This is a genomic window from Pseudomonas sp. ANT_J12 (assembly GCF_008370045.1).
Lineage (GTDB): Bacteria > Pseudomonadota > Gammaproteobacteria > Pseudomonadales > Pseudomonadaceae > Aquipseudomonas.
Map to the genome: position 1 here is coordinate 1 of NZ_VOBN01000001.1, position 56460 is coordinate 56460.

Sequence of the window (56460 nt, forward strand, 5' to 3'; positions counted from 1 at the left end):
GCCAGGCTTGCCGGCGAAGGCGTCCTCAAGATCGCCTTCGCCGGCAAGCCTGGCTCCTACAGGGGGTAGGTGTCAGTCAGAAGGAATCACCCGGCACGCGGACGAAGCCTTCCATCAACACCCGCGCACTGCGGCTCATGATGGCTTTTTTCACGACCCATTCGCCGTGTTCCAGGCTGGCTTCAGCGCCGACCCGCAACGTCCCGGACGGATGCCCGAAACGCACCGCGTTACGCTCGACACCACCCGCTGCGAGGTTCACCAGCGTCCCGGAAATCGCCGCCGCGGTGCCGATGGCTACGGCCGCCGTGCCCATCATCGCGTGGTGCAATTTGCCCATGGACAGCGCCCGCACCAGCAGGTCGACATCCCCCGCCGCAATCGCCTTGCCGCTCGATGCAACATAGTCCGCAGGCTTGGCCACGAACGCCACTTTCGGCGTGTGCTGGCGCTTGGCGGCTTCGTCCAGGTCCTTGATCAGGCCCATGCGCAGCGCGCCGTAGGCACGGATGGTTTCGAACATCGCCAGGGCTTTCGGGTCGCCGTTGATCGCGCCTTGCAGCTCGGTGCCTTTGTAGCCGAGGTCTTCGGCGTTGATAAAAATCGTCGGGATGCCGGCGTTGATCATGGTCGCCTTGAAGGTGCCGATACCGGGCACTTCGAGGTCGTCCACCAGGTTGCCGGTGGGAAACATCGAACCACCACCGCCCTCTTCTTCCGCCGCCGGGTCCATGAATTCGACCTGTACTTCGGCGGCCGGAAAGGTCACGCCGTCGAGTTCGAAATCACCGGTTTCCTGCACTTCGCCGTTGGTGATCGGCACGTGGGCGATGATGGTCTTGCCGATGTTGGCCTGCCACACCCGAACGATGGCCACGCCGTTGTGCGGGATGCGGCTGGCGTCCACCAGACCGTTGCTGATGGCGAACGAACCGACCGCCGCCGACAGGTTGCCGCAGTTGCCGCTCCAGTCCACGAACGGCTTGTCGATGGAGACCTGGCCGAACAGGTAATCAACGTCGTGATCAGCCTTGATGCTTTTCGACAGGATCACGGTTTTGCTGGTGCTGGACGTGGCGCCGCCCATGCCGTCGATTTGCTTGTCGTAGGGGTCGGGGCTGCCGATTACCCGCAGCAACAAGGCGTCGCGAGCGGGGCCGGGAATCTGGGCCGCTTCGGGCAGGTCCTTGAGGCTGAAGAACACGCCTTTGCTGGTGCCGCCGCGCATGTAGGTGGCGGGGATTTTGATCTGAGGTACGTGAGCCATGTCATTCCTCTATTGGCCAACGGGGGACCTGAAGTCCCCCGTGACTTTGCATTTTTAAACGACGACCGCCGATTCAAGGAAGTCCTGGGCAAAACGCTGCAACACGCCGCCCGCCTCATAAATCGAGACTTCTTCAGCGGTGTCGAGTCGGCAAGTCACCGGCACTTCAACGCGCTCGCCATTCAGACGATTGATCACCAACGTCAGCTGCGCACGCGGCGTGCGGTCGCCAATCACGTCGTAGGTTTCGCTGCCGTCGATGCCCAAGGTGTGACGGTCAGTGCCCGGCAAGAACTCCAGCGGCAACACGCCCATGCCCACCAGGTTGGTGCGGTGAATGCGCTCGAAACCTTCAGCGGCAATCGCCTCCACACCGGCCAGGCGCACGCCCTTCGCCGCCCAGTCACGGGACGAACCCTGACCGTAGTCGGCGCCGGCAATGATGATCAACGGCTGCTTGCGTTCCATGTAGGTTTCGATGGCTTCCCACATGCGCATGACCTGGCCTTCCGGCTCGACCCGCGCCAAAGAGCCCTGCTTGACCTTGCCGTTTTCCGTAACCATTTCATTGAACAGTTTCGGGTTGGCGAAGGTCGCGCGCTGGGCGGTCAAGTGGTCGCCACGGTGGGTCGCGTAGGAGTTGAAGTCTTCTTCCGGCAAGCCCATTTTCGCCAGGTATTCACCGGCGGCGCTGTCGAGCATGATCGCGTTCGAGGGCGACAGGTGATCGGTGGTGATGTTGTCCGGCAGCACCGCCAGCGGGCGCATGCCCTTGAGCGGTCGTGCCCCGGCCAGCGCGCCTTCCCAGTACGGCGGACGGCGGATGTAGGTGCTCATCTCGCGCCAGTCGTACAGCGGCGTGACTTTCGGGCCGGTGTCTTCGTGGATGGCGAACATCGGGATGTAGACCTGGCGGAACTGCTCGGGCTTGACCGAGGCTTTCACCACGGCGTCGATTTCTTCGTCGCTCGGCCAGATGTCTTTGAGGCGAGTTTCCTTGCCATCGACCACGCCCAGCACATCTTTTTCGATGTCGAAACGGATGGTGCCGGCGATGGCATAAGCCACCACCAAGGGCGGCGAAGCCAGGAACGCATTCTTGGCGTACGGGTGAATCCGCCCGTCGAAGTTGCGGTTGCCCGAGAGCACGGCAGTGGCGTACAGGTCGCGGTCGATGATCTCTTGCTGGATCACCGGATCGAGCGCGCCGGACATGCCGTTGCAGGTGGTGCAGGCAAACGCAACGATGCCAAAACCGAGTTGCTCCAGCTCAGTGGTCAGCCCGGCTTCGTCCAGGTACAGCGCCACGGTTTTCGAACCCGGCGCCAGGGACGATTTGACCCACGGCTTGCGGGTCAGCCCGAGCTTGTTGGCATTGCGCGCCAGCAGGCCGGCGGCGATGACGTTGCGCGGGTTGCTGGTGTTGGTGCAACTGGTGATGGCGGCGATGATCACTGCGCCGTCCGGCATCTGGCCAGGCACTTCGGTCCACTGGCCGGAGATGCCTTGGGCAGCCAAATCCGAGGTCGCAACGCGCGCGTGCGGATTGCTCGGGCCGGCCATGTTGCGCACTACCGTGGACAGGTCGAAGCTCAAGCCACGCTCGTATTGCGCATTTTTCAGGCTGTCAGCCCACAGGCCAGTGGTCTTGGCGTAGTTCTCGACCAACTGCACCTGCTCGTCTTCGCGACCGGTGAGTTTGAGGTAGTCGATGGTCTGCTGGTCGATGTAGAACATCGCGGCGGTGGCGCCGTATTCCGGGGCCATGTTGGAAATGGTCGCGCGGTCGCCGAGGGTCAGCGCCGAGGCACCTTCGCCGAAGAACTCCAGCCATGCGCCGACAACTTTCTGTTTACGCAGGAACTCGGTCAGCGCCAGCACCATGTCGGTGGCGGTGATGCCCGGTTGCAGCTTGCCGGTCAGTTCGACACCGACGCTTTCCGGCAGGCGCATCCACGAGGCGCGGCCGAGCATCACGCTCTCAGCTTCAAGACCGCCAACGCCGATCGCGATCACGCCCAGGGCATCGACGTGCGGGGTGTGGCTGTCGGTGCCGACGCAGGTATCCGGGAACGCTACGCCGTCACGCACCTGGATCACCGGAGACATTTTCTCCAGGTTGATCTGGTGCATGATCCCGTTGCCTGGCGGGATCACGTCGACGTTTTTGAACGCCTTCTTGGTCCAGTTGATGAAGTGAAAACGGTCTTCATTGCGCCGGTCTTCGATGGCGCGGTTCTTCTCGAACGCCTCCGGATCGAAACCACCACGCTCGACGGCCAGGGAGTGGTCAACGATCAATTGCGTCGGCACCACCGGGTTGACTTGCGCCGGGTCGCCACCTTGCAGGGCGATCGCATCGCGCAGGCCGGCGAGGTCGACCAGGGCGGTCTGGCCGAGAATGTCATGGCACACGACACGGGCCGGGAACCACGGGAAGTCGAGGTCGCGCTTGCGTTCGATGAATTGCTTCAGGGAATCGGTGAGCGTGGCCGGGTCACAGCGACGCACCAGGTTTTCCGCCAGTACGCGGGAGGTGTACGGCAGGGTGTCATAGGCGCCAGGCTGGATCGCTTCGACCGCCGCACGGACGTCGAAGTAATCCAGATGGCTGCCGGGCAGCGGTTTGCGGAATTCTGTGTTCATCAGGTCGGGACTCGGTCACGGTAAGTGCAAAAGGGTGGGGCCGATCTGAATCCGTGCGCCCTGTAGGAGCGAAGCTTGCTCGCGAAAGCGGTCTATCTGCCGACATCAATGTTGAATGTCGGTCCGTCTTCGCGAGCAAGCTTCGCTCCTACAGGGGTATCGGCGTTCACGTCGGCCCTCCCCCCATCAGCGTTGTTCGATTGGCACGAACTTGCGCTGTTCGACGCCGACGTACTCGGCGCTCGGGCGGATGATGCGGTTGTTGGCACGTTGTTCAAACACATGCGCCGCCCAGCCGGTCAGGCGCGAGCAGACGAAAATCGGCGTGAACAATTTGGTCGGGATGCCCATGAAGTGGTACGTCGACGCGTGGTAGAAATCGGCGTTCGGGAACAGTTTCTTCTGCTCCCACATGGTCTTGTCGATGGCTTCGGAGACCGGGAACAACACGGTGTCACCCACTTCGTCCGCAAGCTTTTTCGACCAGGCCTTGATCACCTCGTTGCGTGGATCGTTGTCCTTATAGATCGCGTGGCCGAAGCCCATGATCTTGTCCTTGCGCGCGAGCATACCGAGGGTGCCTTCGATCGCCTCTTGCGGCGATTTGAAGCGCTCGATCATTTCCATCGCCGCTTCGTTGGCGCCGCCGTGCAGCGGGCCGCGCAGGGAGCCGATGGCGGCGGTGATGCAGGAGAACATGTCCGACAGGGTCGACGCGCAAACTCGGGCGGTGAAGGTCGAAGCATTGAACTCGTGTTCCGCATAGAGGATCAGCGACACGTTCATCACTTTGACGTGCAGCTCGCTCGGCTTCTTGTCGTGCAGCAAGTGCAGGAAGTGGCCGCCAATTGTCTGTTCGTCGCTCACGCAATTGATGCGTTTGCCGTCGTGGCTGAAGCGATACCAGTAGCACATGATCGCCGGGAACGCGGCGAGCAAACGGTCAGTCACGTCGTGTTGCTCGGAGAAGTCTTTCTCCGGCTCGATGTTGCCCAGGAACGAGCAACCGGTGCGCATCACGTCCATCGGGTGGGCGTCGGCGGGGATGCGTTCCAGCACTTCCTTCAGGGCTTGCGGCAGGTCGCGCAGCTTGCTCAGTTTGCTGATGTAAGCGGTGAGTTGGGTTTTGGTCGGCAGTTCGCCGTACAGCAGCAGGTAGGCGACTTCTTCGAATTGTGCGTCAGCCGCCAGTTCGCGAACGTCGTAGCCACGATAAGTCAGGCCGGCGCCCGACTGGCCCACGGTGGACAGTGCGGTTTGCCCGGCAACCTGGCCACGGAGCCCGGCGCCACTGAGTACTTTTGCTTCGGCCATTGCTGTCTCCAATCTTGAAATTTTTAGGGAAACTTGTAGGAGCGAAGCTTGCTCGCGAAAGCGGTGTGTCAGACGACATCAATGTTGAAGGTCAGTCAGTTTTCGCGAGCCAGCTTTGCTCCTACGGGGGTCATCGTTACTTTTTGGCGGCAAACAACGCATCGAGCTTCTGCTCGAAGGTGTGGTAGTCGATGCGATCGTAAAGCTCCATGCGGGTTTGCATGGTGTCGATCACGTTCTGTTGCGTGCCGTCGCGGCGGATCGCGGTGTAGACGTTTTCCGCTGCCTTGTTCATCGCGCGGAACGCCGACAATGGGTATAGCACCAGCGACACGTCGGCAGCGGCGAGTTGCTCGGTGGTGTACAGCGGCGTCGCGCCGAATTCGGTGATATTGGCCAGGATCGGCGCTTTCACGCGACTGGCGAACAGCTTGTACATGTCCAGTTCGGTGATGGCTTCCGGGAAGATCATGTCGGCGCCAGCCTCGATGCACGCGGCGGCGCGATCCAGCGCGGATTCCAGGCCTTCCACGGCCAGGGCGTCGGTGCGGGCCATGATCACGAAGCTGTCGTCGGTGCGGGCATCGACGGCGGCTTTGATGCGGTCGACCATTTCCTGCAACGACACGATTTCTTTATTCGGGCGGTGACCGCAGCGCTTGGCGCCGACCTGGTCTTCGATGTGAATCGCCGCCGCGCCGAACTTGATCATCGACTTGACGGTGCGCGCCACGTTGAACGCCGAGGAACCGAAACCGGTGTCCACGTCCACCAGCAGCGGCAGGTCGCAAACGTCGGTGATGCGGCGCACATCGGTCAGCACGTCATCCAGACCGGTGATGCCCAGATCCGGCACACCGAGGGAGCCGGCAGCCACCCCGCCACCCGACAGGTAAATCGCCTTGAAACCGGCGCGCTTGGCCAGCAGCGCGTGGTTGGCGTTGATCGCGCCGACCACTTGCAGCGGATGTTCGCTGGCGACCGCATCGCGGAAACGCTGGCCTGGAGTGCTCTTGTTCGAACTCATGACTCACCTCGTTCAGTGGCTGTCTTATTGGCGCCGTCCTGGTAGTGACGGGCGATATTGCGTTTGGAGGCGCCGATGTGGCGGCGCATCAACAACTCGGCCAGCTCACCGTCACGGTCGGCGATGGCGTCGAGAATCCGGTGGTGCTCGGCAAAGGCCTGGCGCGGGCGATTGGGTGTGGTGGAAAACTGGATGCGGTACATGCGCACCAATTGATACAGCTCGCCGCAGAGCATCTGGGTCAGGGTGCGGTTGCCGCTGCCCTGGATGATCCGGTAATGAAAGTCGAAATCGCCTTCCTGCTGGTAGTAGCCGACACCGGCCTGGAACGCCGCGTCCCGTTCGTGGGTTTCGAGAACCCGGCGCAGTTCGTCGATTTCTTCGACGGTCATGCGCTCGGCGGCCAGGCGACAGGCCATGCCTTCCAGGGATTCGCGGATTTCGTAGAGTTCCAGCAACTCGGCGTGGCTCAGTGAAACCACCCGCGCACCGACGTGCGGTATGCGCACCAACAGGCGCTGGCCTTCCAGGCGATGGATCGCTTCGCGCAACGGCCCGCGGCTGATGCCGTAGGTGCGTGCCAGCTCCGGCTCGGAAATCTTGCTGCCCGGGGCGATCTCGCCTTTGACGATGGCCGCCTGGATGCGCCGGAAGACATTCTCGGAAAGCGTTTCCGAATCGTCCTGCGTGATCACCGGGGGATCGAGTTGATCCAGCATATTGTCGACACCTTATGAGCCAATGCGGCAAAAACTAGCGAATACAGCCCTCAGAGTCAAAGGATAAATAGGTATTGTCGACAATCGTCTAATAACCGCTTGCACCATAACGAAGCAGGCCCACGGTTTATAGCCTCCTGCCAGCGGTGGCGCCATAAAACCACCGTGCTAGAATGCCGCCCGCATTTGCTTGTCATCTGCATCTGCATGGCTTGTCATAAATAGCTGATAGGCATACGAGGGAGCTTGCGCAGTGATGCCAGGGCCTTGAACCGAAGTACGGACCGCTGCGCACCCAGGATTTATGAGACTCAAGCCCTTTTCCACATTCCTTTATTTCCTGTTCCTGCCCGGCGTCGCCGCCGCGGGGGAAAAGACCGTGTACGGCCTCAACGAGTACGCCTCGCTGAATGGCATTGACCTGGAAGTCGCCGCCAAACTCGACACCGGGGCGAAAACCGCTTCCTTAAGTGCACGGGACATCAAGCGCTTCAAACGCAATGGCGAATCCTGGGTGCGCTTCTACCTGGCGATCGACGCCGCGCATTCGCACCCGATCGAACGACCGCTGGCTCGGGTCAGCAAGATCAAGCGCCGAGCCGGTGACTACGACCCGGAAGAAGGCAAGAAATACACGGCCCGCCCGGTGATCGAGCTGGATATCTGCATGGGCACGGCGTTGCGCAGCATCGAAGTGAACCTCACCGACCGCAGCGCCTTCCAATACCCGCTCCTGATCGGCTCCGAGGCGCTCAAACGCTTCGATGCGCTGGTCGACCCCAGTCTTAAATACGCTGCTGGCAAACCCGCCTGCGCCACCGACGCTCATACCGCAGAGTAATTCCGAATGCGCTCTCTTAACCTCCACCTGAAAATCCTCATCGCCATCCTGGTGGTGCTGGGCATTTCAGTTACGGCCTACCAGATCTTCGTGCTCGGCATCCCCGTGACCGAGGACGCCACGGACGACTTGTGGAACATCGACGCCAAGGTCGAGTTCGTCGCCAGTGCCAAGGACCCGGTCAAGATCCAGATGTTCGTGCCGCCCCTGAGCCGCGACTATGTGAGCCTGAACGAAAGCTTCATTTCCAATAACTACGGCGTGGCGGTGAACCGCGTCGACGGCAACCGCAAGGTCACCTGGTCGGCCCGTCGCGCCAAGGGCAACCAGACCCTGTATTACCGTCTGGTGCTGACCAAGCGCTACAGCGGCGAAAAATCCAAGATCAAAGGCCCGACCTTCCGCGACAGCATCGCCGTCGAAGGCGCGGAGAAAGTCGCCGCCGAAGCCCTGCTCGCCCCGATCCGCCAACACTCGGCCGACGTCGAAACCTTCGTCGGCGAAGCGATCAAGCGCGTCAACAATCTCAACGACGACAACGTGAAGCTGTTGCTCGGCGGCGATCCGTCGACTGCGAACAAAGCCCGGATCGTCGAACTGGTGCTGTCCATTGCCCACGTGCCGGTGGAGAAGGTCCACACCGTCCGTCTGGTGGCCGACCAACCGCAAGTCCCTGAACTCTGGCTGCGCAGTTTCAACGGCACCGACTGGCTGTACTTCAACCCGGAAACCGGTGAACAAGGCATGCCGACAGACCGCCTGCTGTGGTGGACCGGCGATGAAAACCTGATCACCGTCGATGGCGGCAAGAAAGCCAACGTGACGTTCAGCCTGAACAACAGCGAAATGAACGCCATTCGCCTGGCCAAGCTGACCGACGAAAACACCGACGCCAACTTCCTCGAATACTCGCTGTACGGCCTGCCGCTGCAAACCCAGCAGACCTTCATGATCATGGTGATGATCCCGATTGGCGTGCTGGTGATCCTGATCCTGCGCAACCTGATCGGCCTGCAGACCCTCGGCACCTTCACGCCAGTGCTGATCGCCCTGGCCTTCCGCGAGACGCAGTTGGGCTTCGGGATTGTGCTGTTTACGATCATCACGGCGCTGGGGCTGTCGCTGCGTTCCTATCTGGAGCACTTGAAGCTGCAAATGCTGCCGAGGCTGTCGGTGGTGCTGACCTTTGTCGTGGTGCTGATCGCGGCGATCAGCCTGTTCAGCCACAAACTCGGCCTGGAGCGCGGGTTGTCGGTGGCGCTGTTCCCGATGGTGATTCTGACCATGACCATCGAACGCCTGTCGATCACCTGGGAAGAACGCGGTGCCGGCCATGCCATGAAGGTGGCGATCGGTACGCTGTTCGCCGCGTCCCTGGCGCACCTGATCATGAGCGTGCCGGAGTTGGTGTACTTCGTGTTCACCTTCCCGGCGATCCTGTTGATCCTGGTGGGCTTCATGCTGGCCATGGGTCGCTATCGCGGCTACCGTTTGACCGAGCTGATTCGCTTCAAAGCGTTCCTCAAGGCTGACTCGTAATGTTCGGTTTCTGGAAGACCTGGAAGGCCCTGGAAGCCCGGGGCATCATGGGGATCAATCGGCGTAACGCGGACTACGTGCTCAAGTACAACAAGCGCAGCCTGTACCCGATTGTCGATGACAAGATCATCACCAAGGAGCGCGCGCTGGCCGCCGGCATCAACGTGCCGGAGCTGTACGGGATCATCTCCACCGAGAAAGAAATCGACAACCTCGACAAGATCATTGGCGGGCGCAGCGACTTCGTAATCAAGCCGGCCCAGGGCGCGGGCGGTGACGGCATTATTGTGGTGGCCGACCGTTTCGAGGGTCGCTATCGCACGGTGTCCGGCAAGATCCTCAGCCATGAGGAACTCGAGCACCATATCTCCAGCATCCTCACCGGCCTGTATTCCCTCGGCGGCCACCGTGACCGGGCGCTGATCGAATACCGCGTGACCCCGGACCAGATCTTCAAGAGCATCAGCTACGAAGGCGTGCCGGACATCCGCATCATCGTGTTGATGGGCTACCCGGTGATGGCCATGCTGCGCTTGCCGACCCGTCAGTCCGGCGGCAAGGCCAACCTGCACCAGGGCGCCATCGGCGTCGGTGTGGACTTGGCCACCGGCCTGACCCTGCGCGGCACCTGGCTGAACAACATCATCACCAAACACCCGGACACCACCAACGCCGTGGATGGCGTGCAACTGCCCTACTGGGACGGTTTCATGAAACTCGCCGCCGGCTGCTATGAGTTGTGCGGGCTGGGTTACATCGGCGTGGACATGGTGCTCGACCAGGAGAAAGGGCCGCTGATTCTTGAGCTGAATGCCCGGCCGGGGTTGAACATCCAGATTGCCAATGATTGTGGGCTGACGTTGCGCACCCATGCGGTCGAGGCGCGGCTGGAAGAACTCAAGGCCCGCGGGATTGTCGAGACCGTGCAGCAGCGGGTGGAGTTTGTGCAGGAGATGTTTGGGCATATTCCGCCGGTTGAGGGCTAGCCGCTGTGGCGAGGGGGCTTGCCCCCGTTGGGCTGCGAAGCGGCCCCAAAACCATTCATCTCGATAGTGTCAGGCAGACCGCATCAGCCGATTTTACGACTGCTGCGCAGCCGAACGGGGGCAAGCCCCCTCGCCACAGGTCTCTTGCCAGCGGCCACCCACCTGCCAATCCCCGACATCCCCTCTAGGAGCAAGTCCTGCAGAGGACTACAATCGCCACCCCGCCACGATGGCTGATCCGCACCGCCCATGTTGACCTGTTCCGTACACCCGCTCCCCTATCGCGCCAACCCCGCCGAGTACTTCGCGGCGATCCGTCATGCCCCCGGTGCCGTGCTGCTCGACAGTGGCCGACCGACGGCCGATCGCGGGCGCTTTGATGTGCTCAGCGCCTGGCCGCTGGAGCAACTGGCCGTGCTGCCACAGGAGAGCGGTGCCGATTTCCTGCAACGTCTGCGGGACAATCTGACACAACTGGGCGAAGCGTCCGTCCCGAATGAACTGCCCTTCGCCGGCGGTTTGATCGGTTACCTGAGCTACGACTTCGGCCGTCATCTGGAGCACCTGCCGCACCAGGCCCAAGACGATCTGCATTTGCCTGATGCACGTTTCGGTGTGTATGACTGGGCGTTGATCAGCGATCACCAGCGCTTGACCAGTCAGCTGGTGTTTCACCCGACGCTGGCGGACAGTGAGCGGCAACGCTTGATCGCACTGTTTACTCAACCTGCGGCTGCACCCGTCGAGCCGTTCAAGCTGAAAGCGCCGATGAGCGCCGATCTCAGCGCCGACCAGTATCGCCAGGCCCTTGAGCGAATTCAGGAGTACATCCAGGCCGGCGACTGCTATCAGGTCAACTTCGCCCAGCGCTTTCGCGCGCAATGCGAAGGCGACCCATGGGCCGCCTATTGCGCCCTGCGAGCCGCCTGCCCGACGCCGTTTTCCGGGTTCCAGAGCCTGCCCGATGGCGGCGCAGTCCTGAGCCTGTCGCCGGAGCGCTTCGTCAAAGTCAGCGAGCGCCAGGTGGAAACCCGTCCGATCAAGGGCACCCGCCCCCGCGGCCTGACCCCAGCCGAAGACGCGGCGAACGCCGCCGAACTGCTGGCCAGCCCCAAGGACCGCGCGGAAAACCTGATGATCGTCGACCTGCTGCGCAACGACCTCGGTCGCACCTGCCGTATCGGCTCGGTGCGGGTGCCGGAGTTGTTCAGCCTGGAAAGCTATCCGAACGTGCATCACCTGGTGAGCAGCGTCACCGGCGAACTGGCGGACGACAAGGACGCCTTGGACCTGATTGCCGGCAGCTTCCCCGGCGGTTCGATTACCGGCGCGCCGAAAATTCGCGCGATGCAGATCATTGATGAACTGGAGCCGACCCGTCGTGGGTTGTACTGCGGATCGTTGGTGTACCTGGACGTGCGCGGTGAGATGGACAGTTCCATCGCCATTCGCAGTTTGTTGGTCAAGGATGGGCAGGTGTGTTGCTGGGGTGGGGGCGGGATTGTTGCGGATTCAGAGTGGCAGGCCGAGTATCAGGAATCGATCACCAAGGTGAAGGTGTTGCTCGATACCCTTCAGGGCCTTTGATCGTTCCCACGCTCCGCGTGGGAATGCCTCAATGGACACTCCGCGTCCGCTTTGGGACGCAGAGCGTCCCGGGCTGCATTCCCACGCAGAGCGTGGGAACGATCACTAACAGGATTGGGTTTACAAAGTCAGGGCCCGGTTCGAGGCTTTGATAAATTCCTGCTTCAAATCCGCAAAGCTGTGCACCGCCGGGAACTGCGGAAACTCGCGAATCACATTGTCCGGCGCATGGAACAGAATCCCGGCATCGGCCTCGCCCAGCATCGTCGTGTCGTTATACGAATCCCCTGCCGCAATCACCCGGTAATAAAGGCTCTTGAAGGCCAGTACCGACTGACGCTTGGGATCTTTCTGACGTAATTGATAGCTCGTCACCCGCCCGGCATCGTCGGTAATCAGGCGGTGGCAGAGCAAGGTCGGGAAGCCCAGTTGGCGCATCAGCGGCTGGGAAAACTCGTAGAACGTGTCCGACAGGATCACCACCTGGAAGCGCTCGCGCAGCCAGTTGACGAACTCAATGGCGCCGTCCAGCGGTTGCAGCGTGGCGATCACTTCCTGGATGTCCGAGAGCTTCAGGCCATGCTCGTCGAGAATGCGCAGGCGCTGCTTCATCAGCACGTCGTAGTCGGGAATGTCCCGGGTGGTGGCCCGAAGGGATTCGATCCCGGTTTTTTCGGCGAAGGCGATCCAGATTTCCGGGACCAGCACACCTTCAAGATCCAGACAGGCAATTTCCACAAGACACTCCCATTTGTATTGATTATTGAGTCGAGCGAGCAAAAGGACTGCCGAACTCTAGCGACTCGGGCCAGCCCGCGCAACGCAGAGGGCGCGCCAAGGGCTGTGGGATTTTGTTACCATCGACGCCATATAGAGCGCCCAGCGCCACCGACCTGTAGGAAGCCGCCCTGATGAGCCCATCGTTCGATGTCGTGGAACTCGCCACGACCTATGCCAACAAATCCGCCCAGGACATCCTGAAACTCGCGTTCGCCGAGTTTGGCGATGACCTGTGGATATCTTTCAGCGGTGCCGAGGATGTGGTGCTGGTGGACATGGCCTGGAAGCTGAACAAGAACGTCAAAGTGTTCAGCCTCGACACCGGCCGCTTGCACCCCGAGACCTACCGCTTCATCGATCAGGTGCGCGAGCACTACAAGATCGACATCGAACTGGTGTCGCCGGACTACACGAAACTGGAACCGTTCGTGAAGGAAAAAGGCCTGTTCAGTTTCTACAAGGACGGCCATGGCGAATGCTGCGGCATCCGCAAGATCGAGCCGCTGCGTCGCAAGTTGTCCGGGGTCACCGCCTGGGCCACCGGCCAGCGCCGGGACCAGAGCCCGGGCACGCGCAGCGCCGTTGCCGTACTGGAAATCGACACCGCGTTCTCCACTCCCGAGCGCACCCTGTACAAGTTCAACCCACTGGCACAGATGACCAGCGAAGAGATCTGGGGTTACATCCGCATGCTCGAGCTGCCGTACAACAGCCTGCATGAGCGCGGCTTCATCAGCATCGGCTGCGAACCGTGCACCCGACCTGTGCTGCCGAACCAGCATGAGCGTGAAGGTCGCTGGTGGTGGGAAGAAGCGACGCAGAAAGAATGCGGGCTGCACGCGGGCAATATCATCAGCAAATCCAAAGCCTGAACCAGGCCTCGCGCCATCCCCCGCAGGAGCAAATGTGTACACACGAATGTCACCATAGGTGCCATTTATGTGTGCACTTTTAATTTCTACGCCCCAAAAAGTTACACCCTCCTTTCCTGACGCCCCCAGTCGCCGATTTCCACAAACCTTGCTGAAAAATAAATACCTGTTCAATCGGTCAATTTATATCGCCTTGATTTCAGCCACTTAGCGCCAGCTAATAACAAAACGAAATTAACCCTTAAATTCATAGCTCCTGAACTGGCACAGATCTGGCTTAAGTGCATACATGTTTTGTATACAATCATAACCAAAACATACACACACTTTCGATCCGCAAGCCTGAAGCGCCCTATCCCGTACAGGCTGCAGATGCCCCGTAACCAATGATGCTTATTGCCCGCGACGAAGATTTGTCGAGCCCACGCTCATGCACAGTCACCGCGACGCCAAGCCTCAGGAGCCTGCCAGAATGCGTACTAGCCTCTCCAATAACAACATCGCGCTGGATCTGCCCTCCTCTCAACCTGCCCTCAACGATCACGATCAAACGCTGCAAGCCCCAGTGATCCTCAGCCCGCGCCTGCACAACAAGGACCTGGCGCCGACCAAGGCCGAAGGCCGGCGCTGGGGTCGCTACAGCATCTTCGCCCTGTGGACCAATGACGTTCACAACATCGCCAACTACTCGTTTGCCATCGGCCTGTATGCGCTGGGCCTGGGCGGCTGGCAGATCCTGTTGTCCCTGGGGATCGGCGCGGCACTGGTGTATTGCTTCATGAACCTGTCCGGCTACATGGGGCAGAAAACCGGGGTGCCGTTTCCGGTGATCAGCCGGATCAGTTTCGGCATTCACGGGGCGCAAATTCCTGCACTGATCCGCGCCGTTATCGCCATCGCCTGGTTCGGGATTCAGACGTACCTGGCCTCGGTGGTGTTTCGTGTCCTGCTGACGGCGGTTCACCCCGGTTTCGCCGACTACGACCACAACTCGATCCTCGGCCTCTCGACCTTGGGCTGGATCTGTTTCGTGGCAATCTGGTTCGTGCAACTGGCGATTCTGGCGTATGGCATGGAGATGGTGCGGCGCTACGAAGCGTTTGCCGGGCCGGTGATCCTGCTGACCGTCGCCTCCCTCGCCGGGTGGATGTACTTCCAGGCCGACGCGACCATCGCCTGGTCGATCCGCGAACCCCTGAGCGGTGGCGAGATGTGGCGCAACATCTTTGCCGGCGGCGCGCTGTGGCTGTCGATCTACGGCACGCTGATCCTCAACTTCTGCGACTTCGCCCGCTCCTCGCCGTGCCGCAAGACCATCAAGGTGGGAAATTTCTGGGGCCTGCCGGTGAATATTCTGGTGTTCGCCAGCATCACCGTCCTGCTCTGTGGCGCGCAATTCCAGATCAACGGCCGGATCATCGAAAGTCCGACGGAAATCATCGCCTCGATCCCGAACACCTTCTTCCTGGTCCTCGGCTGTCTGGCGTTCCTGATCGTCACCGTGGCGGTGAACATCATGGCCAACTTCGTCGCCCCGGCCTTCGTGCTCAGCAACCTGGCGCCGAAATACCTGACCTTCCGCCGCGCCGGGTTGATCAGCGCGACCATCGCCGTGTTGATCCTGCCGTGGAACCTCTACAACAGCCCGCTGGTGATCGTGTATTTCCTGTCCGGCCTCGGCGCCCTGCTCGGCCCGCTGTACGGGGTGATCATGGTCGACTACTGGCTGGTACGAAAAGGTCAGGTCAACGTGCCGCAGTTGTACAGCGAAGACCCCGATGGCGCTTATTACTACAGCCGTGGGGTCAATCTCCGCGCGGTGGCGGCGTTTATTCCTGCAGCCTTGATCGCCATCGTCCTGGCGCTGATGCCGGGCTTTCACCTCGTGTCGCCGTTCTCCTGGCTGATTGGTGCCGGGATTGCCGGGATGCTCTACCTGATCATCGCCAAGCGGCAGCCGCATTACGCCGATGTCAGCGGTGAGAGCATTGCTGTGGATAACGTCAGCCATTAATCCCCCTCGCGGCCTGGCGATGTCGGGCCGCCGAACTACCCCGCTATAAGGACTTCCCATGCGAATTCTCGTGGTCAACGTCAACACCACCGAATCCATCACCCAGGCGATCGCTCGCCAGGCCCAGTCCGTGGCCGCGCCCGGCACCGAAATCATCGGCCTGACGCCGTATTTCGGTGCCGATTCCATCGAAGGCAATTTCGAAAGCTACCTGGCGGCTATCGCGGTGATGGACCGGGTCATGTCCTACGATCAGCCGTTCGACGCGGTCATCCAGGCCGGCTACGGCGAACACGGGCGCGAAGGTTTGCAGGAACTGCTCAACGTGCCGGTGGTGGACATCACCGATGCCGGCGCCAGCACGGCAATGTTCCTTGGCCATGCGTATTCGGTGGTCACGACGCTGGATCGCACCGTGCCGCTGATCGAGGATCGCCTGAAGTTGTCCGGGCTGTGGGACCGTTGCGCCTCGGTGCGGGCCAGTGGCCTGGCGGTGTTGGAGCTGGAATCCGATCCGCAACGGGCGCTGGAAGCGATTGTTCGCCAGGCGGAATTGGCGGTGCTGGAGGACAAGGCCGAGGTGATTTGCCTGGGCTGCGGCGGCATGGCCGGGCTGGACGAGCAGATTCGCCAGCGCACGGGCGTGCCGGTGGTGGATGGCGTGACGGCGGCGGTGACCATTGCCGAATCGTTGGTGCGGCTGGGGTTGTCGACGTCCAAGGTGCGGACCTATGCGACGCCGCGGCCGAAGACGATTATTGGGTGGCCGGGGCGGTTCGGGCGGTAGACCGCGTTATCGTTGTTCGCGGGCAAGCCTCGCTCCTACACGGGATTGCGTGAACCCTGTAGGAGCGAGGCTTGCCCGCGAAGGCCACACCTCGGTCTGGAACCTGGCTCAAACCGCACTAAACCGCTCCCCCAACCCCCGCTGCGCAAACTGCTCAATAATGAAATCCACAAACGCCCGGGTCTTGCCCGGCAACAATTTGTGCTCCGCGTAATAGATCGAAATGTTGCCATCGTCGACATACCAGTCCGGCAATACCCGCTGCAACGTCCCCGCCTCCAGATAACCCACGGCAAACGGCAAGCTCACCAGCGCGATGCCCAGCCCCTGCACCGCAGTGGCGCAGGCCGCTTCCGAGTCGCTCATGGTCATCCGCGCCTCGAGCACCAGCGGGCTGTGTTGCTGGGTGCGACTGGTCAACTGCCAGGAGCGCACGCGGCCGGTTTGCGGGGAGCGGATCAAGATGCCGTCGCACTGCTTGAGGTCGTCAGGTTCGACGATGGCATCGCGCCCGGCCAGATACTCGGCTGACGCCACCAGCACCCGGTGAGCTGGCGTCAACTTGCGCGCCACCACGCCCTGGGGCAGCTCGAAGCCGCCACCAATCGCCGCATCGAAGCCTTGGGCAATCAAGTCGACCTGGCGATTATCGAAGTGCCAGTCCGGGCTGATCGCCGGAAAGCGCCGCAAGAACTCCCCCAGCAACGGCACCACATACAGACGCCCGAACACCGTGCCCATGCTGACCTTCAGCGTACCGGCCGGGCGCCCTTCGGCGCTGGCGAGGTTAGCCACGGCGTTTTGAATGGTGTGCAGGCTGGCGCTGACTTCGCCCAGAAACAATTGACCAGCCTCGGTCAAGGTCAGGCTGCGGGTACTGCGCTGGAACAGCCGAACACCCAGCCTGGCTTCCAGTTTCGCGACGCTTTTGCCCACGGCGGCCGGGGTCAGGCTCAGGCGCCGTGCGGCTTCGGCGAAGCTGCCGACCTCGGCGCTACGCACGAAGCATTCGATACTGCTGAAGGTTTCCATGATCGCCACTATAAACTTTTGGTTTACACAGACTATCGCAATTACCGTCTACACAGACCGTAATGCGCAATCGATACTAGCCTCCATCAACCGAGACAATCTCGCCTCGGGACTTTGGAGATCGTTATGACTACTCAGAACCTCAGCGGCAAAGTGGCTTTAATCCAAGGTGGATCCCGCGGTATCGGCGCTGCCATCGTCAAACGCCTGGCCGCTGAAGGCGCCGCGGTGGCCTTCACCTACGTCAGCTCCACCGCCAAGGCCGAAGAACTGCAAAACAGCATCACCGGCAACGGCGGCAAGGCCCTCGCGATCAAGGCCGACAGCGCCGACGCCGAAGCCATTCGCAACGCCGTAACCGCCACCGTCGAAGCCTTCGGACGCCTGGACATCCTGGTCAATAACGCCGGTGTACTGGCCGTCGCACCGCTGGAAGACTTCACCCTCGAAGACTTCGACCAGACCCTGGCCATTAACGTACGCAGCGTGTTCATCGCCAGCCAGGCCGCCGCCAAACACATGACCGACGGCGGTCGCATCATCAACATCGGCAGCACCAACGCCGACCGCATGCCCTTCGCCGGTGGCGGCCCGTACGCCATGAGCAAAGCAGCGCTGGTCGGCCTGACCAAAGGCCTTTCCCGCGACCTCGGCCCGCGCGGCATCACCATCAACAACGTGCAACCGGGCCCGGTCGACACCGACATGAACCCGGCCAGCGGTGACTTCGCCGAGAGCCTGATCCCGCTGATGGCCGTGGGCCGTTATGGCAAAGCGGAAGAGATCGCCAGTTTCGTCGCCTACCTGGTCGGTCCGGAAGCGGGCTACATCACCGGGGCCAGCCTGACCATCGATGGCGGTTTCGGTGCTTGATAGCCTGAAACGCTGAAACAAAAACGCCGGCAAATCATTGCCGGCGTTTTTTCATGCCTGGTTTTCAGGCCCATTCAAGCGCCGGCAAACCACAAGCACTCGGCGTGAACGCCTTCAACGTACGAAGAATGCCATCGGCGTGGGCGTACTTTTCGTCCGCCATGGCTGCATCCGGGATCGCAATCGCGGTCATCCCCGCCGCTTTTGCTGCGGTGACGCCAAACGGCGAATCCTCGAACACCAGGCAGTCCTCCGGCGCCACACCCAGGCGCCGCGCGGCCGTGAGGAAGATATCCGGCGCCGGTTTGGCCGCGCCGACCTCTGGATCATCGGCGGTGACAATGAAGTCGAACAGCGCGAACCAGTCGCGGTGCAACGTGGTTTTCTGGCCAAACGATTGACGGGAAGAACTGGTGCCCACCGCAATCGGAATGTTGTTGGCCTTCAAGTGCCGCACCAGCTCCTCGGCCCCCGGCATCGCCAGTGCCTTGGGGAAACGCTCGCGCATCAGGGGCTCACGGATCACCAGGAACTCTTCGGCGGTGATCGGCAAGTCCAGCGCCTCGACCACATAGCGCGCCAGGTCGCCCGCCCCACGGCCGATGATGTTCTGTTTGACGCTCCAGTCGAAGGTCCGGCCATAACGCTCGGCAATCATCGACGTGACTTCGGTGTAGATGCCCTCGGTGTCCAGCAGCAAGCCATCCATGTCGAAAATCACAGCCTTGATCGGGCCCAACGCTTTCAGTGGTGCATTCATCGCATCTGATCCGTTTTTAATGACATCCCAGGCGGCTCAGGTACGGCCAGTACTCGGATCGATTAAAGGGTTCAGCAGCATAACGAGCCCGGCCGGCATAGGGCAACGGGCAATGCCCGAAGGATGAAAAAACCTGCACGCCCGGGGTTGCTGGTGATTTAGCGATTATCCCTACAGCAAACACCTCCTTTCCTGACTTCTTTCCTCGCTGATCCTGCGCAAAGTCTCCCGTTCCAAATTGAAGCGCGCGAGTGACTGCGAATGTTCGACCCCAATGGACTCCTGGCCCTGAACAACACCATTGGACTGCTGGTGGTCGCGGCCATGAACCCGGAACGACCCGACGTCGAAACGTTGCTTGGCGAGTTTCGCCTCTGCCTGAACGACTACGAACGCTGGGCGGAAAACTTCTGGACTGGCTGGGCGCTGGATGTCGAGCAGGTCTTCAAGGTCGGCAACGACGTTCAACTCCGCGCGCCACTTGATTCCAGCAAACCGGTCAGCGCCGTCGTAACCCAGTGCCCCGCCGAAGGCCCATTGACCCTGGTGCATATGTTCGAGGCGGCGCGTTTCGTGCCCATCGGCAATACGCCGGTGATGCTCGAACCGGTGATCGCGGACCGCAACGGTGAACTGACGTTTGGCGAGCCGGTGCGCAAGACCATCGGCCCGGGCGGCATTCTCGAAGTTTCCGATTGCTCCCGGGGCCAGCGTTATCGCATCACCTTCTTTCCCGATGTTTCAGCCGAGCACATCAAGGTGCTCTACGCCTCTTATCAAGGCTTGATCGACGAGCTCGAAGGCTGGCTGCGTGCCGAGTGGACCCGTGAGTTCGAACCTTTATGGATCGAGTTCGCCAGCGCTGGCTTCCTCGATCGCTACAGCCTGTTGCAAGAGGCGGACTGGCTGGGCGTCGGGAATTCGCTGCAGGGCGTCTGGGATGACGTGAAACAGGTTTACGCCCTGCTCGCCGATCTGCAAGCCAACAGCGAAAAGCTGCTGGAGTACCTGACCCAGGCCGAACTGGACGCATTGCTTGAAGCCTCCTCGGACGCCATCGCCAATGGCCTGCTGGTGCTGAGCGATGAACCGCTGCTGTTCATTCACCTTGCGGCATTGACCAGTTGGCTGAGGATGCTGCCGCCGCAATTTGTTGCTGAGGTGGTGGCGGAAATTCGCACAGACCTGCTGATCGCTTTCCTACTGGCCAGAGTGACCGGCACCTTAGGCGTGACACTGGGTTTGAGCACCAAAGTGCTGGATAAAATCAAATCGCCACGGGCGCGGCAATGGCTGGCGGGCGCCACCTTGCGCCTGGCGGAGCTGACCACCGAATCCAGGCTTGCCACCCATGCGGGCGTGTTCAAACCGTTGGCGGTCAATGCACGCCCGGCGCCGTTGAATCCGACGCCGACGTTGCCGCTGGAGATTCGCAACGGAGAGTCGCCGGTTCTGGTGGTGAAGAACCCGGCCCCGATCGCTCGCGACAAAACCGACGCACAAACCCGAATGGTCCGGCACGAACCCCATGACGATGCGCCGGACCAGGCGAAAAACCCCAACGGTGACAGCGCCGATTGCGGGCCATTGACCTGCACCAACGGTTGCCCGGTATCGATGGTCACCGGCGAAGAACTGCTGACCCTGACCGATGGTTCTCTCGATGGGTTGCTGGCATTTGATTTCACCCGGATGTACCGCACCAGTGCAGTGGAACTGGACTGCGGGCTGGGCTGGGGCTGGAGTCATTCCCTCGCCCATCGACTGGAAATCGATGGCGAACACGTCATCTGGATCGACCATGAAAACCGCCGTACGACCTTTCCGTTGCCGAGTGACGAGCGACCGACGATCCATAACAGCCTGTCGCGAGCAGCAATTTATCGGGGCGATGAGCCACAGGAACTGATCGTTGCGCTGGCGGCCGAGACACCCAGGTTTTACCACTTTCATAACGGGCGGCTGACCGCGATCAGCGATGCCTATGGCAACCGGCTGCACATCACCCGTGATCGCCAGGATCGCATCCAACGCCTTGAAAACGGTGCCGGGCGCTCACTGCTGTTGCGTTACGAGCGCCGGCACCTCGTTGCCGTCGAGTATCAGACGTTTCACCCTGCCGCAGCGCTGGGTGATGCCTGGCGTACAGAACAGACGCTGATTGCCTACCGCTACGACGCTCGTCATCACCTGATCGAAGCCACCAATGCCGCTGGCGAAAGCGAACGGTATGACTACGACGACGAGCACGTGATCCTGCAGCGGCAATTAGCCGGCGGGGCGAGTTTTTTCTGGGAGTGGGAACGGTCTGGCAAGGCGGCGCGATGTGTCCGGCACCGGGCAAGCTTTTCGCAGATGGACACCACTTACATCTGGGACGACCAGGGCGGCGTCGTGGTTAAAAACGCCGACGGCAGTGAAGAAGCTTACGTCCATGACGACAAGGCGCGGCTGGTGCGGCGGGTCGAACCGAGCGGCGGTGAACACCTCAAGTCTTACGACGATAAGGGTCGGCTGATTGCCGAACAGGATCCGTTGGGGGCGATTACCCACTATCGCTACGACGAAGTCGGCCGCCTTGTGGCGCTGATTCCTCCCGAAGGCGAGCCGACGTCCTACGAGTATCGCAACGGCTTCCTGCATGCGCGGTGTCGCGGCAAGGCGGTATGGACCTACCGGCGCAATGCCCAGGGCGATGTCACCGAGGCGGTCGACCCGGACGGACAGGTCACCCATTACCACCACGATGCTCAGGGGCGGTTGCTGTCGATCCGTTATCCAGACACCAGTCGGCATGTGTTTGTCTGGAACGGTCTGGGCCAATTGGTCGAAGAAACGTTGCCGCAGGGTGGCCGGCGACAGTTTTCCTACGATGCACTGGGCCGACAGATTACCCGCCAGGACGAACATGATGCCGTGACCCGCTACCAGTGGGACGCCGTCGGCCGGCTGATCCAGACGACACTTCCTACAGGTGCCACCCGCGCGTTCAGCTACAACGCCTACGGAAAAATCACCGCCGAACGGGACGAACTCGGCCGCATCACCCATTACGAATACGCCGACGACCTGCACCTGGTCAGCCGCCGGATCAATCCAGACGGCACCCAACTGAAGTATCGCTACGACAACGTGCGACTGCTGCTGACGGAAATCGAGAACGAATCCGGCGAAAAATATCAGCTGGACTACACGCCCAGCGGATTGATCCGACAAGAAACCGGGTTTGATGGCCGCCGCACGGCTTACGCCTATGACCTCAATGGCCATCTGCTGGAGAAAACCGAGTTCGGCGATGACGGCTCACAGCTGTTCACCGGTTACCTAAGGGATGCGACAGGCCGGTTACTGGTCAAAGCGCTGCCTGATGGGACGACGATCGAGTATCGCTACGACAGTCTCGGCCGACTGGTCAGCGTTGATGACAGCCATGACCATCCGCTGGAGTTCGAATACGACCGGCAAGACCGGCTGATCACCGAGCACCAGGGCTGGGGCACGTTGCGTTATGGCTATGACGCCTGCGGCCAGCTCAACTACCTGCGTCTGCCCGACAGCAGCAAACTCAAGTACCACCACGCCAAGGGCGGCGCGCTGACAGCCATCGACCTCAATGGCGCACGGCTGACGTCGCATACCTTCGCGGCCGGTCGCGAACAGCACCGCCAACAGGGTCTGCTGCTCAGCGATTACCAATATGACGAGCAGGGTCGCCTGAAGGCCCACGCTGTCAGCCAACAGCGGCAAACGCTGTATCGCCGCGAATTTGCCTACAGCGCCAACGGCACTCTCGACCACATCGCCGACACCCGTCATGGCCAACGCAGCTACCACTACGACCCGCTCGACCGTCTGATTCGCGTTCGCCACTCCCGCGACCATCTGCCAGAAAGCTTCGCCCACGACCCGGCGGGCAACCTGCTGATGCAGGACCGTCCCGGCGCGGCGACCGTCAAGGGCAATCGCCTGCTGATGCAGGGTGACCGGCATTACGACTACGACGCCTTCGGCAACCTGATTCGTGAACGGCGCGGCACCGCGCAAAAACTCGTCACCGAATATCGCTATGACTGCCAGCATCGGTTGGTGGGCGTAACGACCCCGGACGGACGTTGCTCGCGTTATCGCTACGACGCCTTCGGGCGCCGTATCAGCAAAACCGTCGACGGCAAAACCACCGAGTTCTTCTGGCAAGGCGACCGAGTCGTCGCCGAAAGCAGTCGCGAGCATTACCGCAGCTACCTCTACGAACCCGGCACCTTCCGCCCCTTGGCCATGCTCGACGGCAAAGGCCCGCGCCAGGCTTGCCCGTTCTACTACCAACTCGACCACCTCGGCACCCCACAAGAACTGACCGACTACAGCGGCGAAATCGTCTGGGCCGCGCAATACAGCGCCTATGGCCGCCTGACTCGTTTGAATCGCGATACCCACCAGGTGCTGGACCAGCCGTTGCGGTTTCAAGGGCAGTACTTCGATGCGGAGACCGGGCTGCACTACAACCGGCATCGGTACTACAACCCGGATGTGGGGCGGTATCTGACGCCAGATCCAATCAAGCTGGCGGGCGGACTGAACCAGTATCAGTACACGCCGAATCCGACGGGTTGGGTTGATCCGTTGGGACTAAACGCCAACTGCCCGCCGAAAGTTCAGCAGGCAAATGGTTGTTCAAACCTTGGTGAACCGGAAGTTCCAGATGTTTCACGACGAGGGGCTTTCCGACAAGCGAAAAACGATGCAGGAATCCCCAAAAACCAACAACCTGATATGCAGACTGACAAAGTGAGCGGACGGGCGAGCCAATTCACCTACGTCAACATGACTGACATGAATGGAAAAAACATTCTAAACGACCATGGAATGCCAATCAGAACCAGGCAATACCAGTTCACACGAGAGGACGGGTTTATACTTCTCCTTCAAGATCACACTGCTGGCCATAAATTCGGATCAGCAGATAACAAGGGTGACCAAGGACAGCACTTCAATGTCAGGCCGTTTGATGACCCTAGAAACGGCAAGGTCAACAACACTAAAGAACACTACTCTTTCAAGAGATAAAATATGAAATACTGGAACGAACTTGATGGCAGCACCTTCTTCAACATGGTATTCAGACACCCGATTGAGATTGAAGACATTAAACTATTCACAATACATATCGACAATAACCGGCCATCAATAATCATAGGCTTTGATATAAAACAAATTCCGGACCAGCCACCAAAAAAATGGGTAACCATGGGATTTAATGCGTGCCGCATTGGCCTCAATTGCAGCGAAATAAGCGATCTGATTATAAAAAACATCCCAACCAATGAATTACTGAAAATCTCAATAGATAAAGATGGCGATGTATTTGAAATATGTGCAAAATCAGAGAACTCTCTAATAAAATTCTCGACAAAATTTCCAACTCTTTGCGATCCGTCTGTATATCTTACCGAAACGCCCATATAACTTATTTTTTAACAAATTAAAACCTATGCAAACTGAAAAACCCAGCAAAACTGCTGGGCTTTGAGCTTTTTTTCGCCAAGTATGTATACCTCAACTCGGCTCCCCCGACCCATCCTCCCCCGCAATATCCGGATCATCAGGGCTTGCCTCCACATCATTGTCCAAAACCTGCTCAACCCCCGCCTCATCCTCATCATCAGGCGGACGCTGATCGCGGCTCAGGGAATCAGTAGGAGAAGGCAGCGGATATGCCGGCGTTTCATCAACGTCAGCGACTTTCGGATCAGTATTCATAAAACACCTCTCGAAGGGCCTGAAAAGCAGGCCCTCGTTCGTTCGAGGCAGGGGCTATGCAAGCGTTCGACCCAAGGGACGATCGGTCAGTCTTCGTCTGAGTCTTCCTCTTCATACTCGGTGTTGCCCACATCCCCCGCATCATCGGAGTCGTTGAGCGGCACTGTCGCATCGTCCATCAAAGAACCCGGGTCTTCGTTGCCAGGATCGTTGAGTTCGTCAGCATCATCTTCGGCTTCAAGCGTCATGGCGCGCCTCACAAAGTGTCGGGAGTGTATGAAGTTCGAGGCGTCCTGCAACCAAACGTTCCAGAGTCCTACCCACAGCAACGAAAAACCCGGCGCGGGGCCGGGTTTCTGCTGTCAGTCGAGACTGACTTAGCGATGTTTGTTTCTGTGTTTATTCTTGTGTTTATGCCCGCCACCGGAATGGGAGCTGCCGCTGTCGCTGCCCAGGTTGTTGCCGACCGCACCACCCGCCGCACCGCCGAGGCCTGCGCCGATGGTCGAGCCAGTGGAGCCGCCCAGGCTATGGCCGACCACCGAACCGCCCGCCGCGCCAACGCCGCCGCCAACCGCTGCTGCCGTGCGGCTGCCCTTGGGTGCGCCGACCGCGCTGCCTGCGGCGCCGCCGACACCGGCGCCAATGGCAGCTCCGGTGCTGCCGCCCATTTGCTGGCCGACGACGTTACCCAGCGCGCCACCGAGGCCACCACCCACTGCCGAGGTGCCATCACCGGCCGCCATGGCGCCCTGAGCGACCAAAAGACCCAAAACCAATGTGGACAATGTCAAACGCATGATATGAACCTCAGAATTTCCGTATTGGGGAGCACAACGGTTTCAAACTGCCACCACAGTACCGCTAAACCGAGCGGGGCTTGTAAGAGATTGGAGGCGTATCCAAAAAAAACGTTCAGAAACGAAAAAGCCCGGCATCACACCGGGCTTCGTTTACTGATCCTCGGGATCAGTGGCGCTTGTGGCCTTTCGATAGATTGGTACCTACCGCGCCACCCGCGGCGCCACCCAGGCCGGCGCCGATAGTCGCACCGGTCTTGCCGCCCAGGCTGTGGCCGATGACCGAACCACCTGCCGCGCCGACGCCACCGCCGATGGCTGCTTTGGTACGGCTACCCTTCGGAGCGGCAATGGCACTGCCCGCCGCGCCCGCTACGCCAGCACCGATCGCCGCGCCAGTGCTGCCGCCCATGTTTTGGCCGACCACATTACCCAGCGCGCCACCCAGACCACCGCCGAGCGCGGCAGTACCTTGACCGGCAGCCATCGCACCTTGAGCAACCAAAAGCCCCAGAACCAGAGCGGGCAGTGTTAAACGCATGACGAAAACCTCAAAAATAGGGGGAAACGAAAAGGCGGAAATTGAATGCTTTAGCGAAGGCAAAGTCCAGACACAATCCGGCGCAACCGCGCTATGGGCGACGGTTGGACAGCATTTATGGAAAAGGTTTTATGACGGGCAAAAAAAAGCCCGCTGGGGTAACGGGCTGGAATATTGCTTTCTAACGGATGAGTTGAGACTACGTAGGTTCTTGTGAAAACTTTGTGAAAGAAAAATCCACGACGTCTGTAGGAAATTTCGAAACTCCACCCGCGAGAAATGAAAAACCCCGCTCAATGGCGGGGTCTGCTCTGTGAGTCACGCTTACTTCCTGGAAGGCGCTGCCACCTTGGGCAGAAACTTCGACCTCGTCGCTCGAGGCGCCGTCGATTTGATCTTGCCTGTCTTGACCTGATCCTCGCCAAAACCAGCCACATATTCCGTCTGGCCACACTGCACACAGTTGTTGATTGGAAACTCAGCCCCGTCGTCTTCGATATACGGATCCGCCATCTCTTCGCCCCTTTCAAAACAGGGTCGATACCGGCAAGCCCTATTTGCCTGAAAAATATCGACCACCAAGGCTTTTGAGACTAGCCGGTCATTACTGGACTTGTGATTCAGATTGCCCTGTGCCCGACGAATGGACGGTGCCGACGTCCTACAAAACACGTCCAGCAATAAACAGAAATACCCACTTGTCCCACCGCAGGCAGATGCCCTTATTCCTACGTAAAAAGTTCTACGTAAAAAACCAAGCGACAGCAGGAACCGGCCCGTTCATCAAGCGCACGGGCCCGTCAAAACGCTTACCTCAGCTTCACCGCCGTGCCCGTCACAAACACCACCACCATCCCGCCCTTGCCGGCCGGCATGCTGATCTCGAAATCGAGCCCCACCACCGCATCCGCCTGCAACGCCTGCGCGCGCTCCTTGATCTCGTCAGTCGCTTGAATGCGCGCTTCCTTCAATGCCCGCTCCAACGTCTGCGAACGCCCACCGAAAAAATCGCGCATCCCGGCGAACATGTCGCGGATCACGTTGACGCCCTGCACCGACTCGGCGCTGACGATGTCCAGGTAGGCGGTGATTTGCCGGCCTTCGATGGTGTGGGTAGTGGTGGTGATCATGGGGTTTTCTTCTTCATCGAGACACACGTGGGCGTCAGGTAAATGGAGGGCTAAAAAAAAGCCCATTCAGTCGCTGGGCGCGGGAATTGCCGAGACGATGCGGGGGGAAGCCCTGAACGTCGATTCCGTTCGAAGGTTCGGCTGTTATAACAGGCGAACCGCCATTCGCCTGCCCCGGTCATTTCGAATATTGATACACAAACAGATCTTCAGCGGAGTCCACCTCGCCCCACTCGCCTGTGTACGCAACGCCTTGTATTGCCACCCGCCCCGCCTCAATCACTTGCTGCAGCGTGTGGGTCATGTGCACTTTGTCGCACTGTTCGGGGGTCAACGCCGAGCGCAACCGAACGACGTCTGCCCAGCCTTCAGGCGTGAAGCGCAAGAGCCCCATGTATTGGCCCTGGATATCATCGACTGATGTGGGTTTGTTGCCGATTTCCGCCAGGGTGCCGGCATCCGTCAGGCGAAAGGTTTCGGCATCGAGCAAAGGATCACCAAATCGCTCAGTCCACAGCGCCAGCCAGTTCGGGTCATAGGTCACCGCCAGGGAAGCCTTGCAGGTCATCAACGACTGCACCGCGATGGGACTATAGAAGATGTCGGAATAGCTGACGATGCACGGTTCCTGTTCTAACCATGCCTCAGCGCAGGCCAGCGACGACACCATGTTGGTGTCCGCCCAGCGCGGGTTATGAAACTCGACCAATCCCTGATTGGCCAACAACTCGCGCTTGTAGCCCGTCACGATAGCGATCTCGCTGATGCCGGCACCGCGCAGCGCCTCAAGTTGCCACTCCAGGAGTGTCTTGCCCCGCAACTCGACCATGCATTTGGGACGCTCATCCGTGAGGCTTTTCATGCGGCTGCCACGTCCGGCAGCCAGGATAATGGCTTTCACAACCGTTCTACCTCAGATAAAGACGCTTCATTCACCGAACAGCTGCTTCAGCCGATCAACATCGTGCGCTGCAAAAACACTTTCTCGCTCCGGATGCCACATCCAGCCTGCCCACGGCAGACTGAGGTGGCGAATGGCTTCGATTTCCCCATCTTCACTGCGCGCCTGGACCTCGAATCCATGGGGACACCCGGCAAGCGCCAAACCGTGATAACTGTTCACCTCGGCAACAATCTGCCCCGACAGTTGATGCCGGGTTCGCACATGACCGGTCACCGGTTTGAGCACACCACCCGACCAGTGCGCGATCATCTGCATGCCCCGGCAAATGCCGAGTACTGGCAGGCCGTGAGCCCGTGCATGGTCAAGCAATCGGCTTTCGGTCCGGTCCCGTGCCGGACACTGGCCGATGTCATTGCCACCCGAAAGCACAATGGCCTGGGGCGAAACCGCGCTCAACCAGCCTTCCAGGTCACCCTCCAAACCGTTAGGCACCGGCAACGGCAAATAACCGGCGGCCCGTAGAAAATCAATCAGCCGCTGGTCCAGCGCATCACGGCTTTCGCCACGCTCGGGCAACACGTCCACTCGCTGGCTGACGGCGATGACTTTCACGCCAATACCTCCACCCAGCGGCCGGGACAGTCCAGGTGCAGGCGCTGTGCCGTCGACCAGCGACGATAGAGCACTTCACCGGCACCGATGACGGCGGGCAGGCCAAGCTCGCCGGCGCGAATCGCCATGTGCGAGTTGGCGCCGCCGAAAGCCGTGATCAACCCGGCGATCGGGTAGGCGAACAACCAGTCAAACCCCGGGTCCGCATTGGGGATGCAGACAATCGCCCCGGTCAGCTTATCCCTGTCATCACTGCCCACCACGGGGGCGGTCACCTGTTTCTGGGTGATGAAGTTGGGCGCGGTTTCCGGCCATTCGAAGGACCAGACATCCTCAGGGCAGGTAATCACCGGTGGCAGCGATACCTTGAGGGTTTCTGCGTAGCGCGCCTTGCCCTGCTCGATGCTGCGCAACAACACATCCTTCGGATCGACAGCCGCTATGTGCAGCTCCTTGAAGGCGCTGATGTCGCAATAGGCGATGTCTTCGCGACTGATGCCATGCTGGGTGCCCACTTCGGCAATCAATGCCAGGGCATCCGACAAATTGCGGGTGAAATGGAATTTGGCCAGTTCGCGCAGCTCGATGCCCGCTTGCATGAAGTCCAGCAAGCCGACCGGATCGGGCTGCAAGCCGTGCTCTTCCAATTGCTTCACGATGGCACGCATCTGCGGGAGGGTCAGCGAAAAGGGTTTTAACGGTTCCGGAGCGGCGGGTCGCTGGGACCAATCGAAATACAGCTCCGGTGCTTCATCGTAACGGGGCGACAGGATGTCGTAGGTGCCCGGGCGCAAATGACCGTAACGCGCCAGGAACGTCGACTTGTCGAGGATTGCCCGATCACGGGCCAACTGACCGCTGACGGTCGAGACACCCGCCATGAAGCAATCGTAGTCAGCCTGGGAGAAAACGCCCACGGTCACCAGGGATTTGAGCATCTGCACGGCGACGAAACCAGCACGCGCCAGACCGGCAAATGGCAGGGTGCCGTAGCGCTTGGCATCCTCCAGCAACCAGTAGATCCGTTCCAGGGGATCGGCATTGGACGCCAGCAACGCTTCGCGTCGCTCATTGAGGATGTCGAGTTTATTGGCATCGGCGCGCCACAAGCCGTCCTTGGGATGGACGATGCGGTTGGTCAGCTTGCGCAAACTGCTGCTGATGGCTTCCAGTTCGTGGTCCTGGAAACCGGCACTGGCCAGACGCTCCAGACGCTGGGACAAGTCCAGTGTGTAGCACGAGAACACAATCTCGAACTCGACCTTATCGTGCAGCGTCGGTTCGGCCAGCAGGCGATCGATGTAGTGATCAACCAGCCGCCCGGCCAGCCCCTCGTCGAGGTCTGCCGGAATAAACGAGTTGAACGACAAGCGCACATCAATGTACGGCAGCCCGAAAAAATGCGGCATCAGCGGAAAGCTGCGCAAGTTGCGGTAGCCATAGTTATGGCGCTGGTAAGCCCAGATCGAGTCAGTCACCAGGTCCCGGTACAGCGAGAGCGCAAGCGGCCGGGGTCGGATACCGATAATCTCGGCCGGGTTCCAGTCCGGCATCACGCCATAGACCGTGCGCTGCCCCATCAGGAATGGGTGCGGTTGCATGCCCCGCGCCACCTTGCGCTGAATGCTGTCCAGGCGAGCAGCCTGGTCAGCCTCGGATTCGGCAGGGTTGGGTAGAATCAATGGCCGCACTTGTAACAGCCACAGGACTTCGCCCTCGGCCTCGCGTGTGACCGCAAACTCGCAATCGATGGGTGCGTTATCGAACAACGCCAGCAGTTCGGCGAGCAAGAGCATAAGCGGGGCCAGGCTCGGCGGTGGCGGCACTTCGCTGCGCGCCGCCTGCTGCCACAACCGACCGCCCATGCCGCCAGTGACCGAAGCGGTGTCAGTGCCTTCAGACCAGTTCACCACCCGATACGGCGAACAGGTATTCGGGTCGTGGGAAAAGGCGACACCGGAGCGAAGCACATTTCCCAACATCGGCTGAATCAGCACCTCGTCCGACGGATGTGCATCGCCATAACTGGCAATCACCCGCTCAATCGCCGACTCCAGGTCCGCTTCAATGACATCGGGGATCGAGAGATAAGCCCCGGCGCCAGATGCCTGCGCGCCATCTTCGCGCAAACAGCTGGAACGCACGATCCACGGCCCGTCTCCCAACCCTCCCCGAACGTCACGAAAACAGGCGTGCCGCCCTTGTTGCCATTCCTTCACGGTGAATGACAACAAGGGCGCGATGCGAGCGGACCTGAGTCGCTCCTGAAGGCTGAGCAATGTGCCGGCCTTGGTCGAGAATTGCAGCGACATCGGCTTATCTCAGCTGAGCAACCCAGATATTGGTCGAGTACGGAATCTGGATCGAGGCCGTATCAAGGCTTCTCAAATAGTCATCAATGGCACTGATCACTTCGTGGAATTTCGCGCCAGCCTGGCGCTCCAGCGTCGCATGGGAACGCCAGGCTTCCAGGCACTCTTCGATGGTCTGTTCGTGAGTGACCCGCGCATCCAGGTGAACAACCGGGCCGAACAAGGCACTGGCGTCGATGACGGCGGTTTGATCTTCACGGCGAGTACCGTAGCCGTAACCCTGGACCCGATCCTTGATGATGGCTTCGATCCGGGCCTGGATCGGATCTTCAAGATACCGATGGTTCCACATGCAGGCGAACCAGCCCCGAGGCTTGAGGATGCGCGCGGTTTCCTTGAGTGCCTGCTGGCGGTCGCAAACATTGAAGGAACTGCCAAAGGTGACCATGTCGAATGCTTGGTCAGTTTGCCCGGTCGCTTCGCCGGTGCCTTCATGCCAACGGACGTTGGTCAAGTCAGCGGTACGCTTGATGCCATTGGCTCGCATCGCATCATTCGGCTCCACGGCCACAACGTCCAGACCACGTGCAGCAAGCATCAAGGTCAGGTGCGCAACGCCTGCGCCGACGTCGCAAAACGTGTCGCCTTGTTCGGCACCGGCAATCGACAGCATCGAGTCAATGGCGGCATTGGCGTAGTCAGGACGCTTCAGATAAGCGTCGGCCAGGGTGGAGTAATCCCATTCGGTTTTCATACCAACTTCCTTTTCAAAAAATGGTGAAGCAAGTTATCGGTCAACGTTTGTATGGAGCGGTCAGGATCAAACTCCACCACCCAATCTGCCGCGTCCGGCTCATCAATCGGTAAATCGAGACCCGCGACATTGTCCAACTCGCCGGCATCGAACCGGCGATAGATTCCCTTGGGGTCCCGACGACGCAGTTCCGCCACGGGCACCTTCAAATACACTTCGAAATAACCCGGTAGATGGGTGCGGTTCCAGGCATGAACTTCGCTGAACAGCGAAATCGTTGCGATCACAACGGTGTGCCCTTGCGCCGCGATGACCCGGCACAGATGGGCGTATTGCAGGGCCAGGGCCAATCGCCCCTCCCGCCCGTGGTTTTTCGTATTGGCAGCAGTTGCCCCGAAAACATCGCGCAGTTCATCGCCGTCCAACAGGACAACCGAGTGGCCATGACTTCGAAGCCCGTCTACAAACGCCTGGGCCAACGTCGACTTGCCCGCACCTGACAGGCCGGTAATCCAGACCACCTGCCCGCAAACGTCATCTTTCATATCCATCCGACTCTTTGGCCATTTAGAAACGTCAATTGCTTGGGATTCATGACAGTTGCAGCGAGCTCGTTTGAGCTTCGAATTCGCTGGCCTTTCCCCAGGCATCGATTACAAAGCAGCGGAAATCAGAGTCATGCTGTTGCTGAACCAGATCCAGGAACACCTCATCCGGATGTTCGCGTTCGCCGTACTCGGATTCATAAAACTTCTTATAAATAGCGTAACTTTGCTCAGGCGTAATCAGGTCTAAACCCAGTATCAGATCTTTCAGATCGTCACCACTTCTGGCGATTGGCAACAGACTCTGCATTTGCTCCAGCCACGCCGTAACAATGGGGTGGCTCTCGTGGGTTTCCGGAACATAATAAATCGGCAGTTTGCATGTATTCAGCATGAACGAAACACCACCACTTGAGGCGTCAGTGATGAGTTTGTCACATTGCTGATAGAAATCCTGACTGCTTCCTTTAGTCGTATCTATTGTGATCCATGGATACTGAGAAAGCTGCTCGCATACTTCGCTGACATACGGGCGTGTGAAGTCAGTCATATAAGGGCGCAAGATAAATTGCGCATGCGGGATCTGGGATTTTATGCTGTTAATCACTACCCCCATATTTTCATACAGGGAAGCGCCGCTCGGGCATATACCAACCTAGGTTGGCAGAAGGCCCACGACGCATTTATCGGGCACCCGCTGAATGTCAGGAGCCGCCTTGAACGATTTGGGTATCTTGACCGGTAATACAGAGATGATATTGGTTTTACGGAATTCCGAACGCAACGTTTTCGTTGCATTGCCCGCTAGGCCCGCGTGCCTGTCAGGTCGGTAAAGTTGCAGACCCGTTTTGACCAGGTCGGAAATCGATCGGGATGAGGAAACAATCGCATCCCAATAACTCAGCAACTCAGAAAAATAGTATTGATCCTTGGCCGGCATACCGACATTGCCATGGGCAATGAAAATAGCAAAGTTTGAATCATCCAGTATTCGCGCGACCCAGCCATCATTAGAGATAACGACGTGCGACTTTATCTTCACGATAAAATCTAGGGTAACTTCTTCAACAGGATGATTCAGAAGCTGTTCCGCTTCGACTCTGCTGATACCCACATTGTTGGTTTGAAGTACCACACAGTCGTAATGACTGCGAAGGGCATTCAGCGCTGGCCGCAAGTACTCAAGATAGGTCTTCCCGCCTTGCTTGACGTTACTGATCAAATAAACTTTTTTCATTGTAAAACGCGCACCTTCAAAGCTATCCCAGGCAAGCCAGGTTCAGGCCAGGTAAACGCACAGAAAAAAGAGAATTCGTTGATCCAGCCCAAGCGCATCTCCCTTTCGCACGTGTTACATCCTTGTTGTGGGGCAAATCAGAACAGTTGTGAAACCAAAAACAGGGCTTGGGCCCAGCTGCAAAAAGCGCGTCAATATAGCATGCGCTGGCAAATTGACAGCGTGCGGGGCGGGAAATATTTCCAGATGCTACAGCTATAGGATGGCGCCTCGATGGCCGCGGGGTCATCTCCTGGAAGCTCGCAGGCTGTCTCGTGGGAATGGCGACTTACTACCTGAGGGCGGCCCGTTTTCTTGAGTCTTCCCGCGCTCAGCAAAAAAACCGGCACATGGCCGGGGTTTTGTTAAGAAGCGCCTGGTGTTTTTGAACGCCAGAAACCACAAAACCCCTGACTTCTTTCGAAATCAGGGGTTCTGGTTACATCGAATTTGGCGGTGAAGGAGAGATTCGAACTCTCGATACAATTTCTTGTATACACACTTTCCAGGCGTGCTCCTTAAGCCACTCGGACACTTCACCGTATCTCTTCAAACATGTTCTGTCTGTCGAGGCGCGCTAATGTAGTCGAAAGCTTTTCCGATGGCAAATATTTTTTTCAGAATTTTCATGCGGTTAGCGATTCGGGCGCTGCGGCGGGTTCCGGGGTATGGCAAACCTGCCAATCTCCGGCGTCGCGCCCTCTTCTATATAGAGGGGAATGCACGGCTGGTGCGGCCGGCTACGCTTGGCGGGCGGGGAAAGGGTGACCGGCGGGTCAGTCACGGCGCTTTACCTGGCTTGCCGCGGTGGGTAACGTCTGCCTCAACTTTCATACAAGGAATAGCGTCATGAGTGAGTTGATTTCCTACCACCTCGAAGACGGTATCGCGACCCTGACGTTGAGCAATGGCAAGGTAAACGCCATTTCCCCGGACGTAATTGCGGCGTTTAACGTTGCGCTGGATCAGGCGGTGACTGATCGCGCAGTGGTGATCATTACCGGCACGCCCGGGATTCTGTCGGGCGGTTACGATTTGAAGGTGATGACCGCCGGCCCTAAAGAAGCCGTGGCGTTGGTGACGGCCGGTTCGACCCTGGCGCGTCGCCTGTTGTCGCACCCGTTTCCGGTGATCGTGGCGTGCCCTGGGCATGCGGTGGCCAAGGGTGCGTTCCTGTTGTTGTCGGCGGATTACCGCATTGGGGTCGACGGCCCGTTCAGCATTGGCCTGAACGAAGTGCAGATCGGCATGACCATGCACCACGCCGGGATCGAACTGGCCCGTGATCGCTTGAGCAACGCAGCGCTGCATCGTTCGGTGATCAATGGCGAGATGTTCAACCCGCAGAGCGCGATTGCTGCCGGTTTCCTCGATGCGGTGGTATCGGCCGAGGAACTGCAAGGTGCAGCGCTGGCAGCGGCGCGCCAGTTGAAGAAGATCAACATGACCGCGCACAAGAACACCAAGCTGAAAGTGCGCAAGGCACTGCTGGAGACGCTGGACAACGCGATCATCCAGGATCAGGAACATCTGGGTTAAGCCCATTCCTGCTGCAACGAAAAGCCCGACCGTCATGTCGGGCTTTTTCGTACGCGCTCTGTTGAAAAGTCTGCAACCGCTCTAGGCCGCGTCTGACCCACAAGTCTGAAACATGCGCTTAAACATCGCCTATCTCCCGCCTCTATAGTGGCAATTGCCGAAAACAGTGCACATCCGTACACTGCGCCACCTTTTGTCCCGGTGGGGCCTGTAAATGCTGTTTGTGTTTCGTATGTTATTGATGGGCCTGCACTTTATTCTGGCCGGTGTGCTGGGGGTGATTCTGGGTCTGTGCCGACCGTTCAACCCGGACAACAGCCGTTTATGCGCGCGCCTGTATGCCTGGCCAGCGATGTGTATTTTGCGCCTGCGGGTGAAGACTGACGTCGGTCCGTTGATGGACAAGCCCGACAGCTGCGTGATCATCGCCAACCATCAATCCAACTACGATCTGTTTGTGTTCGGCAACGTGGTGCCCCGCCGCACCGTGTGTATCGGCAAAAAGAGCCTGAAATGGGTGCCGCTGTTTGGCCAGTTGTTCTGGCTGGCAGGCAATGTGTTGATCGACCGAGGCAATGCGCACAAGGCGCGCCAGTCGATGCTCACCACCACCCATACCTTGCAGCATGAAGACACCTCGATCTGGGTGTTCCCGGAAGGCACGCGCAACCTCGGTGAGGACTTGCTGCCGTTCAAGAAAGGCGCGTTCCAGATGGCGATTGCCGCCGGAGTGCCGATCGTACCGGTGTGTGTCAGCAGTTACGTCAAGCACATGCGACTGAACCGCTGGCGCAGTGGGAAAATTCTGATCCGCTCGCTGCCGGCGATTCCTACCGCCGGATTGAGCATGGACGATATGCCGCTGCTGATCGCCCAGTGCCGCGAGCAGATGCGCGAGTGCATCGCCGCGATGGACCGGCAACTGCAAGCTGCCTGAACAGAAACCCGCCCTGTGCGGGTTTTCTTTTGCCTGCGAAACGCTTGCCCGTGAACTCCGCAGATTTCACTGAATCTCTACAAGCAGCAGGCTAAGCTGGACACTGCCTGTCACTGCCAATTCGTATTGATAAGAAGTGAACCACCATCATGGGTAGAGTTGTTGCTGCTGCGGTTTATAGCGCCGGTAAAAAAATCACCAATATCACGCTCGATGAAGGCGCAGCCTGGGCCGCCAAGACCGGGCACTTTGTGTGGATCGGTCTCGAAGAGCCCAACGCCCAGGAGCTGACCAACCTGCAACGCCAGTTCAACCTGCACGAACTGGCCATCGAGGACGCCCTGGAAAAACACAGTCGACCGAAGCTCGAAACCTTCGGCGATGCGCTGTTTATCGTCACGTACTCGCCGATCCGCCATGAAGGCAAACTGGAGTTCATCGAGACGCACATCTTTGCCGGCAAGGGTTACATCATCACCGCCCGCAACGGTCACTCGGCGTCCTACGCCCATGTCCGTCAGCGTTGTGAGGCGCGTCCGTTGTTGTTGGAGCACGGGGAAGATTTCGTCCTCTATGCCATCCTCGATTTCGTGATCGAAAACTACCAGCCGGTGGGCGAAGCGATCCATGCTGAAATCGATGAGCTGGAACGCAACGTCTTGTGCAGCGCGCTCAATGAGCACGACATCCAGAAGCTCCACAGCCTGCGCCGCGACGTGCTGCGTTTGCGCCGGTATGCGGCGCCGATGGTGGAGATTGGTGAAGAGTTGCAGAAGCTGAGCTTCCCGTTCATCGACAAGAACATGCGTCCGTATTTCCGCGATGTGCAGATCCATGTCACGCGGCAGATGGAAGACCTGACAACTCTGGCGGATATTGCCAGCCAGACCATTGAGGTCGGGGTGTTGCTGGAGGCGTCACGCCAGAGCGTGGTGCAGCGCAAGTTCGCAGCATGGGCGGCGATTCTGGCGTTCCCGACGGCGGTGGCCGGGATCTACGGGATGAACTTCCAGAACATGCCGGAGTTGAGCTGGCACTACGGGTATTTTGCGGTGATGGGATTTATTGCCGTGGGGTGTGTGAGTTTGTGGGCGAGTTTCAAGAAGTCTGGATGGCTGTAGCCAGTACCGAGTCGTCTGTGACATTCGCGGGCAAGCCTCGCTCCTACAGATTCTGCGCAATCCCTGTAGGAGCGAGGCTTGCCCGCGAAGCTTTTAGCGTTAAATCGCCTGAGGCTTATGCGCCACAAACCGCATCATCCACTCCGCAACGGTTGTGCCGTGATGCTCATGCTCAAGACTCGCCACGCCTTTGGAATACACCTGCTCACCCAACGCTTCCTGGCGAATCTCCAGCAGCGCCCGTGAGTAGTCGTGAATGAACTCCGGATGCCCCTGGAAGCACAGCACCTGGTCGTTGATGTGGTACGCGGCGAACGGGCAGAAATCGCTCGAGGCAATCACCGTGGCGTTTTCCGGCAGTGCGGTCACCTGATCCTGGTGACTGATCAGCAACGTCAACTCTTCCCGCACCGGGCTCATCCAAGGCGCCTTGGCGGCGAGTTTGTAGTTGTGGATGCCCACGCCCCAGCCCTGGGTTGCGCGCTCGCTCTTGCCGCCCAGCAGCAACGCCAACAACTGATGACCAAAGCACACGCCCAGCAGTTTGTCGCCGCGCTCGTAGCGCTTGAGCAGGTAGGTCCTGAGGGTTTCGATCCACGGGTCGGTGCCGAAGGAATCGGCCTTGCTGCCGGTGATCAGGTAAGCGTCGAAGGTCAGCTCATCGCCGGGATATTCGCCCTGCATCACGTTGTAGACGCAGAACTCGGCTTCGATGGGTTGTTGCGAAAACAGACGCTGGAACATCTGCCCGTAACCCTGATATTGATCGACCAGTTCCGGACGCAGGATGTCGGTTTCCAGAATGCAGATGCGTAACGACATAAAAAATACCTGACACGTGATGGGAATAATGCACACCTCAGAGCCTGCCTTGAAACGTGGTGGCAAGGCAAGCCCCGAAGTGCGTCATCGGCCCCTTAGAACGCCTCCCCTTTGGCGGCTTTTTCCAACAGCAGCGCCGGTGGAGCAAAGCGTTCGCCGTACTGCTCGGCCAGGTATTGGGCGCGGGCGACAAAGTCTTTCACGCCATATTGATTGATAAATTGCAGCGCGCCGCCGGTCCAGGCGGCAAAGCCGATACCGAAGATCGAACCGACGTTGGCATCCGCCGTCGAGGTCAGCACGCCCTCCTCCACGCAGCGCACGGTTTCGATGGCTTGCACGAATAGCAGGCGATCACGCACATCCTTCGGTGAAATCTGCCCGTCGGCTTTCTCGAAACGGGTTTTCAGCTCCGGCCACAGATGTTTCTGGCCACCGGCCGGGTAATCATAGAAACCGCCTCCTGCGGCCTTGCCAGGACGCTTGTATTCGTTGAGCAGCAAGTCAATCACGGCGAACGCCGGGTGCTCAATCAGCGGCTTCCCTTCGGCTTGTAGGTCTTTGGCCGTTTGCTGACGGATGTGGCTCATCAGGCTGAGGGAAACTTCGTCAGAAATGGCCAACGGACCGATCGGCATCCCGGCCTTGCGCGCTTCGGTCTCGATCATCGGCGCGCTCACGCCTTCGCCGAGCATGGCGATGCCTTCGTTGGTGAAAGTGCCGAACACCCGCGAGGTGAAGAAGCCGCGACTGTCGTTGACCACAATCGGGGTTTTCTTGATTTGCAGGACGAAATCGAAACCACGGGCCAGGGTTTCGTTACTGGTGTTCGTGCCTTTGATGATTTCCACCAAGGCCATTTTCTCTACGGGACTGAAGAAATGCAGGCCGATGAACTTGCTCTGGTCCGGTACCGCAGCGGCGAGGCCGCTGATCGGCAAGGTCGAAGTGTTGGAGGCAATCACCGCGTCCGCACCAACGACTTTCTGTGCGGCAGCAGAGACTTTGGCTTTCAGGTCGCGATCTTCAAACACCGCTTCAATGATCAGGTCGCAGCCCGCCAGATCGGCATCGCTTTCGGTGGTGTGAATCCGCGCCAGCACCGCATCGCGCTGCTCAGCGCTCAACTGGCCACGGGCAACCTTCTTGTCCAGCAGCGCCACCGAATGCGCCTTGCCCTTCTCTGCCGCCGCGAGGTTGATGTCCTTGAGCACCACGTCGATGCCCGCCGAGGCGCTGACGAAAGCGATCCCCGCGCCCATCATCCCCGCCCCCAGCACACCGACCCGGCGCGTGACATACGGCGCAAAACCCTGTGGCCGCGAGCCACCGGCATTGATCTCGTTCAGTTGAAACCAGAACGTGCCGATCAGGTTTTTCGACACCTGCCCGGTGGTCAACTCCGTGAAGTAACGGGTCTCGATCAAGTGTGCCGTGTCGAAATCCACCTGGGCGCCTTCCACCGCCGCGCAGAGGATTTTCTCCGGCGCGGGCAGGCAGCCCTGGGTTTTGGCGCGCAGGATCGACGGCGCGATGGCCAGCATCTGCGCGACTTTCGGATTCGACGGCGTGCCGCCGGGGATCTGATAACCCTTCACATCCCAACGCTGCACCGCCGCCGGATTGGCAATGATCCACGCCCGCGCCTTGGCCAGCAGTTCATCAGGATCCGCCGCCAGCTCATCGATCAAACCGGCCTGCAACGCCTGTTGCGGCCGGACCTTCTTGCCTTCGAGCAAATACGGCAAGGCCTTTTCCAGGCCCAGCATACGCACCATGCGCACCACCCCGCCGCCGCCCGGCAACAGGCCGAGGGTGACTTCCGGCAGGCCGAGTTGCACCGACGAATTGTCCAGCGCCACGCGGTGATGGCAAGCCAGGCAGATTTCCCAGCCGCCGCCCAATGCTGCACCGTTGATCGCGGCGACCACCGGCTTGCCGAGGGTTTCCAGGGTGCGCAGCTGCCCCTTCAACGTCAGCACCATGTCGTAGAACGCTTTGGCTTCGGGTTTGCCGACCTTGATCAGCTCATTGAGGTCGCCGCCGGCAAAGAAAGTCTTCTTGGCCGAGGTGATGATGACGCCGGCGATGCTGTCCTTTTCCGCCACCAATTGGGCGACGCGGGCTGCCATGGCCTCGCGGTACACCGCGTTCATGGTATTGGCGCTCTGGCCCGGCATGTCGATGGTCAGGACGACAATCCGGTCCTGGCCTTTTTCGTAACGAATGGCTTCAGTCATGAAGAAATTTCCTTGAAGTCGGGGCTCAGAGGCGTTCGATGATGGTGGCAATGCCCATGCCGCCGCCGACACACAAGGTCGCGAGGCCATAGCGCAAGCGCCGGGTTTCCAGTTCATCGAGCAGGGTGCCGAGGATCGCGCAACCGGTGGCGCCCAACGGGTGACCCATGGCGATCGAGCCGCCGTTGACGTTGACCTTGTCCGGGTCGATGGCCATGTCCTTGATGAACTTGAGCACCACCGAAGCGAAGGCTTCGTTGACCTCGAACAAATCGATGTCTTCGACCCGCAACCCGGCCTTGGCCAGGGCCTTGCGGGTGGCCGGCGCGGGGCCGGTGAGCATGATGGTCGGGTCGGTGCTGGTGACCGCTGTGGCGACGATCCGCGCCCGCGGCTGCAAGCCCAGCGCCCGACCGCGTGCTTCGGAACCGATCAGCATCAGCGCCGCGCCGTCGACGATCCCGGAACTGTTGCCCGGCGTGTGCACATGGTTGATCCGCTCCACATGGCTGTAGACCCGCAGCGCGGTGGCGTCGAAGCCCATTTGCCCCATCATTTCGAAACTCGGCTTGAGATTGCCCAAGCCTTCCATCGTCGACTCGGCGCGGATGAACTCATCGTGATCGAGCAGGATGATGCCGTTCTGGTCCTGCACCGGCACCAGCGACTTATTGAACGAACCGTCCGCCCGGGCTCGCGCGGCTTTTTGCTGGGAATGCAGCGCGTAGGCATCGACGTCCTGACGACTAAAGCCTTCAATCGTCGCGATCAGGTCGGCGCCGACGCCTTGCGGGGTGAAGTGGCTGTGCAGATTGGTTTCCGGGTCGAGCGCCCAGGCACCGCCATCGCTGCCCATCGGCACGCGGGACATGGACTCGACGCCGCCGACCACCACCAGGTCTTCGAAGCCGGAACGGACTTTCATCGCGCCGAGGTTCACCGCCTCCAGGCCCGAAGCGCAGAAGCGATTGATCTGCAGACCGGCAACGCTGACGTCCCAATCGGCAACCTGCGTCGCGGTTTTGGCGATGTCGGAGCCTTGATCGCCAATCGGCGTGACGCAGCCGAGCACCACGTCATCGACCTGGCTGGTGTCCAGCGATGTGCGCTGCTGCAACGCCCTCAGCAAGCCGGCCACCAGGTTCACCGGTTTGACGCTGTGCAACGCGCCATCGGCCTTGCCCTTGCCACGGGGCGTGCGTAACGCGTCGAAAATCAAAGCTTCGGTCATGTGGTCCTCGAACCTGTGCGGTGAAATGCTGAGTTCTCACCTTATGCCGAGCAGCGCCGGATTCAATGACCGCAATGCTCACCGACGTTGACGGTCACGCTCAGACGGACGGTCATCGGCCATCGGATTAACCGTTTCAGGTGACGAAGCTGTCTAGCCAACGGGCGACAAAGCAGCTGGCAATAGGCCTCATGCCTTTTTAATAGCTTTTAGCCTTTACACTATACGAAATGGATCTAAACCAAGCGTGACGCGGGCTCTAAGGTGAACATGTACGAAGTTGTCGTCGGGTTTTGCCGAGGCACTCGTCCTACAGGAAGTTCAGCGCTTTGCCGTCATGGAGATATGCAGGCAGGCATCAGGAAATAACAAAAAAAGGCGGTCAGCCATGTTCAAACATTCGAAAGTACGTCAAGCCGGACTCATCCTATTCGCCACTACGCTGTTGTTGATTTTGCCGAACCTGACCAAGGTCATTGGCTGAAACAGCGCCAGGGATTTACATCGTCTGATCAAAAAATGTGACTGGCTCGCTACCCGGGCCAGCGTGGGTGTGCCAACCTTTGCGGCACTTCCACGACATGGACGGCGATCACTTGAAAGCACTTATTCTGGTTGGGGCCTTGCTGTTCGGCACGCCCCTGTACGCCGCACAGCTGAACCTCGAGCTGGGCGCGAGCAGTCGCACCTGGCAGACCGAGGAGTTGCTCAAGCACCCTCAGGTCCAGACCATCAGCATCAGCAATGACGTTTCCTACAAACGCGACATGCGCTATCAAGCGGTGCCGTTGGCGGCGTTGTTGACTGGCATCCAGCCTGACGATCACCTGCAAGCCGTGGCCCTGGACGGTTTTGCCGCTGAACTGGCGGCAGGACCGTTGCTCAATGCCAAAGGGGCGCAAGCCTGGCTGGCCATTGAAGACCCGGCCAAGCCATGGCCACCGCTGTCGGAAGGCAAGCACAGCGCCGGGCCGTTTTATCTGGTCTGGACCGATCCCCAGGCCGGCAATATCAGCCCCGAACAATGGCCGTTCGAAGTCGCCAGCATCAAGCGCATGGCGCCGGTGGCCCAGCGCTTCCCTGCCCTGCTGCCGGACCCGGCGTTAAAGGCGGACGATCCGGTGAACCAGGGGTTTGCGCTGTTCCAGAAGAATTGCCTGGCCTGCCATCGACTCAATGGCGCGGGGGATGCGCAGTTCGGGCCGGACCTGAATATTCCGTACAACCCCACCGAGTATTTCGGGGCGGATTTCCTCAAGCGTTACATTCGCGATCCGCAGAGTTTACGTCAGTGGCCACAGGCGAAGATGCCGGCGTTTTCCGAGCAGGTATTGCCGGCGGGGGATCTGGATTTGTTGGTGGGGTATTTGAAGCATATGGCGGGGCGTAAGGTTAAACCCTAGCTGCGTGTAGCCGATCGTTCCCACGCTCTGCGTGGGAATGCCTCAATGGACGCTCTGCGTCCGCTTCTGGGACGCGGAGCGTCCCGGGCTGCATTCCCACGCGGAGCGTGGGAACGATCAGCGTGAGGGTTACTGCTGCTGGACGGAGATCACTGGCGCCGGCATCGGCACCGGCGTCGGTGAGACAAACACCTTCGCATGCATCTGCTCGCACCCACCGCCCCGGCGCATGCCGCGTACCGGGCAGGCGTCCAGGTAATCCAGGCCCACCGCCAATTTCAGATGGCGCTCCGGCCGCGCCAACTGGTTGGTCACGTCAAAGCTGTACCACGCGTCATCCAGCCAGGCTTCGGCCCAGGCGTGGCTGGCCAGGTGTTCGCTGTTTTCGCTGTACAAATACCCCGACACATAGCGCGCCGGAATCCCCAGGCTGCGGGCGCAGGCGAGGAACGCGTGGGTGTGATCCTGGCAGACACCGGAGCGCCCGGCGAAGGCTTTGGCCGCCGTGGTGTCGACTTCGGTGGAACCGGGCGTGTAGGTCATGTACTGGTTAAGGCTTTGCATCAAGTCGATCAGCGCCGTACGGTCCCGACGTTTTTTGCATTCCTTCTCAGCGAACCCGCGCAGGGCTTCATCGGCTTCGGTCAGCCGGGTGAAGCGCAGGAACGGCAGCGCCGACTGGCTCTCGTGCTCGGCTTCGCGCAGTTCGTCGATATCCACCTGGCCACGGGCGCCAATGATGATCGCCTCGTGGGGTTCGTCCATGGTCAGCACGTGCAGGATGTTGCCGAACGGATCGAGTTGCGCCCGCACCGGGCGCGGCAGGTCGAGCTGCCAACTGAGCACGTGTTGGCGCTCGCTGTCGTGAGGGGTCAGCCGCAAATACTGGATGCTCGCCCGCACCTGATCTTCGTAGTGATAGGTGGTCTCGTGGCTAATGGAAAGTCTCATGCAGCCTCCAGGTAGGAACTGTGAATGGCGTTACCCAACTGGCGCACCAGCGGGATGAACTCGGTCAACCAGGCGTGCAGGCCTTCGTCGAGAATTTCGGAGATGCCGGTGTAGCGCAGGCGCGCGTCCATTTCCGCCGCCAGGCGTTGTGCGGGACGGCCGTTGGCCCCCGGCAACTGGGCGAGGATCTGGTCGATTTCTTCGGTGCAGGCACGCAGTGAACGCGGCACGTCGGCGCGCAGCAGCAACAGCTCGGCGACATGCCGGGCGCCCGGCGCATCGCGGTAGATCTCGGTATAGGCCTCGAACGAGGACAAGGCCCGCAGCAACGCACTCCACTGGTAATAGGCGTGAGCCGTACCGTCGCTGACCGCTTCGGCCTGATCGCCGGCCATTTCGTAGCGCGCGTCGAGCAGGCGCAGCGTGTTGTCGGCCCGCTCGATAAACGTCCCCAGACGAATGAAGCGAAACGCATCGTTACGCATGATGGTGCCGTAGGACGCGCCGCGAAACAGGTGGGAGCGTTCCTTGATCCACTCGCAAAACCGGCTCATGCCATAGCGACTCAAGCCCTGTTCCGCGATCCCGCGAATTTCCAGCCAGGTGGCGTTGATGTTTTCCCACATGTCGGCGGTGATTCGCCCACGCACCGCGTGGGCACTGGCCCGCGCCGAACCGAGGCAGCTGTAGATGCTCGCCGGGTTGGCCGCGTCCAGGGCGAAGAAATGCAGCAGCCGTTCGGCGTGCAAATCGCCGTGGCGCTCCAGGTAATCGTCCAGGGTGCCGGTGATCAGCAGCGGCATGGCGAGTTCGTGCAGGCCATCGCCACGACCGTCCTGCGGCATCAGCGACAGCGAATAACTGATGTCGAGCATCCGTGCGAGGTTTTCCGCCCGCTCCAGGTAACGCGACATCCAATACAAATCCGAGGCAGTTCTACTTAACATGGCAGGCTTCCTTCAATCCTCGACCACCCAGGTGTCCTTGGTGCCGCCGCCCTGGGAGGAATTCACCACCAGGGAGCCTTCACGCAAAGCAACACGGGTCAAACCACCGGGCACAACCCGGGTTTCGCGGCCAGACAATACAAACGGACGCAGGTCGATGTGGCGTGGCGCGATGCCGTTTTCGACAAAGGTCGGACAGGTCGACAGCGACAAGGTCGGTTGCGCGATGTACGCGTGGGGCTTGGCTTTGATCCGTGCACGGAACGACTCGATTTCCGCCGCCGTCGCCGCCGGCCCCACCAGCATTCCGTAACCACCGGAGCCCTGGGTTTCCTTGACCACCAGGTCGGGGAGATTGGCCAGGACGTGGGACAGCTCCGAGGGATTGCGGCACTGGAAGGTCGGCACGTTTTTCAGGATTGGCTCTTCATCCAGATAGAAACGAATCATGTCGGTCACGAACGGGTACACCGACTTATCGTCCGCGACCCCGGTGCCGATGGCATTCGCCAGCACGACGTTGCCGGAGCGATAGGACGACAACAGCCCCGGCACACCGAGCATCGAATCCGGGTTGAACGCCAGCGGATCGAGGAACGCGTCGTCGAGGCGCCGGTAAATCACGTCTACCGCTTTCGGCCCGTCCGTGGTGCGCATGAACACCTTGTCATCGCGCACAAACAGGTCCGCGCCTTCCACCAGTTCCACGCCCATCTCTCGCGCCAGAAAGGCGTGCTCGAAAAACGCGCTGTTGAAACGGCCCGGCGTCAGCACCACCACGCTCGGGTTATCAATCGGGCTGGAGCTTTTCAGGGTGTCGAGCAACAGGTTCGGGTAGTGGTCGATGGGGGCAATGCGTTGCGCCGCGAACAACTCGGGGAACAGGCGCATCATCATCTTGCGGTCTTCGAGCATGTAGCTCACGCCGCTCGGGGTACGCAGGTTGTCTTCAAGCACGTAGTAAGTGCCGTCGCCGTCGCGCACCAGATCGACGCCGGAGATGTGGGAATAGATATCCCGGTGCAAATCCAGACCTTGCATCGCCAACTGGTATTGCTCGTTGGCCAGCACCTGCTCGGCCGGGATGATGCCGGCCTTGATGATGCGCTGCTCGTGATAGAGGTCGGCGAGGAACATGTTCAACGCCTTGACCCGCTGGATGCAGCCCCGTTCGACTATCCGCCATTCGCTGGCGGGGATACTGCGGGGAATGGTGTCGAAGGGAATCAGGCGCTCTGTCCCCTGCTCATCCCCATAGAGCGTGAAGGTTATGCCGGCGCGATGAAACAACAGATCGGCCTCGCGTCGCCGTTGTGCCAAAAGCTCGTCAGGCGTTTCGGCCAGCCAACGGGCAAACTCCCGGTAATGCGGGCGGACCAGGCCGCCGGCATCGTACATCTCATCAAAATAGGTGCGGATCATGCCGTACTCCTTGTCACCCGGACATCTAGGCATCGCAAGGCCCGTGCCATCGGCATAAACGCTTAGATTTCAATCAGTTGGATAATCGCCCCAAAAGCACCGCACCAATGCTGTGCGGCAAACGCCCCAACTTGATCGCCCCCGCTTCATTGCGAAGCAATGTTGTCGCCTATCACCAGCATAGTCAGAGTTGATTTCACTGCCCGGGGGATGGTGCGGATAATCCGCGCAATCGTTGCAAAACCTCTCGAACTTCCCTTTGGCCGCCTGTTCAGGCGGTTTTTTTTGCCCAGGATTCTTGTTTCAGCGTTTTGCCAACAGGGTTTCAGGCAACCACAAACGAAAACGGCCAACCCGAAGGTCAGCCGTTAGTGAATGTTGTCGCTGTTCATAGTGTTATGCGAGTAGCCCTCGTACCTCCTGCTTGACGCCCCATCCTTCGATGACGCCGCCCAAAGGTTCAACCACCGCCTCGAAGTCCTGCTCAAAGTCGCCGATACCGTCATAGGTGGCGTACATCACTTTGCTCAGTTCCAGGTGCCATGCGCCGTCGTCGCGCACGCTGATCTGGGCATTCAAGGATTCACCACAAAAATGACCTGCCGCCCTGCGTGCCCGCTCCTCGTCCGGGAAAATCGCGTAGAACTCGATGGGATGGAATCGTGAAAAGTCGAAACCGCCTTCCTTCATGCGGCGCAGTACGCTGGTGCTGATGTCTTCTTGATAGGCTGTGCTCATGAAACGTCCTCCTAAAACCCTATGGATAGACTTTCCGTACACCCGACGCCCGCAACCGAATGGTGAAGGCGATACGGCAACCAGGTTGCCGCCGGGATTTAAGCATGTAGCTGACAAGACCAGACCTTAGCGATCCGTTCGCTGATCTCGCTTGCAGAGTAGCCCCAAGTCGGAGCCGCTGCCAAGGCCTGGTTGAGAATGAGACAGGTGAGGTTCAGACAGGAGTGATGCCGAGGATTTGAATGCTGTTCTGGGTCTTGAGACTTTTGACGCTGGCGTCGCTGGTTCGCCCTTCCAGATCGTTCAGATCCAGTTCGGCAGCCACAGGAAGGAGTCGGGCCTTGATGAGTTTGGCCGCGTGCTCGTTATCCGGGCACTCGTCGCACTCAAAGACTTCGTCGAGCGTTTCGCCGTGATCATCCACGAAAGTGATTTTCCACTTTTGCATCAGTGCCTCCTCGATCAAACCCGCAAATGGGCTTACAACTATCTGGACTTTTGGGCGGGCTGATCGTTCAAACGGATTGGACGCTGACTCATGAAAAAACAAAAACCCCTGTAGGAGCGAAGCTTGCTCGCGAAAGCGGTGTATCAGTCAATACACATGTCGACTGATGCACCGCTTTCGCGAGCAAGCTTCGCTCCTACAGGGGTTACGCGTTATCCAGGGGTTACGCGTTGTTCAGAGATTGTGGATAACTTAGTCGTTGCTTGGCTTGTTGATCGCGTTCAGCACGTATTGCGGCATGGCGAACGCACCGATGTGGATTTCCGGGTTGTAGTAGCGGGTGATGATGCCGCTGCCGGCGAAGCGCTGTTGCAGGGTTTCGCGGGACAACTTGCGATACGCGGTGTTGGTCGCGCCCCAGGCGAAGGTCATGGCGCCGCCGATGTAGGTCGGCACGGCTGCCTGGTAGAAGTGCCAATCCGGGAACAGGCTGCGCAGGCGCCCGGCAGTGGTTTGCACTTCGCCCAGTTGCATGAACGGCGTGCCGTTCTGGGTCACCAGGATGCCGCCTTCGTTCAGGCAGCGGTGGCAGGCCTGGTAGAAGTTTTCCGAGAACAGCACTTCGCCCGGACCGATCGGGTCGGTGGAGTCGGAGATGATGACGTCGAATTTCTCGGTGGTGGTCGCAACGAAACGCATGCCGTCATCGATCACCAGGTTCAGCCGTGGGTCGTCGTACGCGCCTTTGGAGTGGTTTGGCAGGAACTCCTTGCACATGTCGACCACGGTGCCGTCGATCTCGACCATGGTGATGTGCTCGACGCTGCCGTGCTTGGCCACTTCACGCAGCATGCCGCCGTCGCCACCGCCGATGATCAGCACGCGCTTGGCGGAGCCATGGGCGAGGATCGGCACGTGGGTGAGCATTTCGTGGTAGATGAATTCGTCGGCTTCGGTGGTCTGGATCACACCGTCCAGCGCCATGACCCGGCCCATGCGCGGGTTTTCGAAGATCACCAGGTGTTGGTGTTCGGTGCGCACTTCGTGCAGCAGTTTTTCCATGCGAAAACGCTGGCCGTATCCTTCGTAGAGGGTTTCCAGGTATTCGCTGGTCTTGGTGGTGGTCATGGGAAGTGCTCCGATGAATGCGGCGGCAACGGACGGTTACCCGCCCATGATGGCCAATCGAAAGGCTCGATTGCCCGGCAAAGGGGCGCATTCTACGTTGCGGAACATGACAGGTCGAACGTCACGTGATGACGAACCGCGATCCTGTAGGAGCGAGGCTTGCCCGCGAAGGCGTCGTGTCAGTCGATATCAATGTTGAATGACACGACGCCTTCGCGGGCAAGCCTCGCGCCTACAGAGGGTGGTGTCAGATACGGACATTCCCCCGTGGCCCGGCGATGGCCCAGATGATCAGGCCCAGTACCGGCAGCAGCAGGATCAGTAGCACCCAGATGATCTTCATCCCGGTTTCTGCACCGCTTTTCAGCACGTTGATGATGGCCCAGATGTCCAGGGCAAGAATGATCAGGCCAACCAGACCGTTAAAACTGGAACCCATAGTGTTGCTCCCAAGAAAGTGGCATGCAGTCTTAGGATAGTCGGCTCCTGCGAGGGTTCCGTTTTATTGCGTTAAACGTGGATTGCCACTTTCAAGGCTTCCAGAGAAGGCGCAGCGGCGATGCCGACCTGAGCGCACAGTTCGAGTACGCGGGGCACGTCGTTGCCGTAGACCAGCACCACTTGCAGTTCGTCGTCGAGCAACTGGCTGAAGTTCATCAGCGTGTAACCGCCGTTTTCCTTGTTCATGCTGCCCATCTGCACCTGGATGCGGTTGAGCGCGGTCAGGGCTTCGGTCTTGGCCAGTTGCTTGGGCTTGATGTTGAAGTCCACACCCGGGCCGAACGAAGAGACGATCTGGGCGAACAGGTCCATGTAGGTGTCAGCCTGGAACAGCACGGTCTCCGGCAGACTGCCCACCACGACCCATTCGCCCAATGGCATCGGGAAGGTGTCGTCGTAGTTGATGTCCGGGTTGGCGGCCAGGAACGCCTGGGGATCGGCGTAGGCCTGGGCCGCTTCGTCAGCGATCTTCAGGATTTCATCATCGCCCATGCACCCGGAGCTGATTTTGCTGATGAGTTCGACGAGTGCGGTTTTCATGGGGATGGATCCTGTAGCGAGGGGAAATTTTGAGGGCGCGAAGGATAACGCATTCAGGATGAAATGCGGACCCGTGGTGAAGGGGGCTTTCTGTGGCGAGGGGGCTTGCCCCCGTTCGGCTGCGAAGCAGTCGTAAACTCGGTAAACACTGTTTACCTGAATGACCGCGATCGCTGATTTGGGGTCGCTTCGCGACCCAACGGGGGCAAGCCCCCTCGCCACAGGTAGTCCCCCATTACAGGGGGCCGTGTTGTGTCAGCCGAGCAATTTCTGCAGTTGAGCGGTGGTATCCACTGCCCCCATGGTCTTCGCCGCATCCAGCGCCGAAACGCCATTGGCGTCCTTGGCCTTCGGATCTGCGCCTTTGCTGATCAGGTAATCAACGATTTCAACGCGGTTGAACATCGCCGCCATCATCAGCGCCGTGCGGCCGTCGAACGACGAGCCTTCGACTTGCGCCCCGCCTTCGACCAACGCCGTGACCACCGCCAGGTCGCCCTTGAACGCGGCGCCGGCAATCGGGCTCTGGCCGTTGTCGTTGCGGATTTCCGGGTCGGCCTTGTGTTCCAGCAGCACTTTCACCGTCTCCACGTGACCGTGGTAGGCGGCGAGCATCAGCAAGGTGTCGCCCTTGTGGTTGCGCAGGTTCGGCGGCAGGCCTTTGGTCAGCAGCGCCGCCATCATGGCCGCATCGCCCTCGCGCGCTTTGTTGAACACCTGTTCGGCGAATTCGGCAGCTTCTTCGGGCGTCATCTGGCGGCTTTGGTCTGACATGGGGGACTCTCTATTCGGTCAATCGGAAAGCCGACAGTTTCCCGAGCGCCCCGGCGCCTGTCACTCCTTTTTTCTCAAGCGCGGCCATAGCCAGATTCAATAGCGGTACTTGCCACCACGAATATCCGCCAGCACCTGCTCGGTGACTTGCACGTACGTCTGGGTGCCCGGCAGCCAGGCGTAGATCGGGTCATCGCCGGTCTTGCCCGGGTCGAAGGCTTCATCCTTGAGCCGGGTCTTCTGGTATTTGAAGGTTCCGGTGGTTTCCATTTTCACTTTCAGGCGCAGGAACAAAGGCACCGCGTACGCCGGCATGTGCTGGCGCGCAAAGCTCAGCAGCTCGGTGAAATCCAGGGTGGCCAGGGACTCGGTGGGCGTAATCGCCGCCATCCCGGCGCGGCCGTTGGTGTTGCAGATTTCCACGCCGTAGGCCACCGCCTCGCAGATGTTCGGATGCTGCAACAGAATGTTCTCGACCTCGGTGGTGGAGACGTTCTCGCCCTTCCAGCGGTAGGTGTCGCCCAGGCGATCAACGAACTGCGCGTGGCCGAAACCGATGTTGCGCAGCAGGTCGCCGGTATTGAAGTAGCGGTCGCCTTTGGCGAACACATCGTGCAGCACGACTTTCTCGGTTTTCTGCGGATCGGTGTAGCCGTCCAGCGGCGCCTTGTCGTCGATTCTCGCCAGCAACAAGCCCTGCCCGCCCTTGGCGACTTTGCTCATCAAGCCCTTGGCATTGCGAATCGGCGCGCCGCTGTCGTGGTCATACGCCACCAATTCCCAGGACATCAGGGAGAAACCGATGGTGTTGTCGAAGTTGAGGATGTTGGTGAAACCGATGTTGCCGTCGCTGGCCGCGTAGAGCTCGCAGATGTGGTCCACCGCGAAGCGCGTCTTGAATTCGCGCCAGGCGCCGGGGCGCAGGCCATTGCCGATCATCTTGGTCACGCCGTGTTGGCTGTCGTCGGCGCTGGCCGGTTGATCAACCAGGTAGCGACACAATTCGCCGACATAACCGAGGGTGGTCGCGCGGTATTTGCGCACATCGTTCCAGAACTGGCTGGCGCTGAACTTGCGGCGGATGGCGAACCCCGCCGCGCCGCTGATGGCCGAGCCCCAGCACACGCACAGCCCGGTGGCGTGATAGAGCGGCAAGGTGCAATACACCACGTCTTCGGGCTGCATATCGAGGGCGATCAGGCCGAAGCTGGCGGAGCTGCGCATCCAGCGCCCATGCTTGAACACGCCGGCCTTCGGCAACCCCGTCGTGCCGGAGGTATAGATGTAGAAGCAGGGATCGTCGAAAAACACCTGATGGCTGCTGGCCGGGTTGTCGCTGGAGGCGTCGGCGCTGGCCATCATCAGGTTGATGAAGCGATCGGGCGAAATGCCCGGATAGCTGTAGGTATCGCGATCGGCGACGAACCAGGTGCGCACCGCCGCGATCTCGACCCGCTCGCGAACCGCCGAATAGGCCGGCACCAGTTCCTCGCCGACAATGATCGCCACTGGCGCCACCAGGTTCAGGCTGTGGGCCAGGGTATCGCGGGTTTGCGAAGTATTGAGCAGCGCGCTGATCGCCCCGACCTTGGCCACCGCCAAAATCGTCACCAGCAGTTCCGGGCGGTTCTCGATGAAGATCGCCACCACATCACCCTTGCCGATCCCCTGGTCGATCAGGTGATGGGCAATGCGGTTGGCCCACTGATTGACCTGGGTGTACGTCAGCGCCACCGCGTCTTGCAGCAAGGCGACGCCGGCGGGATTGCGCAAGGTTGCTTGCTCGAAGGTCCAGCCGAGGCCACACGGTTGGGTCGGGTCCTTGACGTTGGCGACCTTCATGCCCTTCACCACGCGGGGGATGGCTTTGGCGATGGTCGGCAATTTGCGGAGCATCATGCCCCAGGTAATCGTGTCGCTCATGGTGGCTCCCGTTCGATCTTCTTATTGTCGGGCGGCGTTGATTGAGCCCGAAAATACGTCAGCGGTTCTGGAGCTGTACACGCGGTTTTTGCAATGTTTTGTATCCGCCCTGGATACCTGGGCAAACGTGATCCCTGGCCGTGCCATTCGTTCCATTCAATCGTGCGAAACCCCGCAAAATGCAGGATGCACGATGGCCATTCATGCAGATTGCACGAAAGCAAAAAATCGACAACTAAATAACCTATTGATTTATAACGACTTTTAAAAATCTCAGTGCTGGCACAAACGCTGCAACTACCTCTCCATGCTTGCTAATCAAGTGCTAACGGAGCTGATAGACATGAGCCTGATCCAAGAAAAATTTACCTCGCTGTTCTCCAACTTCGACGTGACCACCCAGGCACGCCCTGACGGTGGCATCCTGCTGACGCTGCGCAGCACCGAAGGCAAAGTCTTTAAACGCTCGATTTCCTACCAGCAATTGCATGCTGGCGACCAACTGTCGTGGGTGATCAGCGCGATCCGCCGTGACCTGGCTGAACAGGCCAGCGAATTGCCGCAAATCTCGATGCTGCAGAGCCAGCAGCGGTTTGCTTTGCCGACTTATCATTCGGCGTAAATCGATTGGCGCTTTAAACAAACAGGCCGTGATAGCTTTCGCTTCACGGCCTGAATTGTTTCTGGCGTCACGCAATCCCCTGCAATCCCCCTGCATACCCTGTAGGAGCGAGGCTTGCCCGCGAAGGCGGCGTATCAGGCGATATAAATATTGGCTGATCGGACGCCGTCGCGGGCAAGCCTCGCTCGGGTTACATGGCGGTGGGGTTGATCCGCGCAAAGCTGTCGACGGTCATGTGCCCTGCCAATTCGCTGCCCTCTCGCGCCAACCCGTACGTCGCCATTCCCGCCGCGCGGGCCGCGTCCAGTTCTTCGACGATGTCGGACAGGAACAGAATCTGCCCTGCTTCCAACCCAATGGCCTGAGTGATGCGCTCGTATGATTGCGCCTCACGCTTGGGTCCCGACGTGGTGTCGAAATAACCGCTGAACAGCGGCGACAAATCCCCCGCTTCCGAACAGCCGAAGATCAGCTTCTGCGCCTGGATCGAGCCCGAGGAATACACAAACAGTTGAAAACCTTGCTGATGCCAGCGCTTGAGCGCTTCAACGGCATCCGGGTACACGTGGCCTTTCAACTGCCCGGCCTGATAGCCCTGCTCCCAGACCATGCCTTGCAACGCCTTGAGCGGCGTGGCCTTGCGGTCTTCGGCGATCCAGCCCAGCAGGATTTCAATGACCCGCTCAACGTTTGCCTCGGGTTCGTTACTGTCCCGACGCACGGCGTCCAGTTGCTCAGCGACATCCGCCCGTGCGGCGTGTTGGCGAACAAAGTCCGGCAAGTGTTTAGCTGCGTAGGGAAACAACACGTCGAACACAAAACTCACCGCGCTGGTGGTGCCTTCGATGTCGGTGAGAATCGCTTTGATCGGCATTGAATCAGTCCTCCAGGCGCGGGAAGCGGTTGGCGATGTCTTCGCCGGTGAACTTGGCAACCCAGCCTTCGGGGTTGTTGAACAAACGGATCGCCACGAAATGCGGATGCTCGCCCATGTCAAACCAGTGCGGCGTACCGGCCGGGACCGAGATCAGGTCGTTTTTCTCGCAGAGCACGGCGTAGACATAATCGTCGATGTGCAGGGTAAACAGCCCACGGCCGGCGACGAAAAATCGTACTTCGTCCTCGCCATGGCGGTGTTCATCGAGGAACTTGGCCCGCAGTTCGGCTTTTTGCGGGTGGTCGCTGTTCAGGCTGATGACATCGACGGTGATGTAGCCACGCTCGGTCATCAGCTTGTCGATCTGCTCCTGGTAGGCCGCGATCACTTCTTCCTGGCTGGCGCCGGGCTGGATTTTCGCGGTGGCTTGCCAGCGGTCGAAACGCACGCCCTGTTCGGCCAGGGTCGAAGCGATGTCTTCGAAATGTGTCAGTACCTTGTTCGGAATGTCAGGGCTTGAGACGTGGTAAACGGACAGGCTGCTCATCAGGGCAACTCCTTAACGGTTCATGCTTGACGGTTCAAGACCGAGCGCATCTTCAACTCGCACTCGAACAAAAATTCAAAGGCCTCGATCTGCCGCAGGGCGTCGCTCATGCGCGCGCCCCAGGTGTAGAGGCCGTGGCCGCGAATCAGGTAGCCGACGCAATCGGGATGGGCGTCGAGCCAAGGCTGCACCTTGGCGGCCAGGCGCGCAATGTCCTGGTCATTGTCGAAAATCGGCACCCGCACCAACGACTCGTGGGTCGAGACGCCGCTGAAGGCTTTTTGCAGTTCGTAGTCTTCAAATTCGATGAAGGCTTGCGGCGTCAGGCGCGACAGCACCGTGGCGTTCACCGAATGGGTGTGCAGCACCGCGCCGATGTCCGGGCGCCAGCTGTAGAGTTGGGTGTGCAGCAGGGTTTCGGCGGACGGTTTCTTGCCCGGTTCCAGGCTGTTGCCGGACAGGTCGGTGGCCAGCACATCGTCGAGGCCGAGTTGGCCTTTGTGCTTGCCGGACACGGTCAGAAGCGCTTCGGTCGGTGACAGGCGCGTCGAATAATTGCTGCTGGTGGCCGGCGACCAGCCGCGACCGTACAAAAAACGCCCGGCGTCGATGATTTCCTGGGCGAGGTGTTCACGGGTAAGGCTCATGGCCGGTCCTCTTGCATACGTGTGGCAATGATAACGGCAGCGGCGAAGGCTGCGAGGCTGGCAATACTAAAGGTCAATGTGGCGCCGAGGGCATTCCAGCTGTAGCCGGAATACAACGCGCCGAGTGCGCCGCCGGTGCCGGCCAGTGCTGCGTACAACGCCTGGCCCTGGCCCTGCTGACGGGCGCCGAAACTACGTTGCACGAACTGGATGGCAGCCGCGTGAAAGCTGCCGAAGGTGGCTGCGTGCAGTACTTGGGCGAACAACAGCACCCACAAAAACTCAGCGAACGAACCTAGCAGCAACCAGCGCAGGGCCGCCAGCAGAAAACTCGCCATCAGCACCCGGCGCACCGAGAAGCGCGCGAGGATTTTGCTCATGGCCAGGAACATCAGGACTTCCGCGACGACACCGACGGCCCAGAGCATGCCGATCACGCCACGGCTGTAACCGAGACGTTCCAGGTGAAGAGTCAGAAAGGTGTAATACGGCCCGTGGCTCATCTGCATCAGCGCCACGCAACCGTAAAACGCCAATACGCCGGGGCTGCGCAGTTGCTTGAGGAAGCCCTCCCCGGTCACGCGTTCGCTCTGCACCGGTTGTGCGTTTGGCACCCACAAGCTGCTGACGACAATCCCGGCCATGATCAGCACCAGCGCCACCGGGTACACGTCCAGGCTCAGCCACTCGAACACCCGCCCGAGGGCGACCACGGTGATGATGAAACCGATGGAGCCCCACAAACGAATCTGGCTGTAGCGAGAGGTCTGGCCCTTGAGGTGCGCCAGGGTGATGACTTCGAATTGCGGCAGCACCGCGTGCCAGAAGAACGCGTGCAGGGCCATGACCATCGCCAGCCAGGCGTAGGTTTTGCTGACGAAGATCAGCGAGAACGTCAGCAACGTGCAGACTGCGCCGAAGCGCACGATGGCCAGGCGTCGGCCGGTGTAGTCGCCGAGCCAGCCCCAGATGTTCGGCGCCACGCAGCGCATCAGCATCGGGATCGCCACCAGTTCGCCGATGCGCGCGCTGGAAAAGCCCAGGTGATCGAAGTACAGCGCCAGAAATGGCGCTGTCGAACCGAGCAAGGCGAAATAGAACAGATAGAAACTGGAGAGCCGCCAGTACGGGAGCGCCGCCAAGGTCTTCAGGCCCCGGCGACTGTGCGGTGAGCCATTAAAGCTGACCCAACACCGGCGTGCTCACTTGCACATCGGCGTTCTGCCCGCGATGACGCAGCAGGTGATCCATCAGCACGATGGCCATCATCGCTTCGGCAATCGGCGTGGCGCGGATGCCGACGCACGGGTCATGACGGCCCTTGGTGATCACGTCCACCGGGTTGCCATGGATGTCGATGGAACGGCCCGGCGTGGTGATGCTCGACGTTGGCTTCAATGCCAGGTGCGCGACGATCGGCTGGCCCG

At 59.8% G+C, this 56460-nt stretch carries 54 protein-coding genes and 1 tRNA gene (1 of these 55 only partly in view); 15 read left to right on the forward strand and 40 right to left on the reverse strand.

Translation table 11 applies throughout. The features are described 5' to 3' along the window. Positions 1-76: 76 nt before the first annotated feature. The 5 genes from prpF to FQ192_RS00025 all read right to left on the reverse strand — a co-directional run bounded on the left by prpF (position 77) and on the right by FQ192_RS00025 (position 6970). On the reverse strand, positions 77-1267 hold the full coding sequence (prpF, locus tag FQ192_RS00005; protein ID WP_149656850.1) for a 2-methylaconitate cis-trans isomerase PrpF: 1191 nt from the start codon (positions 1265-1267) through the stop codon (positions 77-79). 54 nt (positions 1268-1321) lie between these two features. Continuing rightward, complete coding sequence (gene acnD, locus FQ192_RS00010) at positions 1322-3913, reverse strand: Fe/S-dependent 2-methylisocitrate dehydratase AcnD (RefSeq protein WP_149656851.1); 2592 nt, start codon at positions 3911-3913, stop codon at positions 1322-1324. 186 nt (positions 3914-4099) lie between these two features. Continuing rightward, complete coding sequence (gene prpC, locus FQ192_RS00015) at positions 4100-5227, reverse strand: 2-methylcitrate synthase (RefSeq protein ID WP_149656852.1); 1128 nt, start codon at positions 5225-5227, stop codon at positions 4100-4102. 136 nt (positions 5228-5363) lie between these two features. Then, a complete protein-coding gene (gene prpB, locus FQ192_RS00020; protein WP_008146328.1) occupies positions 5364-6254 on the reverse strand; it encodes a methylisocitrate lyase in 891 nt (296 codons plus the stop codon). After that, the gene (locus FQ192_RS00025) at positions 6251-6970 is read right to left on the reverse strand and encodes a GntR family transcriptional regulator (RefSeq protein ID WP_178117484.1); all 720 of its coding nucleotides are present in this window, start codon (positions 6968-6970) and stop codon (positions 6251-6253) included. Before FQ192_RS00025 ends, prpB begins: the two co-directional genes overlap by 4 nt. A 307-nt stretch (positions 6971-7277) precedes the next feature. On the opposite strand from FQ192_RS00025, the gene FQ192_RS00030 reads away from it, so the two are divergent. The 4 genes from FQ192_RS00030 to pabB all read left to right on the forward strand — a co-directional run bounded on the left by FQ192_RS00030 (position 7278) and on the right by pabB (position 11926). Further along, on the forward strand, positions 7278-7814 hold the full coding sequence (locus FQ192_RS00030) for an ATP-dependent zinc protease (protein ID WP_149656854.1): 537 nt from the start codon (positions 7278-7280) through the stop codon (positions 7812-7814). Between the two features lie 6 nt (positions 7815-7820). Then, entirely contained in the window at positions 7821-9353 is a 1533-nt protein-coding gene (locus FQ192_RS00035) for an inactive transglutaminase family protein (protein ID WP_149656855.1), read from the forward strand. Continuing rightward, the gene (locus FQ192_RS00040) at positions 9353-10339 is read left to right on the forward strand and encodes an alpha-L-glutamate ligase-like protein (protein WP_149656856.1); all 987 of its coding nucleotides are present in this window, start codon (positions 9353-9355) and stop codon (positions 10337-10339) included. Before FQ192_RS00035 ends, FQ192_RS00040 begins: the two co-directional genes overlap by 1 nt. A gap of 249 nt (positions 10340-10588) precedes the next feature. Beyond that, the gene (gene pabB / locus FQ192_RS00045) at positions 10589-11926 is read left to right on the forward strand and encodes an aminodeoxychorismate synthase component I (RefSeq protein WP_149656857.1); all 1338 of its coding nucleotides are present in this window, start codon (positions 10589-10591) and stop codon (positions 11924-11926) included. A gap of 120 nt (positions 11927-12046) precedes the next feature. On the opposite strand, the gene thrH is transcribed toward pabB, so the two are convergent. Next, on the reverse strand, positions 12047-12664 hold the full coding sequence (gene thrH / locus FQ192_RS00050; RefSeq protein WP_123512105.1) for a bifunctional phosphoserine phosphatase/homoserine phosphotransferase ThrH: 618 nt from the start codon (positions 12662-12664) through the stop codon (positions 12047-12049). A gap of 173 nt (positions 12665-12837) precedes the next feature. On the opposite strand from thrH, the gene FQ192_RS00055 reads away from it, so the two are divergent. The 3 genes from FQ192_RS00055 to FQ192_RS00065 all read left to right on the forward strand — a co-directional run bounded on the left by FQ192_RS00055 (position 12838) and on the right by FQ192_RS00065 (position 16379). Continuing rightward, a complete protein-coding gene (locus FQ192_RS00055; RefSeq protein ID WP_008042297.1) occupies positions 12838-13578 on the forward strand; it encodes a phosphoadenylyl-sulfate reductase in 741 nt (246 codons plus the stop codon). A gap of 472 nt (positions 13579-14050) precedes the next feature. After that, on the forward strand, positions 14051-15592 hold the full coding sequence (locus FQ192_RS00060; RefSeq protein WP_149656858.1) for an NCS1 family nucleobase:cation symporter-1: 1542 nt from the start codon (positions 14051-14053) through the stop codon (positions 15590-15592). A gap of 58 nt (positions 15593-15650) precedes the next feature. Next, positions 15651-16379 (forward strand): aspartate/glutamate racemase family protein, encoded by a 729-nt coding sequence (locus FQ192_RS00065; protein WP_123403223.1) that lies wholly within the window; start codon positions 15651-15653, stop codon positions 16377-16379. 108 nt (positions 16380-16487) lie between these two features. On the opposite strand, the gene FQ192_RS00070 is transcribed toward FQ192_RS00065, so the two are convergent. Beyond that, complete coding sequence (locus FQ192_RS00070; RefSeq protein WP_149656859.1) at positions 16488-17411, reverse strand: LysR family transcriptional regulator; 924 nt, start codon at positions 17409-17411, stop codon at positions 16488-16490. A gap of 126 nt (positions 17412-17537) precedes the next feature. On the opposite strand from FQ192_RS00070, the gene FQ192_RS00075 reads away from it, so the two are divergent. Beyond that, the gene (locus tag FQ192_RS00075) at positions 17538-18284 is read left to right on the forward strand and encodes a 3-oxoacyl-ACP reductase family protein (RefSeq protein ID WP_149656860.1); all 747 of its coding nucleotides are present in this window, start codon (positions 17538-17540) and stop codon (positions 18282-18284) included. A gap of 64 nt (positions 18285-18348) precedes the next feature. Here FQ192_RS00075 and FQ192_RS00080 read toward each other — a convergent pair whose 3' ends face one another. Then, the gene (locus FQ192_RS00080) at positions 18349-19044 is read right to left on the reverse strand and encodes an HAD-IA family hydrolase (RefSeq protein ID WP_149656861.1); all 696 of its coding nucleotides are present in this window, start codon (positions 19042-19044) and stop codon (positions 18349-18351) included. Between the two features lie 261 nt (positions 19045-19305). Here FQ192_RS00080 and FQ192_RS00085 point away from each other — a divergent pair, with 261 nt between their 5' ends. Continuing rightward, on the forward strand, positions 19306-24108 hold the full coding sequence (locus tag FQ192_RS00085; RefSeq protein WP_149656862.1) for an RHS repeat-associated core domain-containing protein: 4803 nt from the start codon (positions 19306-19308) through the stop codon (positions 24106-24108). 3 nt (positions 24109-24111) lie between these two features. After that, on the forward strand, positions 24112-24507 hold the full coding sequence (locus tag FQ192_RS00090) for an Imm50 family immunity protein (protein ID WP_149656863.1): 396 nt from the start codon (positions 24112-24114) through the stop codon (positions 24505-24507). 90 nt (positions 24508-24597) lie between these two features. Here the strand turns inward: FQ192_RS00090 and FQ192_RS00095 are convergent, their stop codons facing one another. The 14 genes from FQ192_RS00095 to FQ192_RS00150 form a co-directional block, all read right to left on the reverse strand. Then, positions 24598-24801, reverse strand: coding sequence for a hypothetical protein (locus tag FQ192_RS00095; protein WP_149656864.1), 204 nt, complete (start codon positions 24799-24801; stop codon positions 24598-24600). Between the two features lie 86 nt (positions 24802-24887). Beyond that, a complete protein-coding gene (locus FQ192_RS33915; RefSeq protein WP_178128970.1) occupies positions 24888-25049 on the reverse strand; it encodes a hypothetical protein in 162 nt (53 codons plus the stop codon). Between the two features lie 129 nt (positions 25050-25178). Continuing rightward, positions 25179-25601 carry a hypothetical protein gene (locus tag FQ192_RS00100; RefSeq protein WP_133836673.1) on the reverse strand — a complete coding sequence of 141 codons (423 nt, stop codon included), beginning with the start codon at positions 25599-25601 and terminating at the stop codon, positions 25179-25181. A gap of 169 nt (positions 25602-25770) precedes the next feature. After that, on the reverse strand, positions 25771-26142 hold the full coding sequence (locus tag FQ192_RS00105; RefSeq protein ID WP_133836672.1) for a bacteriocin: 372 nt from the start codon (positions 26140-26142) through the stop codon (positions 25771-25773). A gap of 324 nt (positions 26143-26466) precedes the next feature. Then, on the reverse strand, positions 26467-26655 hold the full coding sequence (locus tag FQ192_RS34250) for a hypothetical protein (RefSeq protein WP_123403202.1): 189 nt from the start codon (positions 26653-26655) through the stop codon (positions 26467-26469). Positions 26656-26951: 296 nt separating this feature from the next. Next, complete coding sequence (locus tag FQ192_RS00115; protein WP_149656865.1) at positions 26952-27272, reverse strand: YbjQ family protein; 321 nt, start codon at positions 27270-27272, stop codon at positions 26952-26954. Between the two features lie 178 nt (positions 27273-27450). Next, the gene (locus FQ192_RS00120) at positions 27451-28173 is read right to left on the reverse strand and encodes a phosphocholine cytidylyltransferase family protein (protein ID WP_149656866.1); all 723 of its coding nucleotides are present in this window, start codon (positions 28171-28173) and stop codon (positions 27451-27453) included. Between the two features lie 27 nt (positions 28174-28200). After that, positions 28201-28788 (reverse strand): gamma-glutamyl-gamma-aminobutyrate hydrolase family protein, encoded by a 588-nt coding sequence (locus FQ192_RS00125; protein ID WP_149656867.1) that lies wholly within the window; start codon positions 28786-28788, stop codon positions 28201-28203. Next, the gene (locus FQ192_RS00130; RefSeq protein WP_149656868.1) at positions 28785-31100 is read right to left on the reverse strand and encodes a PEP-utilizing enzyme; all 2316 of its coding nucleotides are present in this window, start codon (positions 31098-31100) and stop codon (positions 28785-28787) included. Before FQ192_RS00130 ends, FQ192_RS00125 begins: the two co-directional genes overlap by 4 nt. A gap of 4 nt (positions 31101-31104) precedes the next feature. Then, positions 31105-31854 (reverse strand): class I SAM-dependent methyltransferase, encoded by a 750-nt coding sequence (locus FQ192_RS00135; protein WP_149656869.1) that lies wholly within the window; start codon positions 31852-31854, stop codon positions 31105-31107. Further along, on the reverse strand, positions 31851-32399 hold the full coding sequence (locus tag FQ192_RS00140) for an adenylyl-sulfate kinase (RefSeq protein WP_149656870.1): 549 nt from the start codon (positions 32397-32399) through the stop codon (positions 31851-31853). The genes FQ192_RS00135 and FQ192_RS00140 overlap by 4 nt, the downstream gene beginning before the upstream one ends. A gap of 46 nt (positions 32400-32445) precedes the next feature. Further along, positions 32446-32949 (reverse strand): hypothetical protein, encoded by a 504-nt coding sequence (locus FQ192_RS34255; protein ID WP_256672167.1) that lies wholly within the window; start codon positions 32947-32949, stop codon positions 32446-32448. Positions 32950-33054: 105 nt separating this feature from the next. Next, complete coding sequence (locus FQ192_RS34260) at positions 33055-33636, reverse strand: hypothetical protein (RefSeq protein ID WP_256672168.1); 582 nt, start codon at positions 33634-33636, stop codon at positions 33055-33057. A gap of 490 nt (positions 33637-34126) precedes the next feature. Beyond that, positions 34127-34216, reverse strand: a tRNA-Ser gene (locus tag FQ192_RS00150). 308 nt (positions 34217-34524) lie between these two features. On the opposite strand from FQ192_RS00150, the gene FQ192_RS00155 reads away from it, so the two are divergent. From FQ192_RS00155 to FQ192_RS00165, 3 genes are all read left to right on the forward strand, one after another. Beyond that, positions 34525-35214, forward strand: coding sequence for a crotonase/enoyl-CoA hydratase family protein (locus tag FQ192_RS00155; RefSeq protein ID WP_149656871.1), 690 nt, complete (start codon positions 34525-34527; stop codon positions 35212-35214). A 214-nt stretch (positions 35215-35428) separates the two neighbouring features. Next, the gene (locus tag FQ192_RS00160) at positions 35429-36151 is read left to right on the forward strand and encodes a 1-acylglycerol-3-phosphate O-acyltransferase (protein WP_149656872.1); all 723 of its coding nucleotides are present in this window, start codon (positions 35429-35431) and stop codon (positions 36149-36151) included. A gap of 149 nt (positions 36152-36300) precedes the next feature. Next, positions 36301-37272, forward strand: a complete 972-nt coding sequence (locus FQ192_RS00165; RefSeq protein ID WP_149656873.1) for a magnesium and cobalt transport protein CorA — start codon at positions 36301-36303, stop codon at positions 37270-37272. Positions 37273-37371: 99 nt separating this feature from the next. On the opposite strand, the gene FQ192_RS00170 is transcribed toward FQ192_RS00165, so the two are convergent. From FQ192_RS00170 to FQ192_RS00180, 3 genes are all read right to left on the reverse strand, one after another. Continuing rightward, the gene (locus FQ192_RS00170; protein ID WP_149656874.1) at positions 37372-38094 is read right to left on the reverse strand and encodes an amidotransferase; all 723 of its coding nucleotides are present in this window, start codon (positions 38092-38094) and stop codon (positions 37372-37374) included. Positions 38095-38189: 95 nt separating this feature from the next. Next, complete coding sequence (locus FQ192_RS00175) at positions 38190-40334, reverse strand: 3-hydroxyacyl-CoA dehydrogenase NAD-binding domain-containing protein (protein ID WP_149656875.1); 2145 nt, start codon at positions 40332-40334, stop codon at positions 38190-38192. Positions 40335-40359: 25 nt separating this feature from the next. Continuing rightward, positions 40360-41565 carry an acetyl-CoA C-acetyltransferase gene (locus FQ192_RS00180; protein WP_149656876.1) on the reverse strand — a complete coding sequence of 402 codons (1206 nt, stop codon included), beginning with the start codon at positions 41563-41565 and terminating at the stop codon, positions 40360-40362. 581 nt (positions 41566-42146) lie between these two features. Between FQ192_RS00180 and FQ192_RS00185 the strand changes: the two genes are divergently transcribed. Beyond that, complete coding sequence (locus tag FQ192_RS00185) at positions 42147-42968, forward strand: cytochrome c (protein WP_149657724.1); 822 nt, start codon at positions 42147-42149, stop codon at positions 42966-42968. 129 nt (positions 42969-43097) lie between these two features. Here the strand turns inward: FQ192_RS00185 and FQ192_RS00190 are convergent, their stop codons facing one another. From FQ192_RS00190 to FQ192_RS00235, 10 genes are all read right to left on the reverse strand, one after another. After that, complete coding sequence (locus FQ192_RS00190) at positions 43098-43919, reverse strand: transglutaminase family protein (protein ID WP_133836636.1); 822 nt, start codon at positions 43917-43919, stop codon at positions 43098-43100. Further along, on the reverse strand, positions 43916-44866 hold the full coding sequence (locus FQ192_RS00195; protein WP_149656877.1) for an alpha-E domain-containing protein: 951 nt from the start codon (positions 44864-44866) through the stop codon (positions 43916-43918). The genes FQ192_RS00190 and FQ192_RS00195 overlap by 4 nt, the downstream gene beginning before the upstream one ends. Positions 44867-44878: 12 nt before the next feature. Next, positions 44879-46288, reverse strand: a complete 1410-nt coding sequence (locus FQ192_RS00200; protein ID WP_054048561.1) for a circularly permuted type 2 ATP-grasp protein — start codon at positions 46286-46288, stop codon at positions 44879-44881. A gap of 396 nt (positions 46289-46684) precedes the next feature. Continuing rightward, positions 46685-47026, reverse strand: a complete 342-nt coding sequence (locus FQ192_RS00205; RefSeq protein ID WP_149656878.1) for a ribonuclease E inhibitor RraB — start codon at positions 47024-47026, stop codon at positions 46685-46687. Positions 47027-47240: 214 nt separating this feature from the next. Beyond that, positions 47241-47474, reverse strand: a complete 234-nt coding sequence (locus tag FQ192_RS00210) for a hypothetical protein (protein ID WP_149656879.1) — start codon at positions 47472-47474, stop codon at positions 47241-47243. Positions 47475-47726: 252 nt separating this feature from the next. Continuing rightward, the gene (gene speE, locus FQ192_RS00215) at positions 47727-48602 is read right to left on the reverse strand and encodes a polyamine aminopropyltransferase (RefSeq protein ID WP_133836632.1); all 876 of its coding nucleotides are present in this window, start codon (positions 48600-48602) and stop codon (positions 47727-47729) included. Positions 48603-48849: 247 nt separating this feature from the next. After that, positions 48850-49041: a PLDc N-terminal domain-containing protein gene (locus FQ192_RS00220; protein ID WP_123403173.1), complete on the reverse strand. Its 192-nt coding sequence runs from the start codon at positions 49039-49041 to the stop codon at positions 48850-48852. Between the two features lie 71 nt (positions 49042-49112). Continuing rightward, entirely contained in the window at positions 49113-49643 is a 531-nt protein-coding gene (locus tag FQ192_RS00225; protein WP_149656880.1) for a hypothetical protein, read from the reverse strand. Between the two features lie 255 nt (positions 49644-49898). Then, positions 49899-50417 (reverse strand): ankyrin repeat domain-containing protein, encoded by a 519-nt coding sequence (locus FQ192_RS00230; RefSeq protein ID WP_149656881.1) that lies wholly within the window; start codon positions 50415-50417, stop codon positions 49899-49901. 96 nt (positions 50418-50513) lie between these two features. After that, positions 50514-52340, reverse strand: a complete 1827-nt coding sequence (locus FQ192_RS00235) for a long-chain-acyl-CoA synthetase (protein ID WP_149656882.1) — start codon at positions 52338-52340, stop codon at positions 50514-50516. Between the two features lie 343 nt (positions 52341-52683). Between FQ192_RS00235 and FQ192_RS00240 the strand changes: the two genes are divergently transcribed. Then, entirely contained in the window at positions 52684-52962 is a 279-nt protein-coding gene (locus FQ192_RS00240) for a DUF3509 domain-containing protein (RefSeq protein WP_054048577.1), read from the forward strand. Between the two features lie 190 nt (positions 52963-53152). On the opposite strand, the gene mtnC is transcribed toward FQ192_RS00240, so the two are convergent. The 5 genes in view from mtnC to aroC are tightly spaced (at most 34 nt apart) and all read right to left on the reverse strand, a layout consistent with a single transcriptional unit that may run on beyond the window. Continuing rightward, positions 53153-53836, reverse strand: a complete 684-nt coding sequence (gene mtnC / locus FQ192_RS00245) for an acireductone synthase (RefSeq protein ID WP_149656883.1) — start codon at positions 53834-53836, stop codon at positions 53153-53155. A 4-nt stretch (positions 53837-53840) separates the two neighbouring features. Beyond that, on the reverse strand, positions 53841-54386 hold the full coding sequence (locus FQ192_RS00250) for an acireductone dioxygenase (protein WP_149656884.1): 546 nt from the start codon (positions 54384-54386) through the stop codon (positions 53841-53843). A gap of 20 nt (positions 54387-54406) precedes the next feature. Beyond that, the gene (locus FQ192_RS00255) at positions 54407-55033 is read right to left on the reverse strand and encodes a methylthioribulose 1-phosphate dehydratase (protein WP_149656885.1); all 627 of its coding nucleotides are present in this window, start codon (positions 55031-55033) and stop codon (positions 54407-54409) included. Continuing rightward, on the reverse strand, positions 55030-56175 hold the full coding sequence (locus FQ192_RS00260; protein WP_149656886.1) for an MFS transporter: 1146 nt from the start codon (positions 56173-56175) through the stop codon (positions 55030-55032). Before FQ192_RS00260 ends, FQ192_RS00255 begins: the two co-directional genes overlap by 4 nt. Before the next feature lie 34 nt (positions 56176-56209). Next, positions 56210-56460, reverse strand: the 3' end of a protein-coding gene (gene aroC, locus FQ192_RS00265; protein WP_149656887.1) for a chorismate synthase. It continues 841 nt past the right edge of the window; only the last 251 of its 1092 coding nucleotides appear in the window; its start codon lies beyond the right edge, outside the window; its stop codon occupies positions 56210-56212.

What these genes read in the sequence shown, in the direction of transcription:
- FQ192_RS00100 (WP_133836673.1), bottom strand. Translation starts at nt 25,601, where the DNA reads ATGCGTTTGACATTGTCCACATTGGTTTTGGGTCTTTTGGTCGCTCAG.
- FQ192_RS00195 (WP_149656877.1), bottom strand. Translation starts at nt 44,866, where the DNA reads ATGTTAAGTAGAACTGCCTCGGATTTGTATTGGATGTCGCGTTACCTG.
- FQ192_RS00035 (WP_149656855.1), top strand. Translation starts at nt 7,821, where the DNA reads ATGCGCTCTCTTAACCTCCACCTGAAAATCCTCATCGCCATCCTGGTG.
- FQ192_RS00205 (WP_149656878.1), bottom strand. Translation starts at nt 47,026, where the DNA reads ATGAGCACAGCCTATCAAGAAGACATCAGCACCAGCGTACTGCGCCGC.
- FQ192_RS00250 (WP_149656884.1), bottom strand. Translation starts at nt 54,386, where the DNA reads ATGAGCAGCCTGTCCGTTTACCACGTCTCAAGCCCTGACATTCCGAAC.
- FQ192_RS00095 (WP_149656864.1), bottom strand. Translation starts at nt 24,801, where the DNA reads ATGAATACTGATCCGAAAGTCGCTGACGTTGATGAAACGCCGGCATAT.
- FQ192_RS00165 (WP_149656873.1), top strand. Translation starts at nt 36,301, where the DNA reads ATGGGTAGAGTTGTTGCTGCTGCGGTTTATAGCGCCGGTAAAAAAATC.
- FQ192_RS34255 (WP_256672167.1), bottom strand. Translation starts at nt 32,949, where the DNA reads ATGACTGACTTCACACGCCCGTATGTCAGCGAAGTATGCGAGCAGCTT.
- FQ192_RS00230 (WP_149656881.1), bottom strand. Translation starts at nt 50,417, where the DNA reads ATGTCAGACCAAAGCCGCCAGATGACGCCCGAAGAAGCTGCCGAATTC.
- FQ192_RS00235 (WP_149656882.1), bottom strand. Translation starts at nt 52,340, where the DNA reads ATGAGCGACACGATTACCTGGGGCATGATGCTCCGCAAATTGCCGACC.
- FQ192_RS00160 (WP_149656872.1), top strand. Translation starts at nt 35,429, where the DNA reads ATGCTGTTTGTGTTTCGTATGTTATTGATGGGCCTGCACTTTATTCTG.
- FQ192_RS00060 (WP_149656858.1), top strand. Translation starts at nt 14,051, where the DNA reads ATGCGTACTAGCCTCTCCAATAACAACATCGCGCTGGATCTGCCCTCC.
- acnD (WP_149656851.1), bottom strand. Translation starts at nt 3,913, where the DNA reads ATGAACACAGAATTCCGCAAACCGCTGCCCGGCAGCCATCTGGATTAC.
- FQ192_RS00170 (WP_149656874.1), bottom strand. Translation starts at nt 38,094, where the DNA reads ATGTCGTTACGCATCTGCATTCTGGAAACCGACATCCTGCGTCCGGAA.
- FQ192_RS00055 (WP_008042297.1), top strand. Translation starts at nt 12,838, where the DNA reads ATGAGCCCATCGTTCGATGTCGTGGAACTCGCCACGACCTATGCCAAC.
- mtnC (WP_149656883.1), bottom strand. Translation starts at nt 53,836, where the DNA reads ATGCCGATCAAAGCGATTCTCACCGACATCGAAGGCACCACCAGCGCG.
- FQ192_RS00185 (WP_149657724.1), top strand. Translation starts at nt 42,147, where the DNA reads ATGGACGGCGATCACTTGAAAGCACTTATTCTGGTTGGGGCCTTGCTG.
- FQ192_RS00065 (WP_123403223.1), top strand. Translation starts at nt 15,651, where the DNA reads ATGCGAATTCTCGTGGTCAACGTCAACACCACCGAATCCATCACCCAG.
- speE (WP_133836632.1), bottom strand. Translation starts at nt 48,602, where the DNA reads ATGACCACCACCAAGACCAGCGAATACCTGGAAACCCTCTACGAAGGA.
- FQ192_RS00090 (WP_149656863.1), top strand. Translation starts at nt 24,112, where the DNA reads ATGAAATACTGGAACGAACTTGATGGCAGCACCTTCTTCAACATGGTA.
- FQ192_RS00225 (WP_149656880.1), bottom strand. Translation starts at nt 49,643, where the DNA reads ATGAAAACCGCACTCGTCGAACTCATCAGCAAAATCAGCTCCGGGTGC.
- FQ192_RS34250 (WP_123403202.1), bottom strand. Translation starts at nt 26,655, where the DNA reads ATGGCGGATCCGTATATCGAAGACGACGGGGCTGAGTTTCCAATCAAC.
- FQ192_RS00190 (WP_133836636.1), bottom strand. Translation starts at nt 43,919, where the DNA reads ATGAGACTTTCCATTAGCCACGAGACCACCTATCACTACGAAGATCAG.
- FQ192_RS33915 (WP_178128970.1), bottom strand. Translation starts at nt 25,049, where the DNA reads ATGACGCTTGAAGCCGAAGATGATGCTGACGAACTCAACGATCCTGGC.
- FQ192_RS00075 (WP_149656860.1), top strand. Translation starts at nt 17,538, where the DNA reads ATGACTACTCAGAACCTCAGCGGCAAAGTGGCTTTAATCCAAGGTGGA.
- prpF (WP_149656850.1), bottom strand. Translation starts at nt 1,267, where the DNA reads ATGGCTCACGTACCTCAGATCAAAATCCCCGCCACCTACATGCGCGGC.
- FQ192_RS34260 (WP_256672168.1), bottom strand. Translation starts at nt 33,636, where the DNA reads ATGAAAAAAGTTTATTTGATCAGTAACGTCAAGCAAGGCGGGAAGACC.
- FQ192_RS00080 (WP_149656861.1), bottom strand. Translation starts at nt 19,044, where the DNA reads ATGAATGCACCACTGAAAGCGTTGGGCCCGATCAAGGCTGTGATTTTC.
- FQ192_RS00070 (WP_149656859.1), bottom strand. Translation starts at nt 17,411, where the DNA reads ATGGAAACCTTCAGCAGTATCGAATGCTTCGTGCGTAGCGCCGAGGTC.
- FQ192_RS00220 (WP_123403173.1), bottom strand. Translation starts at nt 49,041, where the DNA reads ATGGGTTCCAGTTTTAACGGTCTGGTTGGCCTGATCATTCTTGCCCTG.
- FQ192_RS00180 (WP_149656876.1), bottom strand. Translation starts at nt 41,565, where the DNA reads ATGACCGAAGCTTTGATTTTCGACGCGTTACGCACGCCCCGTGGCAAG.
- FQ192_RS00155 (WP_149656871.1), top strand. Translation starts at nt 34,525, where the DNA reads ATGAGTGAGTTGATTTCCTACCACCTCGAAGACGGTATCGCGACCCTG.
- prpB (WP_008146328.1), bottom strand. Translation starts at nt 6,254, where the DNA reads ATGAGTTCGAACAAGAGCACTCCAGGCCAGCGTTTCCGCGATGCGGTC.
- FQ192_RS00130 (WP_149656868.1), bottom strand. Translation starts at nt 31,100, where the DNA reads ATGTCGCTGCAATTCTCGACCAAGGCCGGCACATTGCTCAGCCTTCAG.
- FQ192_RS00085 (WP_149656862.1), top strand. Translation starts at nt 19,306, where the DNA reads ATGTTCGACCCCAATGGACTCCTGGCCCTGAACAACACCATTGGACTG.
- FQ192_RS00105 (WP_133836672.1), bottom strand. Translation starts at nt 26,142, where the DNA reads ATGCGTTTAACACTGCCCGCTCTGGTTCTGGGGCTTTTGGTTGCTCAA.
- FQ192_RS00175 (WP_149656875.1), bottom strand. Translation starts at nt 40,334, where the DNA reads ATGACTGAAGCCATTCGTTACGAAAAAGGCCAGGACCGGATTGTCGTC.
- FQ192_RS00210 (WP_149656879.1), bottom strand. Translation starts at nt 47,474, where the DNA reads ATGCAAAAGTGGAAAATCACTTTCGTGGATGATCACGGCGAAACGCTC.
- prpC (WP_149656852.1), bottom strand. Translation starts at nt 5,227, where the DNA reads ATGGCCGAAGCAAAAGTACTCAGTGGCGCCGGGCTCCGTGGCCAGGTT.
- FQ192_RS00255 (WP_149656885.1), bottom strand. Translation starts at nt 55,033, where the DNA reads ATGAGCCTTACCCGTGAACACCTCGCCCAGGAAATCATCGACGCCGGG.
- FQ192_RS00140 (WP_149656870.1), bottom strand. Translation starts at nt 32,399, where the DNA reads ATGAAAGATGACGTTTGCGGGCAGGTGGTCTGGATTACCGGCCTGTCA.
- pabB (WP_149656857.1), top strand. Translation starts at nt 10,589, where the DNA reads ATGTTGACCTGTTCCGTACACCCGCTCCCCTATCGCGCCAACCCCGCC.
- FQ192_RS00115 (WP_149656865.1), bottom strand. Translation starts at nt 27,272, where the DNA reads ATGATCACCACCACTACCCACACCATCGAAGGCCGGCAAATCACCGCC.
- FQ192_RS00030 (WP_149656854.1), top strand. Translation starts at nt 7,278, where the DNA reads ATGAGACTCAAGCCCTTTTCCACATTCCTTTATTTCCTGTTCCTGCCC.
- FQ192_RS00040 (WP_149656856.1), top strand. Translation starts at nt 9,353, where the DNA reads ATGTTCGGTTTCTGGAAGACCTGGAAGGCCCTGGAAGCCCGGGGCATC.
- FQ192_RS00200 (WP_054048561.1), bottom strand. Translation starts at nt 46,288, where the DNA reads ATGATCCGCACCTATTTTGATGAGATGTACGATGCCGGCGGCCTGGTC.
- FQ192_RS00240 (WP_054048577.1), top strand. Translation starts at nt 52,684, where the DNA reads ATGAGCCTGATCCAAGAAAAATTTACCTCGCTGTTCTCCAACTTCGAC.
- FQ192_RS00135 (WP_149656869.1), bottom strand. Translation starts at nt 31,854, where the DNA reads ATGAAAACCGAATGGGATTACTCCACCCTGGCCGACGCTTATCTGAAG.